The sequence below is a fragment of the Streptomyces atratus genome (genome assembly GCF_040655115.1).
GTDB classification, from domain to species: domain Bacteria; phylum Actinomycetota; class Actinomycetes; order Streptomycetales; family Streptomycetaceae; genus Streptomyces; species Streptomyces atratus_D.
This window is the reverse complement of sequence record NZ_JBFAJH010000040.1, coordinates 1-56,298: the sequence shown is the minus strand read 5'-3', so window position 1 is coordinate 56,298 and position 56,298 is coordinate 1. Positions and strand designations below refer to the sequence as shown.

48 protein-coding genes and 8 pseudogenes (1 of these 56 only partly in view) are annotated in these 56,298 nt (G+C 69.2%); 28 read left to right on the top strand and 28 right to left on the bottom strand.

The features are described from left to right. Positions 1-979, bottom strand: partial view of a PucR family transcriptional regulator gene (locus AB0I23_RS30925; RefSeq protein WP_359114218.1) — the 5' portion only. Its footprint begins 803 nt before the window's first position; 979 of the gene's 1,782 nt are visible here — the first part of the coding sequence; the start codon lies at positions 977-979; the stop codon falls past the left edge of the window. A gap of 289 nt (positions 980-1,268) precedes the next feature. Between AB0I23_RS30925 and dnaK the strand changes: the two genes are divergently transcribed. The 9 genes from dnaK to AB0I23_RS30880 all read left to right on the top strand — a co-directional run bounded on the left by dnaK (position 1,269) and on the right by AB0I23_RS30880 (position 11,045). Beyond that, positions 1,269-3,170 carry a molecular chaperone DnaK gene (gene dnaK, locus AB0I23_RS30920; protein WP_359114216.1) on the top strand — a complete coding sequence of 634 codons (1,902 nt, stop codon included), beginning with the start codon at positions 1,269-1,271 and terminating at the stop codon, positions 3,168-3,170. A gap of 9 nt (positions 3,171-3,179) precedes the next feature. Then, positions 3,180-3,701, top strand: coding sequence for a nucleotide exchange factor GrpE (locus AB0I23_RS30915; protein ID WP_359114214.1), 522 nt, complete (start codon positions 3,180-3,182; stop codon positions 3,699-3,701). A 7-nt stretch (positions 3,702-3,708) separates the two neighbouring features. Next, entirely contained in the window at positions 3,709-4,677 is a 969-nt protein-coding gene (locus tag AB0I23_RS30910; RefSeq protein WP_359114212.1) for a DnaJ C-terminal domain-containing protein, read from the top strand. Next, positions 4,674-5,057: a chaperone modulator CbpM gene (locus tag AB0I23_RS30905; RefSeq protein ID WP_359114210.1), complete on the top strand. Its 384-nt coding sequence runs from the start codon at positions 4,674-4,676 to the stop codon at positions 5,055-5,057. Before AB0I23_RS30910 ends, AB0I23_RS30905 begins: the two co-directional genes overlap by 4 nt. After that, entirely contained in the window at positions 5,048-7,675 is a 2,628-nt protein-coding gene (gene clpB / locus AB0I23_RS30900) for an ATP-dependent chaperone ClpB (RefSeq protein ID WP_359114208.1), read from the top strand. Before AB0I23_RS30905 ends, clpB begins: the two co-directional genes overlap by 10 nt. Next, complete coding sequence (trxA, locus tag AB0I23_RS30895; RefSeq protein ID WP_359114206.1) at positions 7,672-8,127, top strand: thioredoxin; 456 nt, start codon at positions 7,672-7,674, stop codon at positions 8,125-8,127. Before clpB ends, trxA begins: the two co-directional genes overlap by 4 nt. A gap of 18 nt (positions 8,128-8,145) precedes the next feature. After that, positions 8,146-8,409 carry a UBP-type zinc finger domain-containing protein gene (locus AB0I23_RS30890; protein ID WP_359114204.1) on the top strand — a complete coding sequence of 88 codons (264 nt, stop codon included), beginning with the start codon at positions 8,146-8,148 and terminating at the stop codon, positions 8,407-8,409. Between the two features lie 39 nt (positions 8,410-8,448). Continuing rightward, positions 8,449-10,146 (top strand): FAD-dependent oxidoreductase, encoded by a 1,698-nt coding sequence (locus AB0I23_RS30885; RefSeq protein ID WP_359114202.1) that lies wholly within the window; start codon positions 8,449-8,451, stop codon positions 10,144-10,146. Positions 10,147-10,550: 404 nt separating this feature from the next. Next, positions 10,551-11,045 (top strand): hypothetical protein, encoded by a 495-nt coding sequence (locus AB0I23_RS30880; protein ID WP_359114201.1) that lies wholly within the window; start codon positions 10,551-10,553, stop codon positions 11,043-11,045. A 54-nt stretch (positions 11,046-11,099) separates the two neighbouring features. On the opposite strand, the gene tkt is transcribed toward AB0I23_RS30880, so the two are convergent. Beyond that, entirely contained in the window at positions 11,100-13,295 is a 2,196-nt protein-coding gene (gene tkt, locus AB0I23_RS30875) for a transketolase (RefSeq protein WP_359114199.1), read from the bottom strand. An 880-nt stretch (positions 13,296-14,175) separates the two neighbouring features. On the opposite strand from tkt, the pseudogene AB0I23_RS30870 reads away from it, so the two are divergent. Next, positions 14,176-14,448: pseudogene (locus tag AB0I23_RS30870) on the top strand (FAD-dependent oxidoreductase); the annotation flags it as partial. A gap of 214 nt (positions 14,449-14,662) precedes the next feature. On the opposite strand, the gene AB0I23_RS30865 reads toward AB0I23_RS30870, so the two are convergent. The 3 genes from AB0I23_RS30865 to AB0I23_RS30855 all read right to left on the bottom strand — a co-directional run bounded on the left by AB0I23_RS30865 (position 14,663) and on the right by AB0I23_RS30855 (position 19,944). Continuing rightward, complete coding sequence (locus AB0I23_RS30865) at positions 14,663-16,255, bottom strand: MFS transporter (protein WP_359114197.1); 1,593 nt, start codon at positions 16,253-16,255, stop codon at positions 14,663-14,665. Between the two features lie 170 nt (positions 16,256-16,425). Then, complete coding sequence (locus AB0I23_RS30860) at positions 16,426-16,905, bottom strand: MarR family winged helix-turn-helix transcriptional regulator (RefSeq protein ID WP_359114195.1); 480 nt, start codon at positions 16,903-16,905, stop codon at positions 16,426-16,428. Between the two features lie 330 nt (positions 16,906-17,235). Continuing rightward, positions 17,236-19,944 carry a M4 family metallopeptidase gene (locus AB0I23_RS30855; protein WP_359114193.1) on the bottom strand — a complete coding sequence of 903 codons (2,709 nt, stop codon included), beginning with the start codon at positions 19,942-19,944 and terminating at the stop codon, positions 17,236-17,238. A gap of 529 nt (positions 19,945-20,473) precedes the next feature. On the opposite strand from AB0I23_RS30855, the gene lpdA reads away from it, so the two are divergent. Further along, positions 20,474-21,886, top strand: coding sequence for a dihydrolipoyl dehydrogenase (gene lpdA, locus AB0I23_RS30850; RefSeq protein WP_359114250.1), 1,413 nt, complete (start codon positions 20,474-20,476; stop codon positions 21,884-21,886). 98 nt (positions 21,887-21,984) lie between these two features. Here the strand turns inward: lpdA and AB0I23_RS30845 are convergent. Together AB0I23_RS30845 and AB0I23_RS30840 are read right to left on the bottom strand one after the other, a co-directional pair. Next, a pseudogene (locus AB0I23_RS30845) lies at positions 21,985-22,056 on the bottom strand (fasciclin domain-containing protein); the annotation flags it as partial. Next, a pseudogene (locus AB0I23_RS30840) lies at positions 22,050-22,396 on the bottom strand (molybdopterin-dependent oxidoreductase); the annotation flags it as partial. The pseudogenes AB0I23_RS30840 and AB0I23_RS30845, both read right to left, overlap by 7 nt. A gap of 457 nt (positions 22,397-22,853) precedes the next feature. Here AB0I23_RS30840 and AB0I23_RS30835 point away from each other — a divergent pair. Further along, complete coding sequence (locus tag AB0I23_RS30835) at positions 22,854-23,873, top strand: maleylpyruvate isomerase family mycothiol-dependent enzyme (RefSeq protein ID WP_359114191.1); 1,020 nt, start codon at positions 22,854-22,856, stop codon at positions 23,871-23,873. A gap of 172 nt (positions 23,874-24,045) precedes the next feature. On the opposite strand, the pseudogene AB0I23_RS30830 reads toward AB0I23_RS30835, so the two are convergent. The 5 genes and pseudogenes from AB0I23_RS30830 to AB0I23_RS30810 all read right to left on the bottom strand — a co-directional run. Beyond that, positions 24,046-24,498, bottom strand: a pseudogene (locus AB0I23_RS30830) (Tn3 family transposase); the annotation flags it as partial. Between the two features lie 247 nt (positions 24,499-24,745). Further along, on the bottom strand, positions 24,746-26,170 hold the full coding sequence (locus AB0I23_RS30825) for a phytoene desaturase family protein (RefSeq protein ID WP_359114189.1): 1,425 nt from the start codon (positions 26,168-26,170) through the stop codon (positions 24,746-24,748). Next, positions 26,163-26,703: pseudogene (locus AB0I23_RS30820) on the bottom strand (DUF3556 domain-containing protein). Before AB0I23_RS30820 ends, AB0I23_RS30825 begins: the two are co-directional and overlap by 8 nt. Next, positions 26,589-27,338, bottom strand: coding sequence for an AMP-binding protein (locus AB0I23_RS30815; RefSeq protein ID WP_359114187.1), 750 nt, complete (start codon positions 27,336-27,338; stop codon positions 26,589-26,591). The pseudogene AB0I23_RS30820 and the gene AB0I23_RS30815 overlap by 115 nt, the downstream one beginning before the upstream one ends. A 371-nt stretch (positions 27,339-27,709) precedes the next feature. Further along, complete coding sequence (locus tag AB0I23_RS30810) at positions 27,710-28,861, bottom strand: site-2 protease family protein (RefSeq protein WP_359114185.1); 1,152 nt, start codon at positions 28,859-28,861, stop codon at positions 27,710-27,712. A gap of 361 nt (positions 28,862-29,222) precedes the next feature. Between AB0I23_RS30810 and AB0I23_RS30805 the strand changes: the two genes are divergently transcribed. Continuing rightward, entirely contained in the window at positions 29,223-29,456 is a 234-nt protein-coding gene (locus tag AB0I23_RS30805; RefSeq protein ID WP_359114183.1) for a hypothetical protein, read from the top strand. A gap of 252 nt (positions 29,457-29,708) precedes the next feature. On the opposite strand, the gene AB0I23_RS30800 is transcribed toward AB0I23_RS30805, so the two are convergent. Both AB0I23_RS30800 and AB0I23_RS30795 read right to left on the bottom strand, forming a co-directional pair. Beyond that, entirely contained in the window at positions 29,709-29,855 is a 147-nt protein-coding gene (locus AB0I23_RS30800) for a hypothetical protein (RefSeq protein WP_359114181.1), read from the bottom strand. Beyond that, entirely contained in the window at positions 29,852-30,094 is a 243-nt protein-coding gene (locus tag AB0I23_RS30795) for a hypothetical protein (RefSeq protein WP_359114179.1), read from the bottom strand. Before AB0I23_RS30795 ends, AB0I23_RS30800 begins: the two co-directional genes overlap by 4 nt. Positions 30,095-30,700: 606 nt before the next feature. On the opposite strand from AB0I23_RS30795, the gene AB0I23_RS30790 reads away from it, so the two are divergent. The 8 genes from AB0I23_RS30790 to AB0I23_RS30755 all read left to right on the top strand — a co-directional run bounded on the left by AB0I23_RS30790 (position 30,701) and on the right by AB0I23_RS30755 (position 36,967). Continuing rightward, on the top strand, positions 30,701-31,171 hold the full coding sequence (locus tag AB0I23_RS30790; protein WP_359114177.1) for a zf-HC2 domain-containing protein: 471 nt from the start codon (positions 30,701-30,703) through the stop codon (positions 31,169-31,171). Positions 31,172-32,484: 1,313 nt separating this feature from the next. Continuing rightward, complete coding sequence (locus tag AB0I23_RS30785) at positions 32,485-32,826, top strand: ArsR/SmtB family transcription factor (protein WP_359114175.1); 342 nt, start codon at positions 32,485-32,487, stop codon at positions 32,824-32,826. Between the two features lie 68 nt (positions 32,827-32,894). Continuing rightward, positions 32,895-34,553 (top strand): SulP family inorganic anion transporter, encoded by a 1,659-nt coding sequence (locus tag AB0I23_RS30780; RefSeq protein ID WP_436847024.1) that lies wholly within the window; start codon positions 32,895-32,897, stop codon positions 34,551-34,553. After that, on the top strand, positions 34,550-34,963 hold the full coding sequence (locus AB0I23_RS30775; RefSeq protein WP_359114171.1) for a pyridoxamine 5'-phosphate oxidase family protein: 414 nt from the start codon (positions 34,550-34,552) through the stop codon (positions 34,961-34,963). The genes AB0I23_RS30780 and AB0I23_RS30775 overlap by 4 nt, the downstream gene beginning before the upstream one ends. Continuing rightward, on the top strand, positions 34,960-35,379 hold the full coding sequence (locus AB0I23_RS30770) for an ATP-binding protein (RefSeq protein WP_359114169.1): 420 nt from the start codon (positions 34,960-34,962) through the stop codon (positions 35,377-35,379). Before AB0I23_RS30775 ends, AB0I23_RS30770 begins: the two co-directional genes overlap by 4 nt. Positions 35,380-35,395: 16 nt before the next feature. After that, complete coding sequence (locus AB0I23_RS30765) at positions 35,396-35,809, top strand: anti-sigma factor antagonist (RefSeq protein ID WP_359114167.1); 414 nt, start codon at positions 35,396-35,398, stop codon at positions 35,807-35,809. Positions 35,810-35,842: 33 nt separating this feature from the next. Beyond that, a complete protein-coding gene (locus AB0I23_RS30760) occupies positions 35,843-36,064 on the top strand; it encodes an alkylphosphonate utilization protein (protein ID WP_359114165.1) in 222 nt (73 codons plus the stop codon). 540 nt (positions 36,065-36,604) lie between these two features. Further along, positions 36,605-36,967, top strand: coding sequence for an ArsR/SmtB family transcription factor (locus tag AB0I23_RS30755; protein WP_359114163.1), 363 nt, complete (start codon positions 36,605-36,607; stop codon positions 36,965-36,967). A gap of 176 nt (positions 36,968-37,143) precedes the next feature. Here the strand turns inward: AB0I23_RS30755 and AB0I23_RS30750 are convergent, their stop codons facing one another. Together AB0I23_RS30750 and AB0I23_RS30745 are read right to left on the bottom strand one after the other, a co-directional pair. Then, positions 37,144-37,518 carry a hypothetical protein gene (locus AB0I23_RS30750; RefSeq protein WP_359114161.1) on the bottom strand — a complete coding sequence of 125 codons (375 nt, stop codon included), beginning with the start codon at positions 37,516-37,518 and terminating at the stop codon, positions 37,144-37,146. 254 nt (positions 37,519-37,772) lie between these two features. After that, positions 37,773-38,084, bottom strand: a complete 312-nt coding sequence (locus AB0I23_RS30745) for a hypothetical protein (RefSeq protein WP_359114159.1) — start codon at positions 38,082-38,084, stop codon at positions 37,773-37,775. A 172-nt stretch (positions 38,085-38,256) separates the two neighbouring features. On the opposite strand from AB0I23_RS30745, the gene AB0I23_RS30740 reads away from it, so the two are divergent. Beyond that, positions 38,257-39,828, top strand: coding sequence for a N,N-dimethylformamidase beta subunit family domain-containing protein (locus AB0I23_RS30740; RefSeq protein WP_436847025.1), 1,572 nt, complete (start codon positions 38,257-38,259; stop codon positions 39,826-39,828). A gap of 283 nt (positions 39,829-40,111) precedes the next feature. On the opposite strand, the gene AB0I23_RS30735 is transcribed toward AB0I23_RS30740, so the two are convergent. The 5 genes from AB0I23_RS30735 to AB0I23_RS30715 all read right to left on the bottom strand — a co-directional run bounded on the left by AB0I23_RS30735 (position 40,112) and on the right by AB0I23_RS30715 (position 44,094). Continuing rightward, a complete protein-coding gene (locus AB0I23_RS30735; protein WP_359114158.1) occupies positions 40,112-40,531 on the bottom strand; it encodes a TOBE domain-containing protein in 420 nt (139 codons plus the stop codon). Between the two features lie 220 nt (positions 40,532-40,751). After that, positions 40,752-41,843 (bottom strand): ABC transporter ATP-binding protein, encoded by a 1,092-nt coding sequence (locus tag AB0I23_RS30730; RefSeq protein WP_359114156.1) that lies wholly within the window; start codon positions 41,841-41,843, stop codon positions 40,752-40,754. A gap of 109 nt (positions 41,844-41,952) precedes the next feature. Continuing rightward, a complete protein-coding gene (gene modB, locus AB0I23_RS30725; protein WP_359114246.1) occupies positions 41,953-42,822 on the bottom strand; it encodes a molybdate ABC transporter permease subunit in 870 nt (289 codons plus the stop codon). 5 nt (positions 42,823-42,827) lie between these two features. After that, a complete protein-coding gene (gene modA / locus AB0I23_RS30720; RefSeq protein ID WP_359114154.1) occupies positions 42,828-43,658 on the bottom strand; it encodes a molybdate ABC transporter substrate-binding protein in 831 nt (276 codons plus the stop codon). 145 nt (positions 43,659-43,803) lie between these two features. Beyond that, the gene (locus tag AB0I23_RS30715) at positions 43,804-44,094 is read right to left on the bottom strand and encodes a hypothetical protein (protein ID WP_359114152.1); all 291 of its coding nucleotides are present in this window, start codon (positions 44,092-44,094) and stop codon (positions 43,804-43,806) included. Between the two features lie 139 nt (positions 44,095-44,233). On the opposite strand from AB0I23_RS30715, the pseudogene AB0I23_RS30710 reads away from it, so the two are divergent. Continuing rightward, positions 44,234-44,686: pseudogene (locus AB0I23_RS30710) on the top strand (molybdopterin-dependent oxidoreductase); the annotation flags it as partial. Then, a pseudogene (locus tag AB0I23_RS30705) lies at positions 44,649-44,807 on the top strand (NAD-dependent formate dehydrogenase); the annotation flags it as partial. The pseudogenes AB0I23_RS30710 and AB0I23_RS30705, both read left to right, overlap by 38 nt. Positions 44,808-44,835: 28 nt before the next feature. Here the strand turns inward: AB0I23_RS30705 and AB0I23_RS30700 are convergent. Further along, the gene (locus AB0I23_RS30700; protein ID WP_359114150.1) at positions 44,836-45,228 is read right to left on the bottom strand and encodes a TOBE domain-containing protein; all 393 of its coding nucleotides are present in this window, start codon (positions 45,226-45,228) and stop codon (positions 44,836-44,838) included. A gap of 416 nt (positions 45,229-45,644) precedes the next feature. On the opposite strand from AB0I23_RS30700, the gene AB0I23_RS30695 reads away from it, so the two are divergent. Beyond that, positions 45,645-46,391, top strand: coding sequence for a DUF4118 domain-containing protein (locus AB0I23_RS30695; RefSeq protein WP_359114149.1), 747 nt, complete (start codon positions 45,645-45,647; stop codon positions 46,389-46,391). Between the two features lie 30 nt (positions 46,392-46,421). Here the strand turns inward: AB0I23_RS30695 and AB0I23_RS30690 are convergent. Together AB0I23_RS30690 and AB0I23_RS30685 are read right to left on the bottom strand one after the other, a co-directional pair. Next, positions 46,422-46,731: pseudogene (locus tag AB0I23_RS30690) on the bottom strand (lipase); the annotation flags it as partial. A gap of 20 nt (positions 46,732-46,751) precedes the next feature. Next, complete coding sequence (locus AB0I23_RS30685; protein ID WP_359114148.1) at positions 46,752-47,483, bottom strand: alpha/beta fold hydrolase; 732 nt, start codon at positions 47,481-47,483, stop codon at positions 46,752-46,754. Between the two features lie 448 nt (positions 47,484-47,931). Here AB0I23_RS30685 and AB0I23_RS30680 point away from each other — a divergent pair, with 448 nt between their 5' ends. After that, positions 47,932-49,047: a PP2C family protein-serine/threonine phosphatase gene (locus AB0I23_RS30680; protein ID WP_359114147.1), complete on the top strand. Its 1,116-nt coding sequence runs from the start codon at positions 47,932-47,934 to the stop codon at positions 49,045-49,047. 184 nt (positions 49,048-49,231) lie between these two features. On the opposite strand, the gene AB0I23_RS30675 is transcribed toward AB0I23_RS30680, so the two are convergent. Continuing rightward, positions 49,232-50,218 carry an ion transporter gene (locus AB0I23_RS30675; RefSeq protein ID WP_359114146.1) on the bottom strand — a complete coding sequence of 329 codons (987 nt, stop codon included), beginning with the start codon at positions 50,216-50,218 and terminating at the stop codon, positions 49,232-49,234. Between the two features lie 166 nt (positions 50,219-50,384). On the opposite strand from AB0I23_RS30675, the gene AB0I23_RS30670 reads away from it, so the two are divergent. Then, positions 50,385-50,534, top strand: coding sequence for a twin-arginine translocase TatA/TatE family subunit (locus AB0I23_RS30670; protein WP_359114145.1), 150 nt, complete (start codon positions 50,385-50,387; stop codon positions 50,532-50,534). A 51-nt stretch (positions 50,535-50,585) separates the two neighbouring features. On the opposite strand, the gene AB0I23_RS30665 is transcribed toward AB0I23_RS30670, so the two are convergent. The 3 genes from AB0I23_RS30665 to AB0I23_RS30655 form a co-directional block, all read right to left on the bottom strand. Then, positions 50,586-50,708 carry a hypothetical protein gene (locus tag AB0I23_RS30665; protein ID WP_359114144.1) on the bottom strand — a complete coding sequence of 41 codons (123 nt, stop codon included), beginning with the start codon at positions 50,706-50,708 and terminating at the stop codon, positions 50,586-50,588. Positions 50,709-50,915: 207 nt separating this feature from the next. Beyond that, complete coding sequence (locus AB0I23_RS30660; protein WP_359114143.1) at positions 50,916-51,065, bottom strand: hypothetical protein; 150 nt, start codon at positions 51,063-51,065, stop codon at positions 50,916-50,918. A 591-nt stretch (positions 51,066-51,656) separates the two neighbouring features. Then, positions 51,657-52,952: a ricin-type beta-trefoil lectin domain protein gene (locus AB0I23_RS30655; RefSeq protein WP_359114142.1), complete on the bottom strand. Its 1,296-nt coding sequence runs from the start codon at positions 52,950-52,952 to the stop codon at positions 51,657-51,659. 1,392 nt (positions 52,953-54,344) lie between these two features. Here AB0I23_RS30655 and AB0I23_RS30650 point away from each other — a divergent pair. Beyond that, complete coding sequence (locus AB0I23_RS30650) at positions 54,345-56,201, top strand: APC family permease (protein WP_359114244.1); 1,857 nt, start codon at positions 54,345-54,347, stop codon at positions 56,199-56,201. The last annotated feature ends 97 nt before the right edge of the window (positions 56,202-56,298 follow it).

The following is a 56,298-nucleotide window of genomic DNA, read 5'->3' as shown; positions in this document are numbered from 1 at the left end:
GGGAGAGCTCGGGGGCCAGGGCCAGGCCCGTCTCCTCCAGGGCCGCGGTGTCCAGTCTCCCCGCACGTCGGTCGGGATCCACCAGAGCGACCAGTCCGAGCAGGTCGCCCGCCGCCTCGATGGGGACGACCAGCCGGTCCCGGTCGCGGAAGGCGCCCTGGCGGCGGCGCACATGCCGCAGCAGCTCGTCCCGGGGCCGGTTCGCCGATCCGGGGCGCGGTCCGGCGCGGCCGGGGCCTGCCCATGCCCGCAGATTGCCGAAGGGATCCTCGGTCAGTACGGGGAACCCCGTGTGATCGTGCAGGGCCTGGAGAATCCCCTTCTCACCTCTGCCGGAGGCCCCGACACGGGTGAGGGCTCTGTGAAAGGCGTTCTGGCGGGAAAGGGCGGACACGGTGGCGCCGAGATCGACCCCGTGTCCCGGATCCTCCGCCGTCGACCACTGGTCCTTCTCGGCGGGGGCGGGCTTCTCCCACGGCCGGCTCAGTCCCGCGAGGGCGGCTGCGGCCTGCCGGGCGAGCAGCTCGGCGTCGGCGGTCTCCTCCGCCGAGGGGGTGTCCAGCATCCGCACGACGAGGTAGCCGAGACAGGGCCCGCGGTGGCGCAGCGCCATGGCCCACAGGCAGTGGCAGTCCTGGTCGTCCCAGCGCCCGCTGCGGCCCTCCAGCGCACCGATCCACCGGTCGACGCCGTCGGTGGCCGTGGGGTCGTCGTCCGACTCGGCGGGCTCGACCGCCGTAGCGTTCACTGCCGTGATGCCCGGCCGGGAATGACCGGAGCCGGCCGTGGAACACGGGCGACACCGCTGCAGGGCGCCGTGGTGAACTGCATAGGCCGCTTCTGCCGAGAACGGCCCGGTGGCGGCTATCGCCACCATGGCCGCCCACAACACGCCACGTTCGTCGGTGGCCTCGAACATCGCCGTGGTGAGCCGGAGGAACGTGTGCCGGGCAGCCCAACGCTGCGGGAACGGGCGCACAGCACACGCTGTCGATGATCCGGAGCGGACAGCATCCATCGGAGATCCATTCGTGTCTCGACACCGCAGCTCTCCGCCTTTCACGCTACGCCGTCCGGCACCGGCCCACCTCAGCTGGCCCTGCGGAAGCCCTGACCTCGCGGGACGGCTGGGCCTGCCCGGATTGGTCCTGCCGGGGCAGGGAAACGCGCGCGCCACCGCGCCACCCTTTACCCATGTGTGGCTGCGCGCGGGACCGTGATCCCGGCAGCCGCGGCGTTCGGGCAGTGCCGCGACGGAGGAGAGTCCCATGGCGAAGGCAGTAGGCATCGACCTCGGCACCACCAACTCGGTCATCGCGGTCTGGGAGGGCGGTGAGCCCACCGTGATCCCGAACGCCGAGGGAGCCAGGACCACCCCTTCGGTGGTCGCCTTCTCCGGCACCGGCGAGCGGCTGGTCGGACAGCTGGCACGCCGGCAGTCGATCCTCAATCCCAAGGGCACCATCACCTCCGCGAAGCGGTTCATCGGCCGTCGCTTCGACGAAGTTCCCGAGGAGGCCAAGGCGGTCTCCTTCGACGTGGTCGAGGGACCGGGCGGGGTGGCCCGCTTCGAGGTGAACGGCAAGCAGTACGCCCCGGAGGAGATCAGCGCGCTGGTGCTGCGCAAGCTGGCCGAGGACGCGGGGAAGTCGCTCGGCGAGCGGGTGACAGAGGCTGTCATCACCGTACCCGCCTACTTCAACGACGCTCAGCGTCAGGCCACGAAGGACGCGGGAAAGATCGCCGGTCTGGAAGTCCTGCGGATCATCAACGAGCCGACTGCCGCGGCCCTGGCGTACGGCCTGGACAAGAAGGGCCATGAGACGGTCCTGGTCTTCGACCTCGGCGGCGGCACCTTCGATGTCAGCATCCTCGACGTCGGCGACGGCGTGGTGGAGGTACGTTCCACGGCCGGCGACTCCCATCTGGGCGGCGACGACTTCGACCGCCGTCTGGTGGACCATCTGGCGGACGCGTTCCAGAAGACCGAGGGCATCGACCTGCGCAAGGACCCGCAGGCCCTGCAGCGCCTGTTCGAGGCAGCCGAGAAGGCGAAGACCGAACTGAGTTCGGTCACCCAGACCCAGGTGAGTCTGCCGTTCGTCACGGCGGATGCCTCCGGACCCAAACACCTCACCGAGACCGTCCGCCGCTCCACCTTCGAGCAGATCACGGCGGATCTGGTGGAGCGCTGTCTGGCCCCGGTCAAGCAGGCGATGGGCGACGCGAAGATCAGCGACAACGACATCGACGAGGTCATTCTGGTCGGCGGGTCGACGCGTATCCCGGCCGTGCAGGCTCTGGTACGGCGCCGGACCGGCGGCAAGGAGCCCAACATGAGCGTCAATCCGGACGAGGTGGTGGCGCTGGGCGCCGCCGTTCAGGCCGGCGTGCTCAAGGGCGAGGTCAAGGATGTTCTCCTGCTGGACGTCACCCCGCTCTCGCTGGGCGTGGAGACCGCAGGCGGCGTCATGACGAAGATCATCGAACGGAACACCACTATTCCCGCCCGACGGTCCGAGGTCTTCTCCACGGCTGAGGACAACCAGCCGGCCGTCGACATCGTCGTGCTCCAGGGCGAACGCGAACTGGCCGCCGACAACCGGGTGCTGGGCCGTTTCCGGCTGGAGAACCTCAGGCCGGCCCCCCGCGGGGAGACCCGGATCGAAGTCACCTTCGACATCGACGCCAATGGCATCCTCAAGGTCAGCGCCAAGGACAAGGACACCGGTGCCGAACAGTCGATCACGATCAGCGAGGGATCCAACCTCGATCCGGCCGAGGTCGAGCGGATGATCGAGGAGGCCGAGCGCAACCGCACCGCCGACCAGGCTCTGCGCCAGGCCGTCGACGCCCGCAACGAACTAGACGCCGCCGCGTACCAGGTGGAGCGTCGGCTGGGAGAACTCGGCGACGTCGCGCCGCAGCACGAGCGCGCCCGCGCCGACATGCTCATCGAGGAGGCGCGTACCGCCGTCAAGGAGGAGGCGCCGGTGGAGAGCACCCGCGGCCTCACTTCCGAACTCCAGCAGATCTACGCCGCACTGGCCACTCACTCCGCCGCGTCGGCGCGGACCGCGGACCAGGGCGCACCGCCCGGCGGGGTTCCCGCGGGCGGGCCTTCCGGTAGCGACGACGATGTCATCGACGCCGAGTTCGACCGGGGCTGAGGTGGCGTCATGTCGGAACATGATCAGGCACCTCCCGCCGAGGACTCCGCCCGGACGGAGCATCCGCAGGAACCGGCACCCGCACCGCAGAGCCCGTCGGCCCTCGACGCCGAGGAGCTGGAGGACCGGTGGAGGAGAGCCCTCGCCGACCTGGACAACGTCCGCAAGCGGTACGCCCGCGACCGTCCCCAGGAGCTGGAGGGGGAACGAGCCAGGGCCACGGCCGCCTGGCTCCCGGTCGTCGACAACCTCGAACTGGCCCTCGCCCACGCCGACGCGGACCCCGAAACGATCGTCCGCGGTGTTCAGACGGTACGTGATCAGGCTCTGGACGTGCTGAGAAGCCTCGGCTATCCGCGTCACGAGGAGACCGGTGTCCCCTTCGATCCCGTGCTGCACGAGGTGGTGTCCGTGGTCGACGACCCGGACACCGACCCGGGCACCGTCGTCCAGGTGCTGCGCCCCGGCTACGGCGACCCCGACCGCCAACTGAGACCGGCGGCGGTAGCGGTCAGCCGAAAGCAGGAGTGAACTCGCCATGGCCCGCGACTACTACGAGGTGCTGGGCGTAAGCCGGACCGCCGACGCGGCCGAGATCCAGCAGGCATTCCGCACCCTTGCCCGCCGTCACCACCCGGATGTCAACAAGGATCCGGTCGCCGAGGAGCGCTTCAAGGAGATCAACGAGGCGTACGGAGTCCTCTCCGACCCCGGCACCCGGGCCCGGTACGACCGGTTCGGCGCCGACTTCCGGCAGATCCCGGAGGACTACGACGAGCGGGTCGCGGCAGCACGGGGCTTCCGCGGGGCCGGAGCGTACCGCGGCGGACCCTTCGAGGGGGGCCGGGGCGCGGGCCGCGGAGGCGCCCGGATCTGGACGGAAGGGGATGCCGACACCGTCGGCTTCGACTTCGAGGACCTCTTCGGGGGCGTGTTCGGCGGCCGGGCGGGCCGCGGGGCAGGTCCGGTACCCGGCGCCGACCAGGAGGCCGAGCTCACCCTCACCGTGGAAGAGGCCTACCGCGGCGGTCGGCGGAAGATCACCCTCGGCGGCCCCGGCGGGGAGCGCAGCTACGACGTGAACATCCCCGCAGGTGTGGTGGACGGGCAGCGCATCCGGCTCGCGGGGGAGGGCGGCCAGGGTCGCGGTCAAGGCGCCGCGGGGGACCTCTACCTCGTGGTCCGTATCGCCCCTCACCCCCGGTACCGGCTCAGCGGTCGCGACATCCACGTCGATCTTCCGGTCACACCCTGGGAAGCCGTCCTGGGGGCGACCGTGCCCGTCACCGGCCCCGGCGGCACTGCCAAGGTCCACATCCCCCCGGGTACCTCCACCGGCCGGCGGCTGCGGCTGCGCGGCGAGGGGATGCCCCACCCCAAGGGTTCCGCCGGTGATCTCCACGCCGAGATCCAGGTGATGGTGCCCTCGTCGCCGAGCCCGCGCGAACGCGAGTTGTTCGAGGAGCTGGCCGGGGTCTCGACCTTCGACCCGAGGAAGCAGCCATGAGTGACGATCAGCGTTCTCCCGCCGAAGACGCCGCACACGGCCGTGCAGCCGCGCAGTACCCCCTGGTCCAGGTCTACCGGGTCACCCCCTATGAACTGTCCCTGGCCGGTGTCGCCCGACGCAGCGGCCTGCCGCCCGACCTGGTCCGCCGCTTCGTGGCCCTCGGGCTGGTGGACGCCGAGCGGGACGCCCACGGGCGACTGTGGTTCCGTACCACCGCTCCGTCCGCCATCGCCCGCGTTCAGAGACTGCGGACCGGTTTGTCGCTCAACTACGCGGCCGTCGGGGTCGTCCTGGACCTCCTCGACCGTATCGACCATCTGGAAAGGGCGCTGCGGCGCAGTCGACCAGCGGCCGAGGAGCGAACGTCATGGACATGAACCGCCTCACCCAGAAGTCCCAGGAAGCGCTGCAGGAAGCGCAGAGCCTGGCGGTGCGGCTCGGCCAGAACGAGGTCGACGGGGAGCATCTTCTGCTGGCTCTGCTCGACCAGCAGGACGGCCTGACGATCCGGCTGCTCGCCGGCGCCGGCGCCGACCCGGCCGCGCTGCGGGGCTCCGTCGAAGCCGATCTCGCCAAGCGCCCGCGTACCACCGGACCGGGCGCCGCCCCCGGCCAGGTGATGGTCACCCAGCGCCTCGCCCGATTGCTCGACGCGGCGGGGCGGGAGGCCAAACGCCTCAAGGACGAGTACGTCTCGACCGAGCACCTGGTTCTGGCCCTGGTGGACGAGGGCTCGGCCACCGCCGCCGGCCGACGGCTCGCCGAACAAGGCATGACCAAGGACACCTTTCTCGCCGCCCTCACCCAGGTACGTGGCAACCAGAGGGTCACCTCCGCCAACCCGGAAGCCGCCTACGAGGCCCTGGAGAAGTACGGCCGAGACCTGGTCGTGGAGGCACGGACCGGTCGGCTCGACCCGGTGATCGGCCGGGACGCCGAGATCCGGCGGGTGATCCAGATCCTCAGCCGCAAGACCAAGAACAACCCCGTTCTGATCGGCGAACCCGGCGTCGGAAAGACCGCCATCGTCGAGGGTCTGGCCCAGCGGATCGTGCGCGGTGACGTACCGGAGGGACTGCGGGACAAGACGGTGTTCTCGCTCGACATGGGCTCGCTGGTCGCCGGAGCCAAATACCGCGGCGAGTTCGAGGAACGCCTCAAGGCCGTCCTGGCGGAGGTCAAGGGTGCCGAGGGCTCGATCCTGCTCTTCGTCGACGAGCTGCACACCGTCGTCGGGGCCGGCGCCGCCGAGGGGGCCATGGACGCGGGCAACATGCTCAAGCCGATGCTGGCCCGCGGCGAGCTGCACATGATCGGCGCCACCACGCTGGACGAGTACCGCAAGCGCATCGAGTCCGATGCCGCCCTGGAACGCCGCTTCCAGATCGTCCTCGTGGACGAGCCGACCGTCGAGGACGCGATCTCCATCCTGCGCGGCATCCGCGAACGCCTGGAGATCTTTCACGGCGTCAAGATCCAGGACAGCGCGCTCGTCGCCGCCGCCACCCTCAGCCACCGCTACATCAGCGACCGCTTCCTCCCCGACAAGGCCATCGACCTGGTCGACGAGGCGTGCGCGCGGCTGCGCACCGAGATCGACTCCATGCCGGCCGAACTCGACGAACTCACCCGTAGGGTGACCCGGCTTGAGATCGAGGAAGCGGCCCTGGCCGAAGAGACCGACCCGGCCAGCCGCGCCCGCCTGGGGGACCTGCGCCGTGAACTGGCCGACCTGCGGGCCGAGGCTGACGCCAAGCACGCCCAGTGGGAGGCCGAACGCCAGGCCATCCGCCGCGTCCAGGAACTGCGCCAGGAACTGGAACGCGCCCGGCAGGAGGCCGAGGAGGCCGAACGCGCCTACGACCTGAACCGCGCCGCCCAGCTGCGCTACGGCACCATCAGCGAGCTCGAACGCCGCCTTGCAGCCGAAGAGGAGCAACTCGCCGTCAAACAGGGCGAGACACGGCTGCTGCGCGAGGTGGTCACCGCCGAAGAGATCGCCGAGATCGTCTCCGCCTGGACCGGCATCCCCGTCACCCGGCTCCAGGAAGGCGAACGGCAGAAACTGCTGCGCCTGGACGAGATCCTGCGCGAGCGGGTCATCGGCCAGGACGAGGCCGTACAACTGGTCGCCGACGCGGTGATCCGGGCTCGTTCCGGAGTGCGCGACCCGCGCCGGCCGATCGGCTCGTTCATCTTCCTGGGTCCCACGGGCGTCGGGAAGACCGAGCTGGCCAAGACCCTCGCCGCCGCACTCTTCGACAGCGAGAGCAACATGATCCGCCTCGACATGAGCGAGTACCAGGAGAGGCACACCGTGAGCCGCCTCGTCGGCGCACCTCCTGGATACGTCGGTTACGAGGAGGGCGGCCAGCTCACCGAGGCGGTGCGCCGCAAGCCGTACTCCGTCGTCCTCTTCGACGAGATCGAGAAGGCCCACACCGACGTCTTCAACACGCTGCTCCAGGTCCTGGACGACGGCAGGATCACCGATGCACAGGGGCGAACCGTCGACTTCCGCAACACAGTCGTCATCATGACCTCGAACCTCGGATCCCCGTACCTGCTCGAGGACGCCACCGACGCCGGCGAGATCAAGCCCGAGGTACGGGAACTCGTGATGGGCGAGCTCAACAGCCACTTCCGCCCCGAATTCCTCAACCGTATCGACGACATCGTCCTGTTCCACCCGCTCGGCCTGGCGCAGATCGAACGCATCGTCGACCTGCTCCTCGACGAGCTGCGCCGCCGCCTCGCCGACCAGCGCATCTCCCTCGTCCTCACCGAACCGGCCCGCCGCCTCATCGCCGCCGAAGGCTACGACCCGGTCTACGGCGCCCGTCCGCTGCGCCGCTTCCTCTCCCACGAGGTCGAGACCAGGATCGGCCGCGCGCTGCTCAGCGGCGAGGCGACCGAGGGCGTGACGATCCTGGTCGACGCCGAGGACGACGAACTGACCATCACGCTCCAGGACGAGCCGCAGGAGGCGTCATGAGCGCAGCCCCGGCCATCCACACCGTCCGCTGCGGCAACTGCGGCAAGACCAACCGCGTCCCCGCCGCCGCGCAGGGCCGCCCCCGGTGCGGCAACTGCCAAGCGCCGCTGCCCTGGCTCGCCGAAGCGGGGGACTGCGACTTCGACACCGTCGCCGAGCAGGCCGGTCTGCCGGTCCTCGTCGATCTCTGGGCCACCTGGTGCGGACCCTGCCGGATGGTCAGCCCCGCCCTGGAGAAGGTTGCCGACGACCTGGCCGGCCGGATCAAGCTCGTGAAGGTCGACATCGACAAGTCACCGGCCCTCGCCCGGCGGTTTGAGGTCCAGGCCGTCCCCACTCTGCTGGTCCTCGACCGCGGACGGACCATTGCCCGTCAGGCCGGCGCCGCGCCGGCCCCAGTGCTACGCCAGTGGGTGGAGCAGGCACTGACGGACAACGCCCAGCCCCCCTGACCGACCCCGGAGGCCGTGATGACCATCCCGCCCGACCCACACCTCTCACTGGTCCGACCCGTCACCCCCAGGACTCCGCAGGGGTGCGAGGAATGTCTTCGCCTCGCATCACCCTGGGTCCATCTGCGGCTCTGCCTCACCTGCGGCCACGTCGGATGCTGCGACTCCTCCCCGATGCGCCACACCCGCGGACATGCCGCCACGGCCGGACATCCCATCGTGCGGTCCTTCGAGCCCGGTGAGGACTGGCGCTGGTGCTTCGTCCACGAAGCCATGGTCTGAGCTCTCCCACCCTCATCAACGCCGTAAGGGAAGTGCACTGTGACCGCCGAGACGCCCACGCCGTACGACGCGTACCCGCAATTGACGGACGACCAGATCGAGTTGCTGAGCACCTGCGGACAGCGGCGGCCGACCGAAGTGGGCGACCTGCTCTATCAGGGGGGCAGACCCAGTCAGGAGTTCTTCGTCGTTCTCAGCGGTACGGTGGCCGTGGTCGAGGACCACGGCGGTCAGGAGAGGACCTACCAGCTTCATGGCCCCGGGAGTTTCCTCGGCGAGCTCGGCCTGCTGGAGGGGCAGGCCGCCTTCCTCAGCGCCGTGGTCCGTGCACCTGGTGAGATCCTGGCGGTCGGCTCGGCAGAACTGCGCGACCTGCTCATCCGTGAACCCGCGCTCGGCGACCTGATCCTGCGCGCCTACCTTCTGCGTCGGACGCTGCTGGCCGGGATGGCCACCGGATTCAGGATCATCGGTTCCGCATTCTCCCCGGACACCCGGAGGCTGCTGGAGTTCGCGGCCCGTAACCGGCTCCCGCATCGCTGGGTCGATCTGGAGAAGGACACCGAGGCCGAGGCGCTGTTGCGCCGTCTGGGAGTCACACCCGAAGAGACCCCGGTGGTGGTCTGGCACGACGACCGGGTGCTGCGCAACCCCACCGACGCCGCGCTGGCACGGGTGATCGGCCTGCGCTCCGACACCCCCACCGAGGCCGTCTGCGATCTCCTGGTGGTCGGTGCGGGACCCGCGGGTCTGGCCGCGGCCGTGTACGGCGCCTCCGAAGGGCTGGCCACGGTCGTCCTGGAAGCCGTGGCCACCGGCGGTCAGGCCGGAACCTCCTCCCGGATCGAGAACTACCTCGGATTCCCTGCCGGGATCTCCGGCGCCGACCTCGCCGAACGCGCGGCCGTCCAGGCCGACCGGTTCGGCGCCCGGATCACCGTCCCCGCCGAAGCCGCAGGCCTGGAACAGCGGGACGGGTCCCACATCGTGACGCTCACCGACGGTGCCACGATCTCCGCCCACACCGTCGTGGTGGCCACCGGCGCCCGGTACCAGCGCCTGCCCGCGCCCGGCGTCGAACGGCTCGAAGGAGTCGGGGTCCACTACGCCGCCACCCTCTGGGAGGCGAGAAACTGCCGCATGGATCCCGTGGTCGTCGTCGGCGGCGGCAACCCCGCCGGCCAGGCCGCCCTGTTCCTGGCACGTCAGTCGCCCGCGGTGCGTCTGCTCGTACGCGGCGGCGACCTCACCCACAGCATGTCCCGCTACCTGATCGACCGGATAGAAGGGCACCCTCGGATCGATGTGCTGATGCACACCGAGGTCCAGGAAGTCGCCGGCAGTGACCAAGTCGAGTCCGTTCTCGTCCGGAACAGCAGAACCGGCGAACGGCAGGTGCTGGCAGCGCGCGCCCTGTTCGTCTTCATCGGTGCGCGCCCCGCCACATCCTGGCTCGGCGCGGCAGTCGGCCTGGACCCGCACGGCTTCATCCCCACGGGTCAGGACGTGGTCGACATCCGCGCCGACCTCTGGCGCCACCTCGCCCGCGCCCCGCTCGCCCTGGAAACCGGTCTCCCCGGACTCTTCGCTGTCGGAGACGTCCGCAGCGGCTCGGTCAAGCGGGTGGCCTCCGCAGTGGGCGAGGGCGCGATGGCCGTCCGCCTGGTGCACGAGCACCTCCGGGGGGTGGGGTCGCCAGGCATACGTCGACACCCGACGAAGGCCACGACGACCTGAGGGCGAACGACGTGCGCGCACGTCGACCGGTTCGGGAGTGGTCCCGCACGGACGATCGGTCTTTGAGCACATCCGAGTCCGGCCTGGGGACGGCAGGGCTGCCCGCGGCTGAGAGCGCCCTTCAACGACGACGCACCGGGTCGGTGATCACGTATCCCTGCACGACGTAGCTCTTCTTGTCCTCTGTGGCCCATGGGGTCGGGCACGTGCCGTTCCTGCACTCCGGATCACCCGTCAGCTTCCGCAGCATCGTTTCCCCTCGCGTCAGCGTGCGTCTGTCGTGTTCGATGCTCCCGAGAGGGCCACTGCAGGGTCAAGCACTGATCCTTTCCACAACAGGAAAGTTGCTGTCTCACCAGAAACGAGGATGCGCCGGCAAGCGCCTGGCGGCTACAACGGCATGTATGACGGTCTTCTTCTGCGCGAAGTGCGGGGTCGAACTCACCCCGGACTTGGTGGAGCTGCCCGCCGTGCCGGAGGTCTCGGGCCGTGACAGGGATCGGGACAAGGAGACACGTCTGGCCCCCTCCACTGTGCCGCGAGGGCACTATGCGATAGATCCCGAGCCGTGGGGCGCACCGTTCACCCCGCCGACCGGCAAACCGCGGCCGCACCATCCGCGCCGACTGCTCATGCCGCCCGAGCTGACCGACTGGACCCCGACCGGGCCGAGGAACACCGTCGTCGTGCATCCCGACGACTTACCGGACCTGCGGCTGCTGGACCAGGGTGGCCCGCACCGGGGCTGTTGCGGCCCGCTCGGCACCGGGGGCCGCAACATGGCCTGCGGATGCGGTGTCCTCGTCGCCACCCTCGCTGCCGACTGCATGGGCCCGCACGAGCTCCACCTCGATCCTGTACGGATGTACGCGTTCGATACGAAGGGAGCGGAGAGATGAGCAGCCGTCCTGTGCCGGCGCCTGTCGCTGAACCAGACGCTGAACTGGCGCCGCTCAGCCTTCAGGCTGAGCGGGCCGCTCTCCGCCTGGCTTCACCGTGCCGGAGGCCGCACGGATGCTGCTGAGGGCCGCAGCGACCACGGCCTGCGGCGTGATGTCGAATTCCCGGTAGAGGCGCTGATAGTCGGCGGAGGCACCGAAGTGCTCCAGACCGACGATGTGGCCCGCGTCGCCCACGATGTCGCGCCAGCCCTGACCGACGGCCGCCTCGACGCTCACGCGGGCGCGCACCGTGGGCGGCAGGACCGCGTTCTGATAGGCGGAGGGCTGAGCATGGAACCACTCCTGGCACGGCATGGACACCACGCGTGCTCCGTATCCCTCGGCGGCCAGCAGGTCACGCGCCGCCAGGGCGACGTGCACTTCCGAGCCGGTCGCGACGAGGACGACGTCGGGCTGTCCTTCGGCACCGTCCACGAGGATGTAGGCGCCGCGGGCTGCTTCCTCGGCGGGGGCATGCGTGTCGGCGCCCCGATTCAGGACGGGCAGCGTCTGCCGGGTGAGCACGAGACCGGCGGGCCTGTCCTGATGCTCGATGATGGTGCGCCAGCAGACGGTGGTCTCGTTCGCATCGGCCGGCCGCACGACGTCGAGGCCAGGAATCGCCCGTAGTGCGGCCAGGTGCTCGACGGGCTGGTGGGTGGGCCCGTCCTCGCCCAACCCGATGGAGTCATGCGTCCAGACGTAGATGGTCGGGAGTTGCATCAGTGCTGCCAGACGGACAGCCGGACGCATGTAGTCGCTGAAGACGAGGAATGTGCCGCCGTAGGGACGTGTCAGACTCTGCAACGCGATGCCGTTGAGGATCGCCGCCATGGCGTGCTCACGGATGCCGAAGTGCAATGTCCGCCCATAGGGATTGCCCTTCCACTCGGCTGTTTGCTTGGCGGCCGGGATGAAGGAGGGTTCCCCCTTCATCGTGGTGTTATTGCTCCCCGCAAGATCGGCGGACCCACCCCACAGTTCGGGCAGGACGGGCGCCAGCGCCGTCAGTACCTCCCCGGATGCCTTGCGCGTGGCCATTCCGGCAGGATCGGCGGGGAAGGTCGGCAGCCTGTCGGCCCAGCCGTCGGGCAGACGCCGGTCGCGCAGCCGGTCGAGCAGGGCTGCCCGGTCAGGATGGGCGGCGCGCCACCTCTCATACACGCTTTCCCACTGGCGATGGGCCGCAGCGCCCCGCTCCCGGACCTTCCTGACGTGGGCCAGGACCTCGTCCTCCACAACAAAGCTCTGCCCCGGGTCGAAGCCCAGCAATGCCTTGGTGGCGGCGACTTCTCCGTCACCGAGCGCCGCGCCATGGGCCTTGCCGGTGTTCTGCTTCGTGGGGGCGGGCCAGCCGATGATCGTGCGCAGCACGATCATGGACGGCCGCGAGGCGTCCTGCTTGGCGGCTGTGATCGCCGCCGAGAGAGCGTCCACGTCCTCGATGTACGAGCCCGTGAGCGTGAAGTCGACCGTCTGCACCTGCCATCCGTACGCGGAGTAGCGCGTGGCGACATCCTCGCTGAACGAGATCTCGGTGTCGTCCTCGATCGAGATGTGGTTGGAGTCGTAGAAGACGACCAAGTTGCCCAGTTCCTGGTGTCCGGCGAGCGAACTCGCCTCCGACGTGACTCCTTCCATGAGGTCACCGTCGGAGGCAACGACGTACACGTGATGGTCGAACGGGCTCTCACCCGACGGGGCGTCGGGATCCAGCAGGCCGCGCTCCCGCCGTGCCGCCAACGCCATCCCCACCGCGGCAGCCAGCCCCTGGCCCAGCGGGCCCGTGGTGACCTCCACACCCCGGGTGTGGCGGTACTCCGGATGCCCGGGCGTCACGGAGCCCCAGGTACGGAGCTGCTTGAGATCCTGCAGCTCCAGTCCGTACCCGCTCAGGTACAGCTGGATGTACAGAGTGAGGCTCGAGTGCCCGCAGGAGAGCACGAATCGATCGCGCCCCAGCCATTGGTCATCGGCAGGGTCGTGGCGCATCACCTGCTGGAACAGCAGATAGGCCAGCGGGGCCAGGCTCATGGCGGTTCCCGGATGACCGTTTCCCACCTTCTGGACCGCGTCGGCGGCCAGAACGCGCACGGTGTCCACCGCTCGTACATCCAGCGGACCCCACCCCACCGTGTCCGCGACCGGAAGCGCGAGTTTCGCATCACGACCCGCGATGATTCCGGTGGCTGCCTGTCGCTCATCCATGGCGTTGCCTTTCTGGTTGCTTCGACGACCTTTTCGGGTGCCTCGGTCTGCCCGCCGCCGCAGCACCGGCCCGCGCATCCGCGTTCACGGGAAGGGAACGGCCCACTCCGGCTGCTCTCACCGGAGATCGTCGTTGTGCGGCGGGATTTCTGGTGCCCCCGTATGAGGTGGAGAGACAGTCGGCCTTCGACGCCGGTCGACCGATGCGCCGCGCCCACGGGCCTGTATTCCGGTGATCCACGCCGACGCGGAGGCTGTGCGCGGGTCCGCGGCTGCCAGGGACCGCCCGAACCCCCTGGTGCGGGCCGAAGCGCCGTCGCTGTGCCGTCCGGTAGGGCCGCCTGCGCTCACTGCTCCGAGCAGGGGCACCAGCAGTCCGATGCACAGTCGTCGGCCCCGCATCGGGCTCCCATCGCCGCTTTGCTGTGACGCGTCATTATCAACAGGCGTCGCGGTGGCTGAATGTCGCGACATGCCGTTGACGGACGTCTCCCGGCGGAATGCCGGCGAGCCGATGGGCTTCGCCGACGACCCCCTCGGGCACCGGAGCGCCGACTCGACGGGCGCTTCGCGGTGTGTCACGGGATGTACCGCAGTGCCTGGTACACCCGTCGGCCTTGAGGGTGGCGGGCCATCGCGACGGCAGCGCCGGTGGCGCACCCGGCCGGTGCTTCCCTGGCTCGTGGTCTGCTGCAGCCACTGTTCTGTCCGGTCGGTCGGGCCGTACGAACCCGCACGGCCCAGCACCGTTGGCGTCGCACTCCGGCACGTCATACACGCCGAGCGTGCCCGGCGGGCAGCATGAGCGCGTCCGACGCGCGGCGGCGGTCTGTCCGGTACAAGCCACCCTTGCCGGCGAGCCGGCAGGCCTCGGCGCCTCGTGACCGGCGAGGGCCGGATCGTCGTCGGCGCGTCGCTGGCAGGTCTGCGCGCCGCCGAGACGCTGCGCGAGGAAGGCTTCGCCGGATCGCTGACCCTTGTCGGGGACGAGCCGCACCCCCCGTACGACAGACCACCACTGTCCAAGCAGGTGCTGCTCGGACGGGTACGCGCGCAGGACGTCGCGCTGCCGAGCCGTCGTGAGGTGGACGGACGGTGGAAGCTCGGTGTGCGGGCCGTCGGGGTCGACCCGGGAAAGGGCGGACGGTGTCGCCGGGATGAGGCCACGAGGCGATCCAGGCGGTCCCGAACCGGCGGACCACCGTCTGCCTGCGCCCCGGGCCCAGCCGCTCCCGCGCCGGCTCGTGAACACCCGCCGCGGGCATCGGCTGATCGTGTCATGGGCCGCGGCTCGCCTACGGGAAGCGGGAAAGGTGCCGCCCGTTTTGGCCGGCACCTCTCCCGTGTTTCCGGCGAAGTGCCGGATCTCAGCCCTGCGCGGGCCGGGAGGTGCCTCGGAGCCCCAGCGCCGCCAGGGCGGCCCCGAGCAGGCAGAGGACGCCGGTGAGGGCCGCGGCGGTGTGCATACCGTTCATGAACGCCTGACCGCTGCCCTCCACCACAGCCGTCCTCAACTGGTCGGACATGGAACCGGATACCGGGGCGATGCCCATGGCCACCGCGTCCTTGGCATCCTCCAGTCCGGCCGCGACGGTCGAGGGAACCCCGGCATCGGCCAGCTCGGCGCCGAACGTGACGCCGACCCGGCTGCTGATGAGCGAGACCAGCACCGAGGTGCCCAGCGCGCCGCCGATCTGCAGAGCGGTGGCCTGGAGGCCGCCCGCCACGCCGCCTTCCTGGACGGGGGCTTGGCCGACGATGGCGTCCGAGGACGCGGACAGGACCATGCCGACGCCCAGACCGAGTGCGATGAACGGCGGCCACATCGTCGCGTACGACGAGCCGGTGTCCCAGGTCAGCATGGAGAAGGTCGCGACGGCCTGGAGCACCATGCCCAGCGGCATGGAGAACCGGGAGCCGAAGCGGCCTGTCAGCGCTGCCCCCAGGGGGGAGGCCACCAACGAGGCAAGGCTGAGAGGCAGCGTGCGCACTCCGGCTTCCACGGGCGAGAAGCCGCGCACGTTCTGGAGGTAGAGCATCACGAAGAAGATCACACCGAGCATCACGAAGAAGTTGAGCGCGGTGACGATCGTGCCGACGGTCAGCGCCCGGATGCGGAACAGACGCATCGGCAGCAGCGGGTGCTCGACGCGGGTTTCGTACCAGCCGAAGCCCACCAGGATCAGCACGCCGGCCGCGACGGCACCGAGGGTGCCGGCGGAGGTCCAGCCCCATGTCTCGCCCTTGACGACGCCGAAGACCACGCACAGCAGGCCCAGTGCGAGAAGGATGACGCCGGGGACGTCGAAGCGGTGGCTACCGCTGGAGTTCTTGCTCTGTGGCAGCACGGTTGCGCTGACGAGGATCGCGATCACGCCGATGGGGGCGTTGATGTAGAAGACGGACTCCCAGCTGACGTGCTCGACCAGCAGACCGCCGACGATGGGGCCGAGCGCCGTGGAGACGGCCGAGACCATGGCCCAGATGCCCACGGCCATGCCGAACTTCCGCGGGGGGAAGGCGGCGCGCAGCAGGCCCAGGGTGTTGGGCATCAGAAGCCCCCCGAAGAGGCCCTGCGCCGCCCGGAAGACGATGACTCCCTCGATCGAGGCCGACAGGCCGATGGCGACCGAGGCGAGAGTGAAGCCGACGACACCCACCATGTAGTAGGTGCGCCGACCGAAGCGGTCGCCGAGCTTGCCGCCCAGGATCAGGGAAGCCGCCAGGGCGAGCAGGTAGGCGTTGGTCACCCACTGGAGGTCTGCGGTGGACGCCTCCAGCGCGCGACCGATCTCCGGGTTGGCGATGGCGACCACGGAGGCGTCGAGCTGGACCATGAAGAGGCCGAAGGCGACCGCGAGGAGCGTCAGCCAGGGATGGGAGCGACGCCCCCGCTCCCTCGCCGCCTGCGGTGGGGAGGGAGCGGGCAGGGAGGAGTGATCCACGGTGGTGGACGGCATGGAAGTGCCTTGTCTGTCGAGAGTGGTGCCGGAACAGGGAAAAGGGAACGCGCTGCACGCTGACCGCCGGGGTGGTCAGAGCGTTCTGTCTCCGGGCAGGGGAAAGTTCCGCGGGCACAGAGACAGCCGTGCGCGCGGTCGGTCGCGTCCCGGGTGGGGGACCGCGGGATCTATTCGGGCGCGGGCGCGGGGTGCAAGTGCCGCGCCAGCGAATTCAGCGCGCCCACTGCCGAGCCCAGGGCGTCCATCTCACCGTCGGTGAGGGACTGCAGGGCGCGGGCGATGTGCGCACCCTCGAGACGCTGGACCTCGGCCAGTTCCCGTCGAGCCTTGGACGTGGGATACAGGTGCGCGATCCGCTTGTCGCCGGCGTCCCGCCGACGCTCCAGCAGCCCTTCCTCGGTGAGCTGGGAGACCACGGCGCTGACGTTGTTCGGCCGCATCAGAAGGGCATCGGCGGCTTCGCGCACGGTGGCGCCCTCCTGCTGCGAGACGAACCGCAGCAGCGCGAGCTGACTCTCAGGTGGCTTGGGCCCCGGAAAATCCCGGGCGACCCGGCGATCGAGGGACCGATTCAGCGCCGGCAGGCATGCCGCGAGCGCGGAGGCCACACGGTCGATGTCCTGAGCGGACGCGCTGGAATCGGGCATGCGTTCATATTAGGTCTGGCATCATAGGTATGTCAATGGAGATGTTCTGCCCGACTGCGGTGTCGTTCGTGCTCCGGTTGTGCCGCCCCTGGGTGCTTGGCGGAGCCCTGCGCGTCGTTGCGGTCCGGGGTGCCGGAGGCGGAGCCGGACTCTCCGGCCACGGTTGGGGCGTCGGACATCCGATCCCCCGACCGCCCTTCACCCGGGTCGAAGCCGGGTCGTTCTCACGTTGATCGCGAGCATGGAGTCCCGTGAGGCCGCGGGCCGACACCTCTACGGAAACGGCGGTCACCGGAAGATCCGGTGACCGCCTTCGCGGAGTGGCGAATGCTACTCGCAGGTGCCCGCGAACGTCCCGCGCGTCACGACGTCCGTCGCCGCGGCCGTGGTGTCCAGCCAGACGATCCGCTGTCCGTCACCGAGCGACGGGGCCAGCTGTGAACCGGAGGAACAGGAAGCGCGGTTGAAGTTGTTCAGCCCGGCCAGCACGTCCGCCGTCGTGGAGACCTTCACCTTGGTCGGTCCGTTCCAGGAGCCGAGAGCGCCCCAGAGGTCGTACGTCGAGTAGGCGAAGTACTCGTCGCTGACCGAGAACTGGGCGACGTACAGACTCCTCGGGTAGGTCAGGTTCTTCATCTGGGTCACGTCGGCGGCCGGCGTCGATCCGATGGTGGTGCTGGGGATCAGGAACCCACCGCTGGTGCGGTAGAAGACACGGTCCGAGGTGAGCTGGATGTCAGAGATCCAGTTGAACAGGAAGCCGGTGATCCGCTTGCTCTGGGCCTTCCCCGTGGCGATGTCGTAGACGTGCAGGTACGTCCCGTCGCCGCCGGCCCAGGCGATGGTGCCGTTCTTCATGGCGAGGCGCGAGGCCCTGGTGCCGGCTTCGGGCGTCACGTTGACCGTGGTGCCGTCGGCCCTCAGGAGCATGACGTCCTGCTCGCCGTCGGCAGTGGTGCTGATGTAGGCGAGGGCGCCGTTCTCCGTGACCGGCTCGGTCTCGTCGGCGTCCGGGGTGTCGACCAGCTTCTTGATCTCGCCCTGGCCCTTGTCGCCGGCGCGGTAGATGCCGACGCCGTCGGCGGAGATCCGGGTGAAGACGACACGCTCGTGGTCGAGGGACGGGTCCATCAGGTAGGCGTCCGACTGTGCCAACTCGTGCTGGGGAGTCTTGCCGAAGCGTCCGACCGTGATACCGAAGGCGGCGCCGCCCTGGCCCCAGGCGATCGCGTCACCGTGGCCGATGGCGTAGACATCGCCACTGACCTGGGCGGCCTGCTCATCGATGCCGCCGTAGACCTCGTACGCGGGCAGGACGTCGGCGCCGATGGTGGTGCCGTCGTGGGTACCGGACTTCCGCTCCCAGCCCTGCTCGATGCCGTGGTCGTCGAAGGCCCGGCCGATGGCGTCGAGGTCGGCAGCGGAGACCTTCAGGGACTTCGCGGCCAGGGTGACCGCATTGCGCATGCCGGTGAAGCCGGACAGCGGCGTGAGGTAGTTCTGCGCGGCCCGGTACGTGATCCGGTCGGCGAGGCCGGCGTCGATGTTCTTGCGCATGTCCCACAGTGCGCCACCGACGATGGTGGAGTTGGAGTGCACACCGCCGTTGTCGATGTCGAGCGTGATGGGCTTGTAGTCGGTCTGTGCGTTGCGGCCGTCGTTGAGGTCGCGCAGCGCGCACTCCGCCAGCGGCTTGGTGCCGTTGCAGAGGTACTCGCCGACGAGGCCGGACGTCGGGTCGCTCATCGCGACGCCCTTGTCGGCGGTCTCCATGGCGTTGCCGAAGTAGTCGGAGATCGCCTCGTTCAGGGCGCCCGACTGGTTCAGGTAGACGAGCCCGGCGGAGTGCTCGGTGACGCCGTGGGTCATCTCGTGACCGACCACGTCCAGGCCCACGGACAGCGGCACGCCGCCCATGTGGCCGTAGACCATTTTGGAGCCGTCCCAGAAGGCGTTGGCGTAGTCCTTGCCGTTGCTGGCGACGTTGACGACGGAGTAGATCGTGCCGCCCTTGCCGTCGACGCCGTCACGGCCGAGCCTGTCCTTGAGGTATTCGTAGACCTTCGCCGCGTTCAGGTGCGCGTCGACCGCGCCTGATGAGGTGTTGGTGGCGTCGAACCGGTCGCTCGAGGAGGTCGCCAGGGGAACGTCCTCGGTGACCGGGCCGCCCGCCACGAGCGAGTAGCTCTTGCGCTGGGCGTCGTAGGTACGTATCTGGCCACCGGTCCGCGCGTACATGTCCCGGGTGGAGTCGACGAGCGTGTACGAGCCGCCCGTCTCCTTGTCGATGTTCAACTCCACCTCGGAGCCGTCCACCCGCACGCCCGTGCCCTTGGCCGGCGCGGCGTCCGCGGCGTCGATGTTGTTGTACGAGAGGGCGATGCCGCCGATGTTCGCGTCGACGTACACCTCCTGGCGCACCGGGCCGTCACCGGCCTCGGCGCCGGTGACGGTGAAGTGCCAGACCAGCTTGCCGCCTCGGGCGTCCGGCAGGACGATCAGGCCGTGGCCCTCGGTCCTGGCGCCCTTGACCCGCGACAGCTTCCGGTCGAGGGAGAACATCCGCTTCTCGGCGACGGCCTCGGAAACGCTCGGCGTGGTGGAGACCGACAGGTCCGTGTACAGGGTTCCCGTGGCGGAGGTGACGCTCTGCCCGCCGTCGGCCGCCTCGGTCTGCACGGCGTATTCGGCGCCGAAGACCGGCACCCCGTTGTGCTTCTGCTGGAAGCGGACGGACGACTGCTTGCCGTCCTTGCTGGTGCTCACAGTCTTGAGGTCCGTGACCGGAACCTTGTACGTGTCCTCGTGGTCCTTCAGGTGCGCCCGTGCGGCCTGGGCCGGAGTTCCCTCACGGACCGTGTCGTCGAGACGCTGAGTCATGGCGGGCGCGACGGGCACCCGGTCGCCGGTCACGGGCGTGACCGGCGGCGCTTCCTCCTCCGCCCAGGCCGGCGACGTCAGCAGCGTCGAGCCGGTGGCCGCGACGACCACTGCGGCGGCCAGGACACGGCGGAGCCGTCTTTGACGTGTCGGGAACACGTGAACCCTCCCCTATCGCACTGATGGGTGAAATCGCTCAGCTGCGCGAGGTGTGGGAGCCCCACGCGGTCGGTGCCTAGATGTTTGGGCACGGTCGGTGGCGCGTACAAGAGATGTCGCTGGCGTGAACACGCCGCGGCGTAAATACGCCTCAAACAGCCTTGTTTTCAATCCTGTTCGGGGGGGTTTGCGCGTCCGCCTCATCCAGCCAGCCACTGCGCGTTGCGTGCCAGCCGAGCTGGAAACGCGTGGCCGCCCCCACCTCGACCATGACGGACTGCAGGCGGCGCTGGACGGTGCGGTGCCCCATGCCGAGCTGATCCGGTTGATGGAGCATGCTGCTGGAGACGGAAAGGTGACCGACGATGTGGGCGGCCGTGCGATCACACGCATTGCCTTCCGGGTGATATTCCTGCTGCGGACGGGTGTGGGAAACCGCAGCCGCCGAGCTGGGTGCACAGGGTGTTCGACCAGGATGAGCCGGCTCTCCACGGAGGCCGAGCCGATCCCCATCAGAAAGGACATTTCCATGGATGACCAGGGTGAGCGCTTCGACGTTGTCGTACTCGGAGCAGGCCCAGGCGGATATGTCGCTGCCATTCGCGCCGCACAACTGGGCAAGCGCGTGGCCGTCGTCGAGGCCAAATACTGGGGCGGCGTCTGTCTGAACGTCGGTTGCATCCCCACCAAGGCCTTGCTGCGCAACGCCGAGCTGGCGCACATTGTCACGCGCGAGGCGAAGACCTTCGGCATCAAGGTCGAGGGGCAGGTGTCCTTCGACTACGGCGAGGCGTTCCGGCGCAGCCGCCGTGTCGCGGACGGCCGGGTCAAAGGTGTCCATTACCTGATGAAGAAGAACGGGATCACGGAGATCAGCGGCCGTGGCACGTTCGTGGACTCGCACACGCTCGACGTGGCCCTCTTCGACGGCTCGACCCGGACGATCGGCTTCGACCACTGCATCATCGCAGCCGGAGCGACTCCGAAGCTGCTGCCCGGGACCCGCCGCACCGCACGCGTGGTGACGTACGAAGAGCAGATTCTGGCCGAGGACCTGCCGCAGTCCATCCTGATCGCAGGCGCCGGCGCCATCGGCGTCGAGTTCGCGTATGTCTTGCACAACTACGGCGTGAAGGTGACCGTCGTCGAGTTCCTGGACCGGATGGCGCCGCTGGAGGACGCGGACGTCTCTGCCGAACTGGCGCGCCAATACAGGAAGTTGGGCATCGGTGTGCTCACCTCCACCCGCGTCGATTCGATCGACGAGTCCGGCCTGCAGGTCCGCGTCACGGTCACCGGCAAGGACGGCACACAGCAGGTCTTGGAGGCCGACAAGGTTCTGCAGGCGATCGGCTTCACACCGAACGTCACCGGCTACGGCCTGGAGAGCACCGGTGTACGCATCACCGAGCGCGGCGCGATCGACGTCGACGGCCGCTGCCGCACATCCGTGCCGCACATCTACGCGATCGGCGACGTCACCGCGAAGCTGATGCTCGCGCACGCCGCCGAGGCGATGGGCGTGGTCGCGGCCGAGACCATCGCGGGAGCCGAGACCATGGAGCTCGACTACCCGATGATTCCGCGCGCCACCTACTGCCAGCCGCAGATCGCGAGCTTCGGCTGGACCGAGGCGCAGGCACGCGAGAAGGGCTTCGACGTCAACGTGGCCAAGTTCCCCTTCACAGCGAACGGCAAGGCGCACGGCCTGGGCGACACAACCGGTTTCGTGAAGCTGATCAGTGACGCGAAGTACGGCGAGATCATTGGCGCTCACCTCGTCGGCCCCGACGTCACCGAACTGCTGCCGGAGCTCACCCTGGCCCAGCAGTGGGACCTGACGGTCCACGAGGTGGCTCGCAACGTCCACGCCCACCCGACGCTCGGCGAGGCGGTCAAGGAGGCGGTGCACGGGCTCGCCGGGCACATGATCAACATGTGAGAAGGCGGCGACGTGGTCCGAAGCCCCGCTGTCGGCCGGGTGGAGTTCTTTTCTCCGGCCCGGACAGCAACGGGGCCTCATCCCATGTGTGGTGCGTCTTACTTGGGCATGAGGACGTTGTCGATGATGTAGACGGTGGCGTTGGCGGTCGGGACGTTGCCGCACAGGACGTCACGTAGAGGCCTGGAACCAGCTTGCGTACGGGAATACTGCGGGCGAAGGGCGACGGTTCGCCGTTCATCCCGACGGCGACCATCGCGTCCCGGTCGTCCATGACGTCCTCGACCGGTGTGCCCATTGTCATCCCGTCCACGGATCGGGCAACCAGCTGATCGGCCGTACCTCTCCTGGACGGCGGTTCGTTCCTGGCTCCTTGAGCAGGTCGGCGACGCTTACACCGATCCAGCGGGCATGCCCCATAAAAATGAGGGTCAGTTCACGTCGCACGCCCTTGCCATGGATGCGCAACCGCCACCTCTCCGCGCCGACCTCGGGCACCGTTCGCACGCGTGCGAAAGCGGAGACCCACCCTGGATGCGGCGGACGCCGCCGCAGGCACCGGGACGCGGGCGCGGAATCGACGCCGGGAAGAGTGGGTTGAGGCTCACGCCGTGCACCCCCTCGGGCGCGGAACGCAGTGCTGCTCGGCGGCCACCTTCTGCAACCAATGCAACGGCCCGGGTTGCCGGGCCGGCTGCGCGGTTGAGGAGCCGGAACCCGCCAACTGCGGGGTGTGTTCCCTGTGTTCCCAGTGGGCGTTCGTCGATCCGAGCGGCGGGACTAGCTCGGCGTTGCGGAGCAAGGTCCCGGACGCCCCCATTGCGATGCCGACCAACAGGAGATGAGGGCTATCGGCAGACGGGAGGCGAAGAGGTGGGCAGATCGAAGCGCCCGGCGATGCGCGTCGCCACAACGAAACCAGTTGACGGGTGAGGCGCGGCGGCGGTTCCTTTGGCGGATGGTCAAGATGCATGCTGATGAGACGGACATCGACGCGGACCTCGTCAGGCGGCTGGTCAGTGGACGCTTTCCGCAGTGGGCGGATCTGCCGGTCGAGCGCGTCGCGTCCGGAGGCACCGTCAATGCGGTTTACCGGCTCGGCGACGCACTGAGCGTCCGGCTTCCCCTCACGGAGGGAGGCGCCAAGGATGTGGAGCGGGAGCAACGGTGGCTGCCCGAGCTCGCGCTCGCCCTGCCCGTCGTCCTGCTGCGACTGATCGACGAACAGTCGACCGCCTTCCGCGCCGCGGTCGCCTCCGCGCCCAGTCTCGACGTGCAGGTGCCGACCTGCCCCGAGTGGACGCTGTTCGATCTGATCCAGCACCTGGGTGGCGGGGATCGCTTCTGGGCCGCCATCGTCGGCGCGGGGCCCGCCGACGCTCCCCCGGCCGAGGCCACTGCCGCGCGCGCCGCCGTGGCTGCGCCCCGGGAACGCGAAGCCCTGCCGGCCTGGTTGGCCGAGTCGACGCAACTGCTGCTGAGCGCGCTGGGGGAGGCGGGCCCGGATCGCGGCTGCTGGACGTGGTGGGGTACGTCGCAGTCACCGCAGAACTCCGGTGGCGTCGCCCGGCACCGGGTCCAGGAGACCGCGGTGCATGTCTATGACGCCCAGATCACCCTGGGCGCCCCGCAGCCGCTGCTGGCCGAGGCGGCACTCGACGGTGTCGAGGAGTTCCTGTCCACCTGCTGCGCAACGCCGAGCGCCTGGCCGCACAAGCCCACTGCCTTCGACTTCCACGCCACCGAGGGCCACTCCTGGCGCCTCACGGTCGACGGCGACGGCGCACGCTCCACCCGTCTCCCCGCGCTCGGCACGACGCCGGCCACCGCTGCCGAGGAGGGCCCGGACACGGCCGGCGCCTCCGTCCGCGGCACGGCCAGTGAGCTGGTCCTCTTCATGTACGACCGTATCCCGGCGGACTTCCTGCAGATCGACGGGGACGCAGGTCTGATCGACCTGCTCCGCGCCTGGGAGCCGGAGGAGTAGGACGTGACGATGCGCCACCTCGTACGCCCGGAGGCATGCCTCCGGCCAACGGCTACAGCCACGCCATTGTGGCCTCGGGGGCCGCTGAGGGAGCAGACCGACACGGCGTCGAAGCGGCTGACCAGGGCGCCGGCCCACAAGCTGATCGGCGCCCTGGTGGCACCTGACGCCGTCAGTTCTCCGTGCTATCCTCGTCGTCATCGAGTCCGGCCGCGTCCGGGTCACGCAGCGGGTGCAGCGTGCCGCCCGCCGACAGGGTGGCGGTGAAGCTGTAGCGGCCCGGGACGTTGAGGTTGCGGTGCTTGAGCGGGGACAGCCGGGCCATGTCCTCGTCACGCATCTCATGGCCCTCCGCGCGGAGCTGGGCGACGGCGGCGTCGATGTAGCGGGTCGTCCAGAGCACCACGGCGTTGGGGACCAGGCCGAGCGCGCCGAGTTGGTCCTCCATCTCGTCCCGGCAGGCCTGGTGGATGGTGCCGCGCTTGCAGTGGCGCACGTCCCGGGCGAGCTTGTGCCGGGACTCCTGCACGGTGAGCTGCCGGTTCATTTGCCGCCGGTAGGTGTCGTCGACCGGGCCCGCCATCCGCAGCAGGTGTTCGGTCTTGGCGATCCGCCCGTCTGAAGCAACCACTGACTGACGATCAAGACACATGGCTGGGCCGCATCGAACCGCGCTCGACCACCGTTACCGGCAACAACCAGTAATCAGCCGCCAACAGCGCGCCGAATACGCGACACCTCAACATGCGAGCTCACCGGTCCCGAGGCCGCACCTACCCGCGGCCCCGAAGGCTGCCGCCCGTCTCCAGCGCTTCACCGGCGACGACCCGGTGACCGCGGTCGGCCGACTCGCCTTCCCATGGGAACTTCCCCTACCGCTGTTGCCCGGCCAGGTACCGCAGCGCGGATTGCGCGGCATGGTAGCCGCTCATGCCGTGCGTACCGGCGCCCGGCGGAGTGGCTGCCGAGCACAGGAAGACACCGGGAACACCGGTGCGGTACGGATCGAGGGCCGGCCTGGGGCGCAGCGCGACCTGCCGGGCGGTGTTGGCGCCTGTGATGATGTCACCGCCGACGTAATTGGCATTGTAGGACGGCAGCTCGATGGTCCTGCGGACGAAGGTGCCCACGATCCGTTCCCGGAACCCCGGCGCGAACTGCTCGATCCGGTCCAGCACGAGGCCGGTCGCGTCACCGCTGTATCCATGGGGGACGTGCGCGTACGCGTACACGGGATGGATGTTCCCGGCCGAGCGGCCGGGGTCGGCGAGGTACTGCTGGGCGAGCAGGACGAAGGGACGCTCCGGCATCCGACCCAGGGTGGTCTCCCGCTCGGCGTGGACCACCTCCTCCAGGGGGCCGCCGAGGTGTACGGTGCCGGCTCGCCGGCAGTCGTCGTTGGTCCATGGCACCCCGCCCTCCACGGCCAGGTCGACCTTGAACGCGGCCGGGCCGTGCTGCCACCGCTGATAGGCGCGCCGGACCCGCGGGGGCAGCCGGTCACCGCAGATGTCGGCGGCAGCCCCGGGGGCGACGTCGAGCAACACCGCCCGGGCGGGAGGCATCTCGCCGAGGGAACGCACGCGTACGCCCGTCTCGATGGTGCCGCCGAGCTTCTTCAGCAGTGCGGCAAGGGCGTCGGTGAGCGCCTGGGAACCGCCGCGGGCGACCGGCCAGCCGTACCGGTGCGCGGCGGCGGTGAGCATCAGCCCCACTGCCGCGCTCATGGGGCCGGACAGCCGGTGGAAGGCGTGCGCCGCCGCACCCGCGAAGAGCGCACGCGCCTCCTCGGTCCGCCAGCGGCGGGCGATCACCGCGGCCGGTTGCAGCGCCCGCAGTCCGAACCGCGCCAGGTGGACGGGGTGCCGCGGCAGATGCAGCACCGGCCGCAGCAGGTCCTCGCACAGCTCGTCGTACGATTCCGCCATCGGCCCGAACAGCCGCTGCCACGCCACGCCGTCCGAGCCGAGACCGACAGCCGTCCGTTCGATCGAGCGGACCAGCACCGCGGCCCGGCCGGAGTCCAGCGGATGGGCGAGGTCCACCTCCGGCCAGGCCCACTCCAGGCCGTACCGCTCCAGTCCGAGCGTGCGCAGGAACGGTGAGGCGACAGCCATCGGGTGCACCCCGGAGCAGTGGTCGTGCAGCACCCCGGGGATGGTCAGCTCGCTGCTCCTGGCGCCGCCGCCGATCTCTTCCGCGGCCTCCAGGACGGTGACCGCGATCCCGTACTGCGCCAGGGCTACGGCGGCGGCCAGCCCGTTCGGACCGGCTCCCACCACGATCGCGTCACTCATGCGCCGTCACCGGGGCCGCGGCCTGCGCCGCACGGTCGACCAGCTGCACCGGGATGGCAGGTCGGTTGTCGTCCCGCCAGTGCCGGCGGGCGATCATGTCGCTGACGTTCACATATCCCCCTTCGATCGGACCGGTCGCAGCGTCCACGATCCGGTAGTGCCGGCGCTGCCGCTGTATGGGCTGCGACTTGAGCACCACGACCCGCAGCTCGCCCGTACCGAATCCGCAGCGCTCCTGCACTGCCCGTTTCGTCGTGCAGGTACCCCTCGCCGAAGTTCCACCCCAGGACGGCACCGGTCACGTACTCGCCGTCGCGCATGTCGTACGCCTCCGTGTCGTTCTCGGCCCGGCAGAGCAGCCCGTTGAGCGCCCGGCCGTGGGCGTGCGGGGAGCGCCATGCCATGCCCTTGTGAGTCATCATGGCGGCGACCTCCGCGCGGTACAGCCGGGTGAGCTGGGCCAACGGCGTGCCCGACGCCTTGACGACGTGCGTGTCGAGCTTCTGCTCGGCCCCCTTGCGGAAGCACCACACGCTGGTGGCCCAGTTTCCGGCGTAGTAGCGCGTCGCGGGCAGGAACGACACCAGGTGCGCTTGGCGTCGTTCCGGCGCCGGGATGCCCACCAGACGACCATCAGCAAGGCGGCAAGTACCGGGGAGTCCAGAGAGGGGACGCCGACCGGCGCGTAGTGGCCGAAGAGGCGCCGGCACGCCGGCAACGATGCCGTTGACGTGGAACAGGGGAGAATCAGCAGGCTGTGGTCGTCCTCGTCCACCCGCGTCGCCTCGATCATCATCTGTGACATCGCCACCAGGTTGACATGTGTGAGCATGACACCCTTCGGCGCCCGTCGTGCGCCGGTATGGATCAGCAGTGCCAGGTTCTCCGGGGCGAGTCCGGCGGTAGCCGACCCGTCGGCGTCACCGTCGGCGTGGGCCTCGTGGACCGCTTCCCCTGCCACCCGGCGGAGCTCGGCGACATCGAGGACCTCCGCGGCCCGGGAAGGCGCCGCGCCCTCGCCGATGACGACCTCGGCACCGAAGTCGGTGGCGATCAGTGCCGGATTCATCGGGGTCACCGCCGCTCCCAGCGGCCACGCCGTGAACAGGGCAATCGTCAGCTCCACACCGTTGGGCAGGATCACCGCCGGCACGTCACCGCGCCCCACCCCGCGCTGCCGTGGGGACCCGGTGGCCGTTCGGACCCCCACCAGGAACTCGGCGTTGTTCAGGCGCGCGGTGTCGTCGGCGACGCACGGGTCGCCGCCGGGGATGGCCGACCCGCAGAGGTACGTCGGCGGCCGGCCCGACCGGTCGGCGCGGACGGCTACCCGAGCCCGCTCCGCGGGCGGGCGCCGCAGGGGGAGCGTGCGGCGTCGTGAGCGGCGCGCCGATCGGGGGCGCGGAGGGTACCGTAGGCGGCCATGGCTCCGGCGCGGCCTCCGGGTGCTGTCAGCGCCGTCCGAAGGCCGCCCCGGCACCCCATGGGGTTCGCTGCGCGAACGTACTCGCTTCTGCGCGGGCCCTACCTCGAAGGTCGTTATGGAAGTTGTCCGCCGGGAGTCGGAGCATCGTCGTCCGGGCCCGCTGTGTGCCGCTGGGCGACTCGGTCGATGTCGTATGCGGTGATGATCCCGTCGAGTCGGCCGCTGTCCGTGACCAGGACGGGCAGTCCACCGCTCGAGCCGAGGCGGTCCAGGACGCCGGTGAGCAGCTCGTCCGGTGTTGCGAGCGTGCACTTCGACAGCGGGGTCGCCACATCCCGTATGCGCAGCGTCTCCCGCTGCTGGGGCGGCACGGCACCAAGTCGGCGCAGTTGTACGACGCCGCTGGGACGGCCTTCGAAGTCCACCAGCGGTACCACCGAATGACCCGTCTGCGCGGCCACGTCGGACAGGAAGCGATTCACCGTCAGCCAGTCCGCACCGGTGGCGGCCGGACTGGTCATCGCCTCCCTCACGCGTACGTCGCGCAGGGCTGTGCGGAGCTCGGCCCACCGTCGTTCGGCCGCGGCGGTGACCGTCACGAACCAGCCGATGACCATCAGCCACAACCCGCCCGGCACCCCCCGCACAAATGCCAGCCACCCGACCACGGCCAGCCCCATGCCGAGCACCTGTCCGCTGCGCCCGGCCGCCCGCTGGGCCCGGTCCGGGTCGCCCGTCCGCCACCACAGCGCGGCCTGCAGTACCCGGCCCCCGTCCAGGGGCGCGGCAGGCAGCAGATTGAAGACGCCCAGCAGCAGGTTCGTGCCGCCCAGCCACCCCAGCACGGCAGCCGGTATCCGCCAGCCCCCTGCCCCCAGGCCGACCGCGGCCCCCAGCGTGGCGCCGCCGATCCCCAGGCTGGCCAGCGGGCCGCTCACGGCGACCGCGAGTGCCGCCCGTGCCGTCGTCGGCCGCTCCATCCGGGTCATGCCACCCAGCGCCCACAACGTCATGTCCCGCACGGAGATCCCGGACCTGCGGGCCGTGAGCGCGTGCGCCGCCTCATGCACCACCAGACTCAGTAGCAACAGCAGAGCCCCGATAACTCCGGCCACTGCGTACACGACCGGCGCCAGGCCCGGTGCGTACGCAGGCAATGTGCGGCTGCCCAGACCGTACGCGAAGAGCAGCAGGAGCAGCGGCACACTCCAGTGCGCACGCAACTCCAGCCCCCGCACACTCCCGATCCGGATCGAACTCTTCATCCCGATCACCCGCTGACGGAACACGACACGGCCGCCGACCTGGCGTCCGCCCCTTACATGGTCCTTCAGCCGTCCCCACGACCGGAAGGAAACCACTCAACGACCTGGGGTCGGAGCCCGGCGAAACCAGCTCAGACGATCACAATGTGTGTTCGGGCCATCACCGCCACTCAGCTCTCACGCGAGTGCGTGCCCTTCCCCAGGCGGCACCGGACGGTGAGGGGCCGGCGCAACGTGAACCGCGTCCAGGCGAGTGATCACGCAGGCCCGTGCCGCTGGTCGCCTTGCGTCGAGGTGCGGCCGAGCACAGCCTCATAACGGCCGGAAGAGACGTTCAACAAAGCGCGAGGAGAAATCGACGATGGCGGTATGCGAAGTCTGCAGCAACGACTACGAGATGGCTTTCGAGGTGCGTACGGCAGGGGCTCTTCACATCTTCGACAGCCTTGAGTGCGCAGCCCAACGGCTCGCTCCTGCATGCGAGAACTGTCAATGCCGGATCTTGGGGCATGGCCTTCAGGCAGACGGCCAGTTCTTCTGCTGCGCCCACTGCGCACGCCAGAAAGGTCACGCACAACTGGTCGACCACGCTTGAGTGACCGCCAAATTTCTGCGTGCAGCAGGAATTCCTTCCCGGGTCACGGACATCCGCGTGATCCCTCCTCAGTTCGAGGGGGCGGCGTCCGTCCATGAGCCACGTCTCGCTGGAACGGGACGCAGGCGGGTCGAAGCAGATCATCGAACTCGGCGGTGGTCGGTTCACCCCGGCCGAGGACGGCAACGTTCTCTCCCCCCGGGCGGCGACCGCCGCACGCACAGACGGTCGCCGCCGAGCCGGACCTGGGGGTCAGTCGAGCAGCTTCGGGGTCCATCGGCGCACTGCTTCGAGGCCCTCGGGGGTGAGGTAGTGGCGCAGAGTGTCGTCGGGTGAGCCCGAGGGGCCGATCAGGACGCCTGTCCGGCCGGTCAGTGACGGGTCGGTCCGGGCGTTCACGGGAGCTGTGGCCGCATGTGCCACGGGGCGGAGACACCCTGCCCGATCTGGTCCCCGTACGGGCGCAGCTGTAGTGGAAGGATGTCGATCGATATCTGTGCCGTGTGGTCGGTTGCCGCCGGCCCGGGTTCGGCAGCGAAGGCGGAGACGCCGTGGCCGTCCAGGCGTTCGGCGAGGTCCATGGCGTGCGCGACGTGGGAGAATTTCGCCCGCCCGGTTGCGGCTAACGCAAACTTCACCTGGACCGCGCAGCCACTGGCTCATGAGACAGCCGGCGCTGTCGCGTGCCGTCCGAGGGCTCGAGAAGAATGTGGGAGCCGCCTTGCTCCTGCGGGCCATCGAGACGTCGCCCTCCCGCCGGCCGGACAGATCATGCTCGACGAGGCTCGGTCGCTGGTCGCCCAGGCCGGACACGCGGTGTCCCGGGTACGCCGAGCCCTGAGGGCCGGCCTCTGACGGCAGCCGGACCGGGACACGACGCCGTACTCCTGGACACTCTTGTACGTTCCTATGACGGCGCACACCCGGAGCAGTCGGTCCAGGCTGCGAGAGCACGCCATTCCTGCCGTCCGGCACTGTGCCCAGCACGGCGCGGCGTCTCCGGCCAACCGGATCGTGCACCTGCCGGACAGAAGGCTCACAGACGTCATCGTCGGCATAAGTGCGTGCCGCGCTCCGTCCCAGCCGTAGGCCGGAGTGTCCGATACCACGGAGGTGGTATCCGGGAATCGCTGCGCGGGGACGATGCGCGAGGGGCGGGTTTCGGGCGAAAGTGAGGTCGTGCCCGCCTGAACCCCATGGCCGCGCCGACCGGGCGGACCCGCAGTACCGAAAGGACACCCGCCATGTTCACCTCCCCGCAGGAATGCCGCACGGTCCGTGAGCTGCTGGCCGGATACGCACTCAACGCCCTCGCGCCCGAGGAAGCCACTCGGGTCTGCGCCCACCTGACAACCTGCCCCGATTGCCGGGACGAACACGACTGCCTCGCCGCGGTATCCGCACACCTGCCCCTGCTCCGCGACGCTCTGGCCCGTGACACCGGCCGACGGCGCCAGACATACGTGCCCGCCCCGGCCGAGGGCCACCGCACGGCCCGTCAACAGCCCCGCGGACGTCGTCCGGCCCGCGCGGTACCGGCCACCCCCCTCACACTCTCCCACCTGGTGAGCAGGCTGCGGGCGTCAGGCGCACCCAGCGAGCGCACAGGCCGAAATGCCCTCGGTCCCCGGGCAACGGCCGACGTGGCGGAGGGACGAGCCACGCCTCGGCCCCTGCGCCGGGTGGCCACACCCCGGCCGGCCACGTCAGGCTGAGAGTGCCGACCCGGATCCGTCGTCACATACGCCTCGACGGGGGAGAGGGTGCTCAACGCCTGACGGCCAGGCCGCAGGGAATCGCGACGGCAGTGAGCGCCGCGGTGCCGAGTCCGAGCCGGGCCCACGCTCCAGGGAGCGTGGGCCCGGCTCGGGCGAGGCCGGGAACTTTCCGTGGGCCCGTGCGAGTGCCCGGGCGTTTCCGTCTACGGCCAGGGACAGGACCAGGTCCTGAACGCAGGGCTGATGGCCGATCCGGAGCACGGTCCGCCGCCGCTACGGGACCGCGCGGGGCGGAGAGGTCTGCCTCGTAGGCCCGCGCCTCGAAGACCACCTTCGGTGCCGCACCGAAATCCGCCGCGACGAGCTCCCACGTTCCACGGGTACGCCTGGACGTGGAGCGGATGACCGGATCGGGCACGAACCGAGCCTCGCGCAGCCACCGCCCGGCCGCCAGGGAGTTCCGGCGGGCTCCGTCCGGCGAGCGGACACCCACGGTCGGGTACACCGTCCGGCCAGGCCGACTTGGCGTGCCGCCGCACGACCAACCGGGTGAGTGCGGACCTGGACACGGTCGCATCGCGCTTTTGGTGACTGCACGTGACCGATCTCCGAAAAGGAGTTCCGGGCCGAGGATCGGCTCCCGAGAGGCGGAGGTCTCGAACTTTGCGCCCCCTGGGGCGTCATTGGCCGTCCCGGTACGAGGCAACAGGTTGAGGACGGCCGAAGTGGCGACACCGGCGGTCAACACGGCTTCCGCACCGCGGCGGAACTCCTCCGTGCCCGGCTCGCCGGCATACACACCCACGCCCCCCTCGTGCCGTCAACGAACAGCGTGCCCCTGCGTCGCCGACGTCATGGCACATGACGGTGGAGGGACGGGTACGGCCGGCCGAGCAGAGCCACCCGGATAACCAGCAGGTCCACGCGCCGAATCCGGCCATGAGGGCTTCCCGGGGCGCACCGCAGCACCCCGCTGAATGCAGTTCATGATGCCCCGTCACCAGGCCCACGGGCTTCGGAACGAAGCCACGAAGGCGCCCGCCACGGGCCCGCCACGGAGACCTCGTGCGGGCAGGTGCCGATCTCGCCATGCGTGCCCGAATTGCGCCGCGGTCGCGCTGACGGACACCGAGAACCCCCACGCGGAGTCGAGCCCTGCCCGGGCAAGGACGATCAGTGAGCCGGGGCGGCCGTGGCATCCGTCCCATCCAAATGTGCAGCATTAGTCAATTGCGAATTTCTGCAATTTCCTACATCATGGATCCGGTCGCGCCCTCCGCGCGGGGCAACGGGCGAGTAGGAGAGAGAAGATGCCGGTTCCGCTGTATCAGGCGAAGGCCGAGTTCTTCCGCATGCTCGGTCATCCGGTACGCATAAGGGTGCTGGAACTGCTGCAGGACGGGCCCACGGCAGTACGTGATCTCCTGGCGGAGATCGAGGTCGAGCCCGCCGCACTGTCGCAGCAGTTGGCGGTGCTGCGCCGCTCCGGGATCGTGACCTCCACCCGCGACGGTTCGACGGTCGTCTACGAGCTGGCCGGTGGGGACGTGGCGGATCTGATGCGGGCCGCACGCCGAATCCTGACCGAAATGCTGTCCGGACAGAACGAGCTGCTCGCCGAGCTGCGGGAAGCCGAGGGCGCGGCACGGTGAGTACGCTGCTCGCACAGTCCGTAGACCGGGTGCGTCGTCTGCTGCCTGCCCGCGCCGACTTTTCCGTCATGGCGCGTCATCCGCGCAGGGATCTGCTGGCCGGGCTCACGGTCGCCATCGTGGCGCTGCCGCTCGCTCTCGGTTTCGGTGTCTCCTCAGGGCTCGGAGCCGAAGCAGGTCTGGCGACGGCTGTCGTGGCGGGCGCGCTGGCGGCTCTCTTCGGTGGATCGAACCTTCAGGTTTCCGGGCCCACGGGGGCGATGACGGTCGTCCTGGTGCCGATCGTCGCCCAGTACGGCCCCGGGGGTGTCCTGACAGTCGGGCTGATGGCCGGTGTCCTGCTGATCGCGCTCGCCCTGCTGAAGGCCGGCCGGTACATGCAGTACATTCCCGCTCCGGTGGTGGAGGGCTTCACGCTCGGCATCGCCTGTGTGATCGGCCTCCAGCAGGTGCCCAACGCCCTCGGCGTAGCGAAGCCCGACGGCGACAAGGTCCTGGTGATGACCTGGCGTGCGGCCGAGGAGTTCGTACGTACCCCGAACTGGACGGCTGTCGCACTGGCCGTGGGTGTGGCGGTCGTGATGCTGCTGGGTGCACGGTGGCGCCCGGCCATCCCGTTCTCCATCGTCGCGGTGATCGCCGCGACGCTCGCCGGGCAGCTCCTGCACCTCGACGCAGCCACCCCGATCGGCGCCCTGCCTTCCGGGCTGCCGGCCCCGTCCCTCGGCTTCCTCGACCTGTCCGCGCTCGGTTCGCTGCTCGCCCCGGCGGTGGCGGTCGCCGCGCTCGCGGCACTGGAGTCCCTGCTCTCGGCGACGGTCGCAGACGGCATGACGGTGGGACAGAAGCACGATCCGGACAAGGAACTCTTCGGGCAGGGCATCGCGAATCTCGCCGCGCCGCTGTTCGGCGGTGTTCCCGCCACGGCGGCCATCGCACGTACCGCGGTCAATGTCCGCACCGGCGCGGGCTCCCGGCTCGCGGCGCTCACCCATGCCGCAGTTCTGGCGGTGATCGTCTTCGCCGCTGCGCCACTGGTCTCCAAGATCCCGCTCGCCGCGCTTGCGGGGGTGCTGCTGGCGACCGCGATCCGCATGGTCGAGGTCGGCGCGCTGCGGGCCATGGCGAGGGCGACGCGCTCGGATGCGATCGTCCTGGTGCTGACAGCCGTGGCCACCCTGGCTCTCGACCTCGTCCACGCGGTCATCATCGGCCTGGTCGTGGCCGGTGCGCTGGCGCTGCGGGCGGTCGCCCGGCAGGCGCGGATGGACCAGGTGGACTTCCGCCCCGACCTGCCCGGCGAGCACAGCGACGAGGAGCAGGCGCTGCTGGCCGAGCACATCGTTGCCTACCGCATCGATGGTCCGCTGTTCTTCGCGGGAGCGCATCGCTTCCTGCTGGAGCTCTCCGAGGTCGCCGACGTCCGCGTGGTGATCCTGCGGATGTCGCGGATCACGACGATGGACGCCACAGGTGCCCTGGTCCTCAAGGACGCGGTGGAGAAGCTCAACCGCCGTGGCATCGCGGTTCTGACCTCGGGCATACGGCCCGGCCAGCGCCAGGCCCTCGCATCGGTCGGCGCGTTGGACCTGCTCCGGCGGGACGGCCGGGAGTACGCCACCACCCCGGAGGCCATCATCGGCGCCCGAGCGCATCTGCAGAACGCCGGACTCCTGCCCACCGGCCCCCGCCCGCTCGTTCCCGTCACCGAAGAGGCCTCTCGATGACCGACCTCGTCGCCCGCCGCATGGTCGAGGTCTCCGGCACGGAGGCCCTGTGGCTGCTCGAAAGCAGCGATCGCGGACGCCTGGTCCACCCCCCGCGAGAGGTGGCCGTGGTCAGCCCGGCCGTGCACGTCCTTCCGTACGGCCGCCTGATCGTCCGCACCCCACTTGAGGAGGCCGCGTTGTCCGGGCGGACCTCTCCGGCCAACCGGGCTGACGAGATCCGGGGAGCCGGCGGCACCGGCCGGGCCGTCACCGCGGGCGGCCCGGCCCAGGTCGTCACCGATCCGGACGAGGCCGCCCACCACCCCCACACCCTGCAGGGCTGGGTCCGCTGCCCGCACGACACGCTCGTGGGGATACACCCGCAGACAGTGAGCGGCTTCCGCCCCGCCCTCACGGAGGCACGATGACCGCGCACCTCGAAACCCTGCCGTACCGCCATGTGCTGACGCTGCCCGCCATGGGATCGGCGGTGCGGATGGCGCGCGAGACCACAGAGCAGGTGCTGACGGAATGGGGCGTCAGCCGCCGCCATCCCACCGTCGATCCGGCGCTGTTGATCGTGGCGGAACTGGTGACCAACAGCGTGCGGCACGCAGCCGCCCTGTCCCCCAACGTGACGGTCATCTTCGCAGCGGGGCCGGACACGTTCGCGTTCGCCGTCCACGACCGCCACCCCCACCAGCCCACCCTGTGTGCGCCGGACACCGGCACCGGAGGGCTCGCCACCGTCGTCGAACTCACTCTCGGGCTCGGAGGCAGCGCCGTCGTACGCGGTGACGCGGACGGGCAGGGCAAGAGCATCTGGATCACCCTCCCGCTGTAGAAGGAGAGCACCCGTCATGACCATCGAGTGGCGATACACCACCCATCACGACCTCGGCGTCCTCTCCCTTGCCGGATACCTCGGCCCGGACGCCGTGCACCGTTTCACCGGCGCCGTAGGCTGGGTCCGGGCCCGCGGTACCGGACCGGTGATCCTCGACCTGACCGAACTGCGCGGCTGGTCCACCGGAGGCCGGCTCGCCGTGGCGCAGGCCGCCGCCCAGCTCGCGGAAGAAGGACGGCACCTGGAACTCGCCGCGATCCCCGCCGACGGCAACCTCGTCCCGGATGGCACCCACCCGCCGATCCCGGTCCACTGTGACCTGCGCACGGCCCTCGCCACCCACCGGGGTCCGGCCGGGGAGGGACGGGAGTGGCGCACCGACAACTGGGCCGGCGCCGGTAACAACGCAGACCAGAGCCACACGTAAGACAGCACCGGAACCCATGAGCAAGGAAGCACCATGAGCGACGTCATCGTGAAGGACAGCAACGGAACCGCGCTGGCAGACGGCGACTCCGTCACCCTGACCAAGGACCTGAAGGTCAAGGGCACCTCCGAAACCCTCAAACGCGGCACCCTGATCAAAAACGTCCGCCTCACCGGCAGGACCGGCGAAGTCGAATGCAACACCAGGAAGATCAAGGGCCTCGTACTGAAGTCCGAATTCCTCAAGAGGGCCTGACCACGCCGCACCTCACGTGTCCCCCGCCGTTTGGACGGGGCGACACGCCACGCCCCATCGCGCCCGAATCCGAGTCAGTCGATGCATCCGGTCAGGGCACGCAGCGCCGCGTCACGGTCGGTATGCACGGTCGGCGGGATGCCAGGGCCGGCCGTGAGGGTGGACATGGGAAGCGAGCCGGCGCCGGACGGAGCGAGCGGGTGGACGCGGTCGCCCCGTTGTCGTGCGAGATCGAGAACCGCGCCCGCCCTCGGGACTCCGGCCCCGCGAGGCGCTCACGTCCAAAACGATCGGTCCACCGGCGTGCGAAGGGGCCTCGTGGGGCGCCCGGTACGGCCGCACAGATCCCCGCCTGCACCAAACCCCGCTCTATCGATCTTACTCATTGCCGATCTCGGCAATGAGTAAGGTCATCACGTAGGTGTGAACGCGCGAGGATGACCCCATGGTGAAGTTCTTTGGGTGCACGCGCTCTACCGGACACGAACGGCGGAGACCCTGTGGTCGCATGGCTGCCAGGCGACGAAAGGGGTCAAGCCGGTGAGCGCGCCGCTGTACCAGCTGAAGGCCGAGTTCTTCAAGACGCTGGGCCATCCGGTCCGGATTCGTGTCCTGGAACTGCTCAGCGAGCGTGAGCACGCGGTCTCCGAGATGCTGCCGGAAGTGGGCGTCGAGGCGGCCCATCTCTCTCAGCAACTGGCCGTGCTGCGCCGCGCCAAACTCGTCACCACCCGCCGGGAGGGCTCGGCCGTGTACTACGCACTGGCCAATCCTCACGTGGTGGAACTGCTGGGAGTCGCGCGGACGATTCTGTCAGGGGTACTTGCCGGGCAGGCCGAACTCCTCGCCGACCTTCGCGCCGCAGAGCCTGGCGGTGTGCCACGGCGTCGCAAACCGTTGTAGCCGACAGCCCCCGTACCTGACAGCTGTGTGACCTGGGCCACCGGTACTCGAACGAGGCCCCGGGCGGCGGGCGACCGCATGGCCGACGCGACACAGGTGACCTCGGAACTCGTCACCATCGCGATCCGCCATGACGGGGGCCTCATCGGGACGTGCACTGCGTGGGCCGGGTACGGTCATGAGTCGCTCAGCGACGCGTAGTAGGCGCCGAGTTGCCGCAGATACGACGGATCGCCGGTGTCCTGGTCGCGTGCGAACTGCGGCGCCTCCTTCACCTGTTCCTTGGTGCAGCTGAGGGTGATCACCTGACGCTCGGCATCGACCGAGGAAATCATTCCCACCGGAACGGCGAGACTTCGGCCGAATTTCCAGACGCCCGCGTCCACGACCAGGTGGTCGAATTCCGGGACGAGTGAACGACGGTCCACTGTGCCGATGGTGTCGTCGACGGCCACCACGGTGAATTCGGTGAGGTCCGCGTCCGCGAGGTCATCCATTGCTACGGGGCTCCGCCACATGGTGGTCACGGTTATGCCTTTCTGCTGTGCCATGCTGTTCGGATTGAGCATGTGCCCCGGTGGACGTCCCGTCACACGGGCCGTTCGTGCATGCGAGTGAATGACGGTCAGGCCCCTTCGCGCTCGTCTTCTTATCGAGGGCATGAACGGTGCCTGGCTCTCTCATGGAAGGCGTCCTCGAACGGGTGGTGCCGGTGCCCTCTCCGCCGCAGGGGCGAGGAAGGCACCGGCGAGTGAGGCGGTGGGGCGGCCGGAAGGTCCCGCGGCCCCGAGGCCGCCGGTCCGCTTCACCGCGGGGCGAGCTCGCCGGCCGTGTCGCGGCGAAGCGGTCTCCCGGTCTCCTTCACGTCGAAGGCCCGGACGATCTCCTGGTCGACCCGGTTGCCCGCATCGTCCCAGGCCGTGGCCGTGAGCGACACGTGGTCGACGCCGTGCGGGATCCTGAGGTCCGTCGTCCACCCCCCGCCACGCACCGGCTTCGGCGGAGCCGTCTGCCAGGTCTTCCCGTCGTCGAAGGACAGGCTCAGACTCGGCGCCCGGCCGCCCCGTAGGCGGAGGGGGTGGACTACCCTCAGGCCGCCCTGCGTGTCGCGGTCCACGCTGTCCTCCGCGGCCTGCCGTGTCGGGTGTCAGTGCCTCTCGGACCGATCCCACGCGGCGGGACGAAAGCCCCACAGCAACACCCGTGTGCCCGACTCGGCTCGCCCGCGAGCGCGTGACGGGTGACGGTGAGGTGTGACGGTGTCGCGGCGGGAACACTTGGCGGAGGACATGGAGCGGGCCGAGAGGCAGGTGACCGGGGCGCTCGGTCGTCTGGAGCGCAGACACTTCCTCACCCTTGCCATGGCTGGTGCGATGGCGGCCGGCTGCCGCTCCTCCGTGGCCAGGGGGCCCCGCACCGAGACCGCCCCGTCCGGTTCCGCCCGCCTCACCGCCGACGGTGAGCGGTCCCGCGCGGGAGACCCCGACTGGCGTATTCGTTCGGAGGGAACGCCCGAGGCTGTCCAGGGGTACACCGACAGAGTCAGCGTGCTGCCGGGCGAGGAGTTCGGTCTGTACGTCTCCACGACCGCTTCCGGCTTCCGAGTGTCGGCCTACCGGGTCGGCTGGTACGGCGGGCAGCAGGCGCGCCTCGTGTGGCGCTCGCGCCGTCTCGCCGGCTCGGTCCAGGCTCGGCCCCGACTGCTGGTGGCCACTCGTACCGTGCGGGCCGACTGGCGCCGCACGCTCGGCGTACGCACCGACGGCTGGCCGGAGGGGGCGTACCTGCTCCTGCTGGAAGCGGACGACGGGCACCAGCGCTATGTGCCGCTGATCGTCCGTTCGGCGTCCGCCGTGGGCAGGACATTGCTGATGCACGCGGTGTCGACCTGGCAGGCGTACAACACATGGGGCGGGTACAGCCTCTATCAGGGCGAGGACGGTGCGTACGCGACACGGTCGCTCGCTGTCAGCTTCGACCGGCCCTATGACCGCAGCGGTGCCGAGAAGTTCATGGTCTACGAGAGGGCGGTGGTGGTTCTCGCGGAGCGGCTGGGAATTCCGCTCGCCTACACCACGGGGGTGGATGTCCACCGCGAACCCGGCGTGCTTCACGGCGCCAGCGCGGCGCTCTCCCTGGGGCACGACGAATACTGGAGCCCCCAGCAACGGGACCACGTGACCCGGGCTCGTGACTCCGGTACCAATGTGGCCTTCCTGGGCGCCAATGCCTGCTTCCGCCGGATCAGGCTGGAGCGGGGACCCACCGGCGACGCACGCACCGTGGTCTGTTACAAATCCGACTACCGGGCAGATCCGTACGTCACCGACCATCCGGCCATGCCGACCCATGACTTCCGGCAGCCACCCGGAGCCGACCCCGAATCCTCCCTGACCGGCGTCCTTTACGAGGGCTATCCGGTCGACGCTCCGTATGTGGTCCATGCCGACGGTCACTGGCTCTTCGAAGGGACCGGGGTCAGGCGAGGCGCCTCCTTCGACCATCTGGTCGGGGTGGAGTACGACCGGGTCACCCCGGGGATGCCCACCCCGGCGCCGCTTGAGGTCGTTGCGCACTCCCCGCTTGTGTACAAGGGCGAGCCAAGCCACGCCGACTCCGCGTACTACACGGTGCCGAGCGGATCGGGTGTCTTCGCTTCCGGGACGATGCGGTGGGTCGAGGCCCTCATGGCCGGAACCCAGGAGAACGGCCGCAACCATGGAATGGACGCACGCACCGGGCGGTTCGTCACCCGCACCACGGAGAACCTGATCCGCGCTTTCGCGGAGGGTCCGTGCGGCCGGAAAAGACCGAGGCCCCAGGACAATGTGAGCACCCTCTACGCGTCGCCGACACACTGAACGCCTCCGCCGTCCCGGACGGCCTCCCGCTTGCCCTGGGATACACGGTGTCGGCCCGGAACGGACCCGGATCCTGGTGCACATCGAGACGGCGGCGGTGCCGCGGAGGCAATCCTGTGCTGCTGGATGGAGCCGGGCGGCAAGGCGCATCACCATCAGAAACGTAAAGACCGCCATTTCCGACAAGATCCGTTCGAAGACGACCCACGTAGTGGAGCAGGTGCAGAACAGAATTGGTGCGGGGCCGAACGGTGTACCGATGTATCGACCGCGTATCGATGACTCACACGGCGGCGAGAGAGATCTCGGTCGACTTGATCAGAGCGACGACGGAGGAGCCGGGGGTCAGGTCCAGGTCGTTGACGGCGTCCTTGGTGATCGCGGCGGTGAGTTCGCCGCCCGGAACGGTGACCTTGACGGAGGCCATGGCGCCGCCGGTGGCGACGTCGCCGACCGTGCCGGGGAGCTGGTTGCGGATGGACAGCCCCTCGACCGCGCCGGTGGCGAGTGAGACCTCGGTGGACTTGACCAGGGCGCGTACGGCAGAGCCCTCGGCGAGGTCGAGTTCCTCGACGGCCTCCAGCGTGATGGCCGCAGTGATGTCCTGACCGCCGTCGAGACGGACCTTGACGGTTGCCATGACTTCGCCCGGAGTGATGGCGGTGACGGTGCCGGGAAACTGGTTGCGGATGCTCAGGCTCATGAGGGAACGCCTCGCAGAAAGGTGTGGATTGTCAGAATTTGCCCCTACGGTGACCCCTACCGTAGTCGGGTCGGGTGTGGCTGTTTCGCGGCTCATCGCATCCGCCAGGAGAAGGGGCGGGGCTGCCTGGTAGATCGGGACTGCCCGGAAGTCGCGGAGTTCCGGGCCTCGAGTCCTCGGCGTTCGGGGCTTCCGGCCCCGGCGGGAGGCAGGCGCTGCGTCAGGCCGGGTACGCGTGCGCCTGCGCGGCCTTGACCGTCGCCCAGACGGGGGCGCCGGGATGGAGGTCGAGTTCGGCGGCGGCGACGGTGGTCAGGTCGGCGGTGAGAGGGAGTTCGCCGGTCAGGTCCGCGCGGATCCGGTCGCCGTGCGTTTCGAGTCTGGTGACCTCGCAGGGCCACAGGTTGCGGGCGCTGGAACCGGTCGGCCGGTCGCGGTGGAGGGTCACCGCACCGGGCGGGAACGCGACGAAGACGGGGCCGATGAGGTCTTCGGTGGTGGTGATCGCCGGGCCGGAGTCGAGTCGTACGGTGTGGCCCTCGGCCTGCCCCTTGTAGAGGTTGAGGCCGACGAGTTGGGCGATGTAGTCGGTACGCGGATGGCGGGCGATGTCGGCGGGGGCGCCTTCCTGGACGACCCGGCCGTGCTCGATGACGACCAGCCGGTCGGCCAGCACCATGGCGTCCAGCGGGTCGTGGGTGACCAGTACGGCGACGGCCTCGAAGTCGGCGAGGTGGCGGCGGAGTTGGGCGCGTACGTCGAGGCGGGTGCGGGCGTCGAGTGCTGCCAGCGGCTCGTCGAGCAGCAGCAGCCGGGGGTGGGTGGCCAGGGCGCGGGCGAGCGCGACGCGCTGGGCCTGCCCGCCGGAGAGCCGGCGGGGTTTGGCGCCGGCGTGGTCGGCAAGGCCCATGCGGTCCAGCCACTCGGCGGCCTGTGCGCGTGCCTCGGCCGTGGCCGCGCCCTGGCAGCGGGGGCCGAACGCGATGTTGTCGAGGGCGGAGAGGTGTGGAAAGAGCAGGTAGTCCTGGAAGACGACGCCGACCGGACGGGACTCGGGCGGCGTACGGTCCAGCGCGACGCCGTCCAGGTGCAGATGACCGCCGGTGAGCGGGGTGAGACCTGCCAACGCGCGCAGGGCGGTGGTCTTGCCCGCGCCGTTGGGCCCGAGGAGCGCCACGACTTCGCCGGGCGCGGCCGCCAGCGCCACGTCGAGATGGAAGAGGCCGTGATGGACGACCAGACGGGTGTCCAGGCCCGCGGCGGGTGGGTCCGTGGCGGGGAGGGCGCCGGTGGCGTCGTCGATGTCTGTCATGAGGGGTTCGTCCAGCGGTCGCGCGGTGGGGGAACGGGAACGGACGCGTCTGTGGTCCGGCACCTCGGCGATCCGGGGTGGACTGCGAGTGCCTCACAGGGGGTTCTGGTCATGAAGCCGTCATCCAACGGTCCCGCAGCGCGGCCAGGACCGCGATGGACACGGTGAGCAGGACCAGGCTCAGCGCGATGGCGGCGGCCGGGTCGTTCTGCAGGGCGAGGTAGACGGCCAGCGGCATGGTCTGCGTACGGCCGGGAAAGTTGCCCGCGAAGGTGATCGTCGCGCCGAACTCGCCGAGCGCGCGGGCCCACGCCAGCACGGAACCCGCTGCGATGCCGGGCGCGATCAGCGGCAGGGTGACCCGGCGGAAGGCGGTGAAGCGGGAGGCGCCCAGCGTGGTGGCGGCCTCCTCGTACCGGGGATCGGCCGCGCGCAGTGTGCCCTCCACACTGATGACGAGGAACGGCATTGCGACAAACGCCTCCGCGACCACCACGCCCGCAGTCGTGAACGGCAGCGTGATCCCGAAGGCCGAATCCAGCCACTGCCCCACGACTCCGTTGCGTCCCAGCGCCAGCAGCAGTGCCACACCGCCCACCACCGGGGGCAGGACGAGCGGCAGCGTCACCAGGGCCCGTACGAAACCCCGCCCCGGGAAGTCGGTGCGCGCGAGAAGCCAGGCCAGTGGAACGCCCAGCACCAGGCTCACCGCGGTTGCCGCGGTCGCGCACACCAGGGACAGCTGAAGGGCTTGCCATACCTCGGTGCTGGTCAATTGGTCCGGCAGGCTGCGCCAGGGAGCCCGTACGAGAAGGGCGATCAGCGGCAGCAACAGAAACGCCAGGCCGACGAGGGCGGGCAGCAGAAGAGGCAGAGGCACCCTGCCCCGGGTGTCCGCCCGGACGCGCCGGCGCCGCGGCCCGCCCCCGCGGGCATCGCCACCCACGAGGATCTCGTCCTCGGCGCCGGACCTGCCCAGCTCGATCACGGCTTGAGGAACCCGGCCGCCGTCAGGACCTTCTGACCCTCGGCGGACTGCACCAGGGCGATGAACGCCTTCGCCGTGTCGGCGTTGGGCGCGTCCTTGAGCAACGTGATCGGGTAGTCGTTGATGGCCTCGGCGGACTCGGGGAACTCCACGCCCTCCACCTTGTCGCCCGCCGCCTTCACGTCGGTCTTGTAGACCACGGCGGCGTCGGCCTCCTTCAGCTCCACCTTGGTCAGGGCGCTCTTGACGTCCTGTTCGTACGAGACCGGGGTGAGCTTGAGCCTGCTTGCGTCCAGCGCCCTCTGCGCGGCTGCCCCGCACGGTACCGTCTTGTCGCACAGCACGACCTTCAGGCCGGACTCGGTGAGGTCCTTGAGGGAGGAGACCTTGTCGGGGTTGCCCGGCAGGGTCGCGATCTCCAGCTGGTTGCGCACGAAGGTGGACGGCGTTCCGGCCGCAGCGTTCTTGTCGGTGACGATCGCCATCGTCTTGGGGCTGGCGGCGGCGAAGACGTCGGCCGGGGCACCACCGGTGATGCTGGCGGCGAGAGTGTCACTGCCGCCGAAGTTGAAGGTGACCTTCGTGCCCGGGTGGGCCGTCTCGAACTCCTTGCCCAGGGTCGTGAAGCTCTCCTTGAGCGAGGCGGCGGCGAAGACGGTCACCGTGCCGGAGAGCTTCTCCGACGAGTCCGTGGACGCGGAGGCGGAGGAGTCCGACGTGGGCGAGGAGCTGTCGGACGAGGAGCAGGCGCTCAGTGCCAGCAGCGCAGCGGCGCCTGCGCCGGCCGCCTGCAGGGTCCAGCGGGTCCGGCGTGCGGAACGGGTCATCACGGGTTCTACTCCCTCTGGTTTCTTCCGGAGGAGTCCGTCGGACTCCTCCGGGGTCTCACGACAACCACGTTGGTCGACTTGATCAGGGCAACCGCTGGAGCACCGGGTTCCGGCTTCAGCCCCTCAGCCGACTCCTGACTGATCATGGACACCACCCGGTACGGCCTGGCCCGGATCTCCCTCTGCGCCGAGACCTCTCCGAGGGGCCCTCGGTGACGATGCCGGAGCGGCGGTTGCGCGCCGAGGATCCGCTGTTCGTCTGCTCGGTGCGGTGCAACTCCCGGACGAAGGAGGCCAGTTCCGGCCCGGGGATCATCCGGCGGTCCAGTTCGTCACGCTCGGCGTGCGGTTTCCCGCAGTCGGCCCAGCGCCGCAGTGTGCCGGCGCTGACACTCATCAAGGCGGCCGCTTTCCCGATCCGGTGGGTGTGCATGTGCAGATCATACTGCCGCAGATGCGAGGTGGAAGTTCCCTGTGGCGTCGCATGAGCTGGACCACGAATAGATAGTGGTGGGCATGTGCGTTGATACGGGACTCCTGCCCGGGTATCGACATCCGGGAGGTGATCGCCCGTGAGTCATTTCCCGACCGCCGCCGATCCGGTGGCAGAGGTCGCCCTGACCGGCGAGCTCGCCCGCCCGGCCCGGCTGACGGTGCCCGATCTGCTCGCCTGGCCCCAACACCGAGTACGGGTGAGCTTTGAATGTGCCACCAGCGGCACCCAGCGCCATCGCTTCGCAGGTCCGCCGCTCCACGACGTCCTGGCCGACGCCGGCCCCGCCTTCGACCCCACCCGGCGCACGGACCGCCTGCGTTTCCTGATCGCCGTGACGGGCGCCGACGGTCAGCACGCCGTTCTGTCCGGGGCCGAGATCGACCCCGACTTCGGCCGTGCGTCCGTCTTGCTTGCGGCCACCATCGACGACACCCCGCTCGACAGAGCAGGCCCCCAGATCGTCCTGCCGCAGGACCGCTGCGGCGCCCGGCACATCAGCCTCGCTTTCCGCGCAAGCCCGGTACGCGGCGGGCGCCCGCGAGATCCTGGAATCCTGGCTGGACGGCACTCCGATCCGCGACGAGTTCCTGATCGTCGACGGCGGGGTGCTGGCCGGTGCGGGGGCGCACTCCTACTCGGTGAAGGTGTGACCTGCGGCCGTCGCCCGTACGTGTCCGCTCAGGCGCGGTCGATGTGCACGCTGGTCGACTTCACGCGGGCTGTGGCCTCCACGCCGACTTCCAGGCCCAGCTCTTCCACTGCCTCCCGGGTCAGCAACGAGACCAGCCGGTGCGGCCCGGCCTGGATCTCCACCTGGGCCGCGACATCGCCGAGCTTGACGGCGGTGACAATGCCCGGGAAGGCGTTACGGACGGAGGTGTAGGAGACATCTCCCTCACCACCGGTCTTGGCGATCTCGACCGAGAAGGCGGCCAGATCCCGCCCTTCGATGAGCCGCCGCCCACCCGCGTCACGATGTGTGGACACTCGACCGGCATCCGCCCATCGGCGCGCGGTGTCCGGGCTGACGCCGAGAAGACGTGCCGCCTGTCCGATTGTGTAGGATTGCATACGCGCCAAGTTAGACTCATTTTCCTTGCATTTGCAAGCTTTTATGTCTACTGGCATGGCATGCGTCGCAACCGTCGAGCGGGCTGCGGCCTCCAGCCCGCACCGAGGTACGCGAGGGCAGGATTGGTCCCGCGCGGTCCTGCGAGGGCTCTGGGAGAAGATCCTCTCCCAGAGCGCCGTACGCCGCTACCGACCACACCACCCCATCCACGAAGTGGCGCCGGCAGGTCCGCGCGAGAGGGGGCCGGAAGGAGGACCCCAGCGCGGTCCTTCCGGACAGCCGGACCGTACGCGCCTCGCTCAACGCGCCCGCCGACACGGCCAGAAGTCGGGTAATCAAGGTTGCGTCAAAGCGGGACGGAATGAAACGCGGGAGCGGCCACCTGTGACTACAACTGAGGTGGAGGTGAACCCCCATGCTTCAGTACCTCTCCCGGGACCGGGTTGCGCTTGTGGCGGCCGTGGCACTGCCGCCGGTCGTGTGCGCGGTGCTGGTGCCCTTCCGGACCAGCATGTCCAACACCAATGCGGCTCTGGTGCTCGTCGTCGCCGTGGTGGGCGTGGCGGCGCTGGGCCATCGCCTCGCAGGCGCGCTCACCGCGATGTCCGCGGCGGTGTGGTTCGACTTCTTCCTCACCCGCCCCTACGAACAGTTCGGGATCACCAAGTCCGCCGACATCACCACCGCCGTGCTGCTCCTCGTCGTCGGCGTCGTCGTCTCCCAGCTTGCGGCCCGCGCCCGGGAACTGAAAGTGATCGCCATCACTGACGAGGACTACCTGGCACAGATCCACCACACCGCTCGCCTTGTCGAGGCCGCCACCGGCCCGCACACCGTGATCGACCACGTGCGTGGGCAACTGGTGGGGCTGCTCGGCCTGAGCGGCTGCCGCTTCGAATACGGCACCCTCATCGGGCACCCGCCCAGTCTGAGGGAGGACGGCAGCATCTCCTGGGGTCGCCGGCGCTGGGACGTCGACCGCAACGGACTGCCGGGCGAGGAGATGGAACTGCGGGTCTTCCACAACGGGCGCTACTACGGCCGGTTCATGCTCCAGGCCGCACCGGGCGCCGCCCCGCCGCTTGCCGCGCGCCTCGTCGCGGTGACCTTGGCCAACCAGGTCGGCACGGCACTCGACACCATCGGTCACGTGCGCGCTTGAGGCCGGAAGTCGCCGGTTCCCCCCGCTGGGCGGTGAACGCTCCGCCGGCGCGCGGATGGTGTCGAGGAAGCCGGGGACGGCGGGGGTGAAGGCGCGCATGCGCATCAGGTCGGCGTTGACCACGTTGATGCCGATCTTGATGCTGATCAGGTCGGCGGAGGGTGCCGCCCAGGGCGCGTGCGGTGAACGGGTCGAGCAGGGCGCTGCCGCCCAGGCCCAGGTTGATCAGTTCCAGGCCGCCGAGGGAGGCGGCGTGCGCGGGGCAGGTGGTGGTGGGGCTTGCGGCGTCGGAGCCGCGGCTGATCGAACTGCCGTGGTGCAGCCACACCTTGCGGCCCCGAGGAGACGGCAGCCGGATGCTCAGCCGACACGAGGGATCTGCCGGGCGAAACGGCGGACGGCATCGGTGAAGGCCTGCGGATCGTCGAAGTTCGCGAGATGTCCTGCCCGTGGGATCAGTTCGACGCGAGCGTGCGGATGTGCGCGGGCGAAGTCCGCCTCTCCGGACCGGAAGACGGTGTCCTTCTCGCCGTTCAGGATCAGTACAGGAGCCGTCACATGACGCATCGCACCCGGGTCGAAGCGTCCGAGTACGTCGCCCCAGGCGGCCGGCAGGGTGTGGAAGGCGTAGCCGGAGCGGATGGTCGCCCCCACCACTTCCGGCGGATACAACCGCCGCAGCAACCGGTCGTTCCACCGGGCCAGCCGGTCCGCCGGTATGCGGGGGACCAGCCCGGCGACCCATCGATACGGCGTTGCCCACGGGCCGCAGGTGGAGGCGCTGGCCCCCGCGAGGACCAGCCCGCGCAGCTGCTCCGGACGGCGCCGCGCGAACTCCAGTGAGGCGTAACCGCCGAGCGAGTGCCGGACGACAAGGGCCGGCCCGCGGCCGAGCGAGTCCACTGCGGAAGCGATGATGTCCGTGGCAGTGCTCAGGCTCCAGGGCTGAGCGGAGCGTGCCCCGTGACCTGGCAGGTCAATGGCCGCAACCGGGAATTCTCCCCGGAGCGCCGCGAGCTGCACGCTCCACTGCCCCGCGCTGAAGCGCGTCCCGTGAACGAAGACGATGGGCGTTGCATCCGCCTCTGTCATCAACCCCCCAGGTGACGTCGTCCTCGAACCGACTCTAGCGACGGGCGGCCGGGAGGTACTGAAGGGTGCTCAGCCAGGTCAACTGCGAGGTGGTGACGTGTGTCCATGACACCTGTGGCTGGAGGAGTGTGACGCGCTCCGAGCAGCACGAATGGGGCCTGCCGTACATCTGGCCCTTGATCGCTCCAGCGACTGTCGTAGGCATCACGGAAGCGCGGACAGAACCCGTCGGGTGGCCACTGTGAGCATCCCAAGTCGGCCAAGGTTCCTGGCTGACCCGGTATGCCGTGCCAGGCTGCCGACCCGGCTCTCCCGACCCCCCGCCGGCAGCCGCCGAGGGCCAACCGTGTGACCTGCCCAGCTCCACGGCAAGAGGAGTACCGCTGAGCCGGCTTGCCGCGCCTATCGTGAAAAGACACACCAGCGGCGGCGTCGAGGCGGGACAGGCGTGACGGAACCGGAGATCGATTACGCAGCGGTGTTCCAGGCCCTGCCCGGCGCGGTGGCGCTGCTGACCCCGCAGCTGGTCTACGCGGACGTCAACGAGGAGTTCTTGCGCGTGATGGGCCGCACCCGCGGCCAAGTCATCGGCCGCTACATGCGCGACGATTTCGCCCACAGCCCGAACCACCCCGGCGCGGCCGTGGTGCGCAACATCGAGGCGTCCCTACGCCGGGTGACGGAAACCGGCGAGCCCGACTCCATGGAGCTCCAGCGCTACGACATGGAGGAGCCCGACCGGCCCGGGGCGCGGGGCGAGCGCTACTGGACCATGATCAACATTCCGGTCTTCGGTTCGGACGGGCGGGTGACGCTGCTGTTGCACCGCGTGGAGGAGGTCACCGAACTCATCCGCGCCCGCGTCGTCGCGCTGAGTCTGCAAGAGGCGATGCTGCCCGCTCTCCGCCCGGTCGGGCGCCACCAGGCGGCCGTACGCTACCGGCCCGCCATCGACGCGCTGGATGTGTGCGGTGACTGGTACGACCTGGTCGACCTGCCCGGCGACCGCATCGCGGTCGCCGTCGGCGACGTCGTCGGCCACGGCCTGCCTGCGGCCCAGGTCATGGGGCAACTGCGCAGCGCGCTCAGCGCCGCCTCCCGCGTCACCGACGGCCCCGCCCGTGCCCTGGAAGTCCTCGGGCTGTACGCCCGCTCGGTCGACGGAGCCGAGAACACCACCGTGGCCAACACGTTCATCGACTGGAACGCCCACTCCATCACCTACAGCAGCGCCGGCCACCCTCCGCCGGCTCTCCTGCACAAGGACGGCACCGTCGAGTTCCTGGACCAGGCCACCGACCCCCCGCTCGGCGCCCGCCCTGAACCCGCCCCCCGGCCCCAGGCCACCGTGGCCTTCACCGAGGGGTCCGTCCTCGTGCTGTACACCGACGGCCTGATCGAGCGCCGCCGCGAAGACATCGACACCGGTCTCGCGCGGCTTGCCCGCTCTCTGGCCCGCCACCGGGCAGCCGACCCCGAAACTCTCGCGGACGCCCTGCTGGCCGACCTGCTCCCGCTCGGCGGCGTCACCGACGACACCGCCCTGGTCATCGTGCACCTGTGACCCGGCCCGCCATGCCCGCAGCAGCGCGCTCCAGCTGTATTGACCCGCAGGGTTGATCACGTGGCTGATGGATGGCTTCCTTCCGCGAGGTCGTGACCGATGGCAACCGGCTGTCTGCGGAGTCGGCCGCGGACTTGTGCAGCGCCCACATCGTCCATCTGCCGTGGGTGGTGGCCATGCGGCACTACCTGGCCGACGGCGGGCTGTCCGCGGTCGGCACGTGGGTCTCTGTCGTCACTCGCGACACCGGCGTCCTTGCTGCTAGCGGCCGGGCTGCGACGGCTGCCCAACCGTCGCCCGGTGTTGCGAAGTGCCCAGCCGTGCGGGCGAGCTCGTCCTCGAGGTCGTCGAGGGCGTGGCGGGCAGCGGCGATGCGTTCTCGCAGCAGATTCGCCTCCTCCGGTTCCTGCTGTGTCGGTGGCTCTTCCGTCTCCAAGTCCCGTGCCTCGTCGAGGGAAGTGATGACCACGCCGATGAGGACGTTGACCAGTACGAAGGAGGCGAGTAGGACGTAGGACGCGTAATAGACGATGCTCCAGCGGGAGATCTCCAGGCCGGCGCGGACGGCGTCGCCGATGCCGTCCAGGGTCATCAGGAGGAAAAGGGTGAGGACGGCGCGGCCGATCGAGCCGAAGTGTTCGGGGTCGTGGCGCGCGAAGAAGACCCAGCCCACCATCGCGTAGACGTACAGCAGCAGGGCGCCCACGACCAGGAAGCTGAGTGTACCGGGAAGGCTGCGGGCGACCGCCACCAGGAAGACGCGCAGCTGCGGCAGGAAGCGGGCTGTACGCAGAACCCGGGCCAGCCGCAACAGCCGTAGCACGGTGGTGTTCTCGCGCACGACGGGCAGGAACGCACTGAGGACGACGGCGAGGTCGAAAAGGTTCCAGGGATCGCGGAAGAAGGCGCGCGGGCGGTCGGCGTGGGCGGCCAGGCGCAGCACAATCTCCACCGTGAACGCGGCGACGCAGGCGTGCTCGGCAAGACGCAGCCACCGATACCAGTCGCCCACGAGTCCGCTGTACGTCTCCATGCCGAGCAGCGCGGCGTTGGTGAGGATCAGGGTGAACACGGTGGCGGCGAACCAGCGCGCTTCCGTGAGGGTGCGGCACCGCCGCGCCAGGGATACCCGGGCTGGGGTCACTCGGGCCGTGGGGCCGCCGTCCGTCATCCTGCTCTGTTCCTCCGTGCAGCACACTGTTCCCGGCCAACCAGGCTGGAAGGCGGGCTTGTTGAGCGATCATGCTCCAGGAGAAACTTCTACAGCAATGTAGAGAGCGATGCGCAGCCGGTACGCCGTTCCGGTCGTCATCCGTCCCCCTGGGAGAGCAGATCTGATGTTCGGCCTGAGTGAACTGGCTCTGATCCTCCTCGTCGTCGTTGTGGTCCTGGGGGTCAAGAAGCTGCCCGAGCTGACACGTTCGGCGGGCAAGGCGGCCCGCATCTTCAAGAGCGAGGCCAAGGCGTCGAAGAACGGCGACCGGTGAGCATGCGTCGGCCCACCGCTCGTCGAGGACTGGCCGGCTGCACCTCTGCCGTCAGGCCGCCTGCGGCTGCAGGAAGCGGGCCAGTAGGTCGTCCAGGCCCACCGTGCCGGTGAGACGAGTCGTCGCAGACATGGGTGAGCACAGCCCGGCGTCGGCGTAGGAGAGCGATCGCATCGGTGCCCGTCGTGTCCTTGGACAGTCCCGGTACGGGGCGGGCCGGCCCGCAGGCGACCATGGCGCGTCCCTGGGCACGGACCGACGGCGCGTCGCGGGCGTGGGCCGAGCCGACAACAGTGCCGTTGTCGCGGATCGGAAGGGGGCTTCGCCTCCGACCGCCGAGCCGCGCCCGGAGGGAGTACCCGCCCAGAGCCACGTAGCCTGTCACGCGTTCGCGTCGTCCTGGGCCGGCCGGATCCTTCGCAGGCCGAACGCGGCCGTCTGCTTCTCCTCGTAGGAGGGAAGCCCAAGGCTTCGGTGGAAGGCAGCGTTCTTCTCGCCCTCGGGCGTCGACACATGGTCCGTGGACGGCACGTGAAGGAGCGGCAGTGTGCGTACCGTTCCTTCACGTGCTCAAGCAGTGCCCGGCGGATGCCCTGCCGGTGGAACGTCGAGTTCACCAGCAGGTCCTGTACCCAGCAGATGCTCTCGTCGTCGGAGACCGTTCGCACGAGCTCGAGGAGCACGCCCGACTCGTCTCGGGCGGTGATGACCAGGTGCGGGTTCGCCAGGCCACGGCACAGCCTATCGACGTCGCAGGTATAGCCCACCCACTCGACGGAGTCGTGGATCTCGAACGTCTCCTCCGGCTCGAACACATCCCCTTTCGTGATTCGCACTCATCCCCCACCCCGCCCGGTCACGTTCCACCGGCTCCCCCTCGTCCGCAGGTCTCGTCCATGAGCACGGCTGACCGCGCAACACCCGGTTTCCGCCGCCTCCGCATCCCCCTATTGATCTTGTCGGACACGCAACGTCCGATCCCGGGGAGCCGGAACAGGCCGGACCTCACCGACAGAGGCGACCAGTCCACAGATCGCCGTACCGAGTCGAGCCGCCAGCGGCACAAGACGCCACGCGTCAACCCCACACGTCGTCACGTCTGATTGCGTTGCGTTGGGTCGCCTATGCGGTGTTTGGGTCATTGTGAGCCGTTCCCGCTGTCCAGCGCCAGTAGAGCTCCGGCTCCGCCTGTTTGTTGCAGCTGACAAGACCGAGTCGTGGGTGCTGCGCCATCCTTGAATTCCAGTACGGGGGGAGTGAACGGTCGTCCTGGTAGAGGCACATGCCTTTCTCTCCCGCGATTCGCCATGCCGTGCGCCTCCAGGTGGTACTCTCCCACGGCATGTGTGTCCATTTCTGTTCCGGACGTGATGCGTCACATGGTGCCAGGTCGGCGCTGCCGGCCGTTTTAGTGAGGCAATATCCTCTATAAAATCGTGTTCTGATTGTTCCGTCGTCTCTGATTTCCCACTTCTGCGCGCCGGTTCCATCGCAGGTGTTGAGCCGGACTGCGTCGTACTTCGTTTGCGTGCTCACCGCTTCGAGGCACTGCTCCGGGTCCCTGCTGCTGAACTCCGTAGTTCTTCCAATGTCTCCCATGATTTCTCCGGGGCGTGGGTTCCGGTGATTTTGTTGGTACTGACGGTGAACCCAGTCCGAATCGTCGTGCTGGAGCGGCCCCTTGTAGATGTCAGTCGTGGGACAATTTTTCTTGGAATGGCAATCGGTATTCGCGATGTAGCGTCTGACGGCCGCTTCCTTTTCGGCCACTTGTTCAGGGGACAGGTTGGGCTCAAGTGGCGACATGGTGTATCCGAGATAGGATGTGACGTGGATACCGGAGAGGTATCCGGCTTTTCTGAAGTATCTGGCTCCGATGCCGTGGTCGCTGTGGTCGACCTTGCCGCGGAGACCGAAGGCGAAGGAAGCGTTGTCGTAGTCCAGCGTGAGAATACGTTGCGCTCTTTCCTGCCGGGCGAGGTCGGACAGGGTTCGCAGGAGCTGGTCCTCGGTGTAGCTTTCCACGCCTTGGAACAGCTGAATCTGTGTGCGGTTCGCCAGGAACAGTTTGAGCATGCTCTCGCTTTCCTGCCCGTGCGGAAGCCCGTCGTGCAGTCCCAGGAAGACCAGTTTGACCGTTGATTGCGAACTGCTGCCGAGGCTGAAGGATCTGATGCTGCGACCGTTGACCCGTGTGCTGTTCTCGGTCCAGCGATCTGGGGCCCCGGCCAGCTCCGCGTAGGCCGCGCGCACGCCGTTCTCTCTTCTCGCGACATAGTCCCGGGCTGCCTGTGGGCTCTTGCCGTCATCGCCCGCGGTGAGATAGACGGTGGTGACCGCGCATCCGGCACGGATGGTCTTCCTGATCTCCGGGTCGATAAAGTAGAGGTCGTCGTCGGGATGGGCGACACCGATCATGGTGCGTTGGCATCCGTGAGGTTCTTGTGCCTCCTTCGCCGTCTGGTGCGACGTGGGACCCGCGACCCTGTTCGCGAGAGGGGAATCGTTCGGAGAGCACGATGATCCCAGAATTGCGTAAATCGCCATCGCCGTAGCGAGAATCAGCCGATGCGCCGAGCCGGATTTATTGTTGCTCTTCGTGCACTCCACTCAACCATTCCGTCCTTCTCATCCTTTTGGCCCGCACCACGTCCATGCTGGGCGGTGCCCGCGGCAGATCATGGTCGCGAGTGTGACACCTTCGGTGAGGCCCCTCGGGGCTTCACCGAAGCGCACAACTCATAGGAGTACCGGTAGTTGGAGTGCACAAAACGACCGACTCGCCGGGACGATCGAATATCCGGTGAGTGAAGGGGTTCTCACCGTTCCGCCCGGTGAGCCCACGAACTGACTGACGCGGTTGAATGGTCGGTACCGGAGATCACCGCGGCACTCCCGGCTCCGCGAGGAGACTCCCTGTCTCGGGGGGAGGGGGGCACGGCCTTCCTGCGGCGGTCCAGGAAGCTGTGAGCCCGGCAGACTCATCAGCACCAGCTGACAGAGCGTCACTTGACGCCCCCTTGGCACGGCATGTGATCCGGGAGTCGAAGGCGCCAATCGCCACTCGGCCCTGCGCTGCTTCGCCCTCAAGGGCACCGACCCATCGCAGCCACGACGAGCGGTACGCCGCCATCGGCTCCTGCATTCGCCAGCACGACAACCAGGCGCGACCGAAGACCAGCTTCGCCCCGGATTCAGCGATCCGCACCGGGTATCGTCGACGATTCTGCTTGTCGAGCACGTCCAGGCGGACAAGCTCCTGCTGCCTGTGGTCCGGGCGGTGCCGGGAGCGCCGGTTCTCCGCGCTGGCCCGGTGATGAACCTGCGGGTCGCGGGCTCATTGGCCGCAGGAGTGTTTCGGGCTGCCGTACCTCGCGGGAGCCATGTCGGTCCCGCCGGGCTGTCCTGCCGTCAACAACACTGATCGTTGTGGCGGATACGCGCGGAAGTCGAGGTGTGGGGTCGGCCGGACCGCCGGGTCCCGGCGCCCAGGTGCCGGGACCCAGCAAGGAGCAGCTGCGTGTGCTGCGCCGGGTGGGGCGTGAGTGGGGGCGGGTGTCGGCCGCCCCTGAAGTCTGGCGCCGTGCTTTGCCCGTGGATCCCGATCTCGGGAGGTTTCCGCCTCCGGTGGAGATCCGCCCCGCGCGGTTCGGGCGTCTGGTGGCGATCTCTCCGCTCGGGTCCCGTTCTGCGGGCGAACAGGTCGACACGGGAGGCCTGCCCTCAGGGTGGCTGGGAGGTGCACGGGCACGGGCCAGGCGGCTGGTGCTGGGAGCAGCGCTGAAGAGCTCTGCCGTGGTGCATGAACGAATGCGCAAGCTGGTGGCGCTTCCCGTGTTGTCCGCCGACGCCCTCTCGTCGGTCGCATACGGACCCGAGGCGATGCTGGCAGTCCTCGCACTGGCCGGTACCGCAGGGCTCACCTACTCGTTCCCCGTCGCAGGCGCGATCGTCTTTCTGATGCTCGCGGTCGGCCTGTCGTACCGGCAGACGATCCGGGCCTATCCGCACGGCGGCGGCTCGTACATCGTCGCCGGCGACAACCTGGGGCGGATTCCTGGCCTCGTCGCCGCGGCTGGGCTGATGACCGACTACATCCTCACGGTTGCGGTGTCGATCGCCTCGGGGATGGCGGCCATCACCTCGGCGATTCCATCGCTCACCAGCGAAACCGTCCCCATGGGTGTCGGCGTGATCCTGCTGCTCCTCGCGGGAAACCTGCGAGGCATCCGGCAGGCGGGCGCCTTGTTCGCCACTCCGACCTACGCGTTCATCGCCGCCATGTTCGCGCTCGTCGCAGCCGGGCTCGTCGACGCGGCCGGCCAGGGCTTTCAGCCGCCTCTCACACTGACGGTACCTGTCAACGACACGGTCGGTCTGCTCCTGATCATGCGTGCCTTCTCGTCAGGGGCCACGGCGATGACCGGGATCGAGGCGATCTCCAATGCCGTACCGGCGTTCAGGTCCGTCGAGTGGCGCAATGCCCGCACCACCTTGACCTGGATGGTCGGCCTGCTCATTGTGATGTTCGCAGGAATCGTCGTCCTCATCTACTGCACCGGGGTGATGCCGAGCGCCCGCGAGACCGTCCTCTCCCAGCTTGCGCGTCTGACCTTCGGCTCGGGGTGGATGTACGTCTTCATTCAGGCTGCCACGGCCGCGGTACTGCTCCTCGCGGCGAACACCGCATACAACGACTTCCCTCGGGTGCTCTCCCTTCTGGCGCGCGACGACTACGCACCACGCACCTTCATGAGACTGGGCGACCGTCTGGCCTACAGCAACGGCATCATCCTGCTGTCCGTCACCGCCGCCCTCGTCTTCGTCGCCTTCAACGGCCGGACCGCCTCGCTCATCCCGCTCTACGCTGTCGGTGTCTTTCTTGCTTTCACCCTGTCGCAGACCGGAATGGTCGTCCATTGGTGGCGGCGGCGAAGTCGGCACTGGCGCAAGAGTCTGCTCTTCAATGCCATGGGCGCACTGCTGTCAGCAGTTGTGTTCATGACTGCGGGCATCAGTAAATTCACCTCAGGTGCCTGGGTGGCCATCGTCGCTGTCGGGCTGTTCCTCCTGGTGACCACTCGGATCCGACGGCACTACGAAGCCGCCCGTGTCGCCCTTCAACTGCATCCACACGCCATCGAGCTGCCCGCACACGCCATCGCGGGGCCGGTCACGCCATCGCAGTCCCCGGTCCAGCACGAACACGGCGTTCGCGGCGCCGAGATGAACCGGGAGAGCGAAGAACTCCCCGAAGAGGTCCGTCATCTGTGCATCGTCGCCATCGCGACGCTGGACCTCGCAAGCATGCGCACACTTGCGTACGCCGCCTCACTCCAGCAGCCCGTTCTCGCGCTTCACATCAGCGTCGCCGAGGACGAGGCACAGCGCTTCCGCGACTACTGGTCACTGTGGGGCGACCATCTCCCGCTGGAGGTGATTGTCTCTCCGTACCGCGCGGTCGTCGCACCCCTGGTCCGCTACCTTGAGGCACTTCACCGGCAGCATCCAGAACTCACCCTTACGGTGATCGTCCCAGAGATCATCACCTCGCGGCGACGACATCAACTCCTGCACAGTCGCACGGCCATCCGCCTGCGTCGTGCTCTGCGTCCACTGCCCAAGATCGTCATTACCTCGGTCCCGTTCCACCTGCCGTCGGACTGACCGCTGAGCCCGGATCCACCGGCTTGTTTCCGGAGTGATCGTTTCGGGGTTGTCTTGGCGGTCGGCGAGATGATCTGGCTGTTCGGGCAGGGAGTAT

What these genes read in the sequence shown, in the direction of transcription:
- AB0I23_RS30915 (WP_359114214.1), top strand. Translation starts at nt 3,180, where the DNA reads ATGTCGGAACATGATCAGGCACCTCCCGCCGAGGACTCCGCCCGGACG.
- AB0I23_RS30665 (WP_359114144.1), bottom strand. Translation starts at nt 50,708, where the DNA reads ATGCGATCGCTCTCCTACGCCGACGCCGGGCTGTGCTCACCCATGTCT.
- AB0I23_RS30650 (WP_359114244.1), top strand. Translation starts at nt 54,345, where the DNA reads ATGCGCAAGCTGGTGGCGCTTCCCGTGTTGTCCGCCGACGCCCTCTCG.
- dnaK (WP_359114216.1), top strand. Translation starts at nt 1,269, where the DNA reads ATGGCGAAGGCAGTAGGCATCGACCTCGGCACCACCAACTCGGTCATC.
- AB0I23_RS30715 (WP_359114152.1), bottom strand. Translation starts at nt 44,094, where the DNA reads ATGCACACCCACCGGATCGGGAAAGCGGCCGCCTTGATGAGTGTCAGC.
- AB0I23_RS30765 (WP_359114167.1), top strand. Translation starts at nt 35,396, where the DNA reads ATGACCATCGAGTGGCGATACACCACCCATCACGACCTCGGCGTCCTC.
- AB0I23_RS30790 (WP_359114177.1), top strand. Translation starts at nt 30,701, where the DNA reads ATGTTCACCTCCCCGCAGGAATGCCGCACGGTCCGTGAGCTGCTGGCC.
- AB0I23_RS30775 (WP_359114171.1), top strand. Translation starts at nt 34,550, where the DNA reads ATGACCGACCTCGTCGCCCGCCGCATGGTCGAGGTCTCCGGCACGGAG.
- AB0I23_RS30835 (WP_359114191.1), top strand. Translation starts at nt 22,854, where the DNA reads ATGCATGCTGATGAGACGGACATCGACGCGGACCTCGTCAGGCGGCTG.
- AB0I23_RS30700 (WP_359114150.1), bottom strand. Translation starts at nt 45,228, where the DNA reads ATGCAATCCTACACAATCGGACAGGCGGCACGTCTTCTCGGCGTCAGC.
- AB0I23_RS30730 (WP_359114156.1), bottom strand. Translation starts at nt 41,843, where the DNA reads ATGACAGACATCGACGACGCCACCGGCGCCCTCCCCGCCACGGACCCA.
- AB0I23_RS30770 (WP_359114169.1), top strand. Translation starts at nt 34,960, where the DNA reads ATGACCGCGCACCTCGAAACCCTGCCGTACCGCCATGTGCTGACGCTG.
- AB0I23_RS30805 (WP_359114183.1), top strand. Translation starts at nt 29,223, where the DNA reads ATGGCGGTATGCGAAGTCTGCAGCAACGACTACGAGATGGCTTTCGAG.
- AB0I23_RS30865 (WP_359114197.1), bottom strand. Translation starts at nt 16,255, where the DNA reads ATGCCGTCCACCACCGTGGATCACTCCTCCCTGCCCGCTCCCTCCCCA.
- AB0I23_RS30675 (WP_359114146.1), bottom strand. Translation starts at nt 50,218, where the DNA reads ATGACGGACGGCGGCCCCACGGCCCGAGTGACCCCAGCCCGGGTATCC.
- clpB (WP_359114208.1), top strand. Translation starts at nt 5,048, where the DNA reads ATGGACATGAACCGCCTCACCCAGAAGTCCCAGGAAGCGCTGCAGGAA.
- AB0I23_RS30890 (WP_359114204.1), top strand. Translation starts at nt 8,146, where the DNA reads ATGACCATCCCGCCCGACCCACACCTCTCACTGGTCCGACCCGTCACC.
- AB0I23_RS30780 (WP_436847024.1), top strand. Translation starts at nt 32,895, where the DNA reads ATGGCGCGTCATCCGCGCAGGGATCTGCTGGCCGGGCTCACGGTCGCC.
- AB0I23_RS30750 (WP_359114161.1), bottom strand. Translation starts at nt 37,518, where the DNA reads ATGGCACAGCAGAAAGGCATAACCGTGACCACCATGTGGCGGAGCCCC.
- AB0I23_RS30685 (WP_359114148.1), bottom strand. Translation starts at nt 47,483, where the DNA reads ATGACAGAGGCGGATGCAACGCCCATCGTCTTCGTTCACGGGACGCGC.
- AB0I23_RS30810 (WP_359114185.1), bottom strand. Translation starts at nt 28,861, where the DNA reads ATGAAGAGTTCGATCCGGATCGGGAGTGTGCGGGGGCTGGAGTTGCGT.
- modA (WP_359114154.1), bottom strand. Translation starts at nt 43,658, where the DNA reads ATGACCCGTTCCGCACGCCGGACCCGCTGGACCCTGCAGGCGGCCGGC.
- tkt (WP_359114199.1), bottom strand. Translation starts at nt 13,295, where the DNA reads ATGGATGAGCGACAGGCAGCCACCGGAATCATCGCGGGTCGTGATGCG.
- AB0I23_RS30910 (WP_359114212.1), top strand. Translation starts at nt 3,709, where the DNA reads ATGGCCCGCGACTACTACGAGGTGCTGGGCGTAAGCCGGACCGCCGAC.
- lpdA (WP_359114250.1), top strand. Translation starts at nt 20,474, where the DNA reads ATGGATGACCAGGGTGAGCGCTTCGACGTTGTCGTACTCGGAGCAGGC.
- AB0I23_RS30860 (WP_359114195.1), bottom strand. Translation starts at nt 16,905, where the DNA reads ATGCCCGATTCCAGCGCGTCCGCTCAGGACATCGACCGTGTGGCCTCC.
- AB0I23_RS30785 (WP_359114175.1), top strand. Translation starts at nt 32,485, where the DNA reads ATGCCGGTTCCGCTGTATCAGGCGAAGGCCGAGTTCTTCCGCATGCTC.
- AB0I23_RS30905 (WP_359114210.1), top strand. Translation starts at nt 4,674, where the DNA reads ATGAGTGACGATCAGCGTTCTCCCGCCGAAGACGCCGCACACGGCCGT.
- AB0I23_RS30740 (WP_436847025.1), top strand. Translation starts at nt 38,257, where the DNA reads ATGGAGCGGGCCGAGAGGCAGGTGACCGGGGCGCTCGGTCGTCTGGAG.
- AB0I23_RS30655 (WP_359114142.1), bottom strand. Translation starts at nt 52,952, where the DNA reads ATGATCGGTGTCGCCCATCCCGACGACGACCTCTACTTTATCGACCCG.
- AB0I23_RS30825 (WP_359114189.1), bottom strand. Translation starts at nt 26,170, where the DNA reads ATGAGTGACGCGATCGTGGTGGGAGCCGGTCCGAACGGGCTGGCCGCC.
- AB0I23_RS30695 (WP_359114149.1), top strand. Translation starts at nt 45,645, where the DNA reads ATGCTTCAGTACCTCTCCCGGGACCGGGTTGCGCTTGTGGCGGCCGTG.
- AB0I23_RS30670 (WP_359114145.1), top strand. Translation starts at nt 50,385, where the DNA reads ATGTTCGGCCTGAGTGAACTGGCTCTGATCCTCCTCGTCGTCGTTGTG.
- AB0I23_RS30735 (WP_359114158.1), bottom strand. Translation starts at nt 40,531, where the DNA reads ATGAGCCTGAGCATCCGCAACCAGTTTCCCGGCACCGTCACCGCCATC.
- trxA (WP_359114206.1), top strand. Translation starts at nt 7,672, where the DNA reads ATGAGCGCAGCCCCGGCCATCCACACCGTCCGCTGCGGCAACTGCGGC.
- AB0I23_RS30760 (WP_359114165.1), top strand. Translation starts at nt 35,843, where the DNA reads ATGAGCGACGTCATCGTGAAGGACAGCAACGGAACCGCGCTGGCAGAC.
- AB0I23_RS30880 (WP_359114201.1), top strand. Translation starts at nt 10,551, where the DNA reads ATGACGGTCTTCTTCTGCGCGAAGTGCGGGGTCGAACTCACCCCGGAC.